Raw genomic sequence first — 56,190 nt, 5'->3', positions numbered from 1 at the left:
CCCCGTCCTTGCTGTCCGCCTCGCATAGGGAGCAGCCCTCACGCGACAGGTTCACCGTCAGGGCAATTGGAACGCTGACAAGCATCGAAGCGTCACCTGCGTCGGGTACGGCGACCTCACGACCGTCCGCGACACCGGCACCGGCACCGGCGCCGACCTCGAGCGCTCCCGCTAGCGCCGCGTGACCACCGCCACACAGCGCCACCGCGGTGCCCCGCTTCCTAAGGGGCCGTTCATGGGTGATGCTCGGGGAATGGACCACGTGTTCGACAGTGCCGCCGACGTCACGATCGCCCTCGGGCGCACCGGCTACCTCGCCGACGAGGCGCTCGCGACCGTGACGTTCCTCGCGACCCGGCTGAACCGGCCCATCCTGCTCGAGGGCGAGCCCGGCACCGGCAAGACCGCCCTTGCCGAGGGCCTCGCCCAGGCGCTCGACCTCAAGCTCATCCGCCTCCAGTGCTACGAGGGGATCGACGCGACGCAGGCCCTCTACGACTGGGACTTCCCGCGCCAGATCCTGCACCTGCGCACCGTCGAGGCGATCAGCCGCGACGCGGACCACGACTCGCATGCCCTCAACACGGCGGCCCTCGAGGCCGAGCTCTTTGACGAGCGCTTTCTCCTCGCCCGCCCCGTGCTCCAGGCCCTCCGCGAAGCCCCCTGCGTCCTGCTCATCGACGAGATCGACCGCGCCGACGACGAGTTCGAGGCGTTCCTGCTCGAGGTCCTCTCCACCTGGCAGGTGACGATCCCCGAGCTCGGCACCGTCAGCGCCGCCACCCCGCCGATCGTCGTCCTCACCTCCAACCGCACCCGCGAGCTGCACGACGCCCTCAAGCGGCGCTGCCTCTACCACTGGATCGACCACCCGGGCCTGGCCCGCGAGCTCGAGATTGTGCGAACCCGCCTGCCCGAGGTGTCCGCTGCGCTCGCCGAGCAGGTCGTCACCCTCGTCCAGCGCCTCCGCGGCTCGGGCGAGCTCATCAAGCCGCCCGGCGTCGCCGAGACCCTCGACTGGGCGCGCGCCCTCGAGACCGTGGGGGCCGCCCGCCTCCACCCGGAGGTCGCCGCCACCACGCTCGGCGCCGCCCTGAAGTACCGAGAGGACTGCGAACGGATCCGCGCCTCGCTCGACAAGCTGCTCACCGCATGACCCTGTCCACCGCCCTCCGGCCGAGCCATCGGCCGAGCTGTTCAGCGAGCAGATGCGCCGGCTCGCTGCGCTCTCGCACCGGGTCGTGTGGGTCAACCCGCACCGCGGCAAGGCCGGCTACGAACCTGTGCAGCAGGGCATCGTCGCCGCCCTGCCGCACATCGACGAATTCGTCGCGGGGCACTCGCTCGCGGCGTTCGAGGAGCTGATCGAGGTGGTCGCCAATGCGTGAGGTGATGGACGAGCTGATGCAGTGGTGGTCGGCCGGCGAGGCCGTCGGCGTCGGCACCGTCGTCGGCACGTGGCGCTCGGCGCCGCGCCAGCCCGGCGCGTCGATGCTCGTGGGCCCCGGCGGTGAGGCCGTCGGCTCCGTCTCCGGCGGCTGCGTCGAGGGCGCCGTCTACGAGCTGGCCCAGGAGGTCGTCGACTCCGGCGCGCCCGTGCTCCAGCGCTACGGCGTGAGCGACGACGACGCGTATGCCGTCGGGCTGACCTGCGGGGGCATCCTCGACGTCTTCGTCGAGAAGGTCTCCCGCGAGACGTTCCCCGAGCTCGGCGACGTCGCCGCCGACATCGAGGCGGGCCGGCCCGTCGCCGTTGTCACGGTCATCGAGCACCCCGACCCTGCGTGGGTCGGACGCCGCGTCGTCGTGCACCCCGAGGCCGACGGACCGGACGAGGGCGACGAGGACGAGTCGATCCTCGGCTCGCTCGGCAGTGGACGCGCGGACGACGCCGTACGCGACGACGCCAGAGGGCTTCTCGCGCAGGGGCGCTCGGCCATCCTCACCTACGGCCCCGACGGGGAGCGCCGGGGCGAGGGGATGCGCGTCTTCGTCGCGGCGCACGCCCCCAAGCCGCGGATGCTCGTCTTCGGCGCCATCGACTTCGCCGCCTCGGTGGCGAGGGTCGGCAGCTTCCTCGGCTACCACGTGACGGTGTGTGACGCCCGGCCCGTCTTCGCGACGAGGACCCGCTTTCCCGGGGCCGACGAGGTTGTCGTCAAGTGGCCGCACGACTACCTCCAGGGCGAGGTCGACGCCGGCCGCATCGACAGCCGCACCGTGCTCGCGGTGCTGACCCACGACCCGAAGTTCGACGTGCCGCTGCTCGAGGTGGCCCTGCGGCTGCCCGAGGTCGCCTACATCGGCGCCATGGGGTCGCGGCGCACCCACGAGGACCGCCTCGCCCGGCTCCGGGAGGCCGGGTTGACCGAGCCCGAGCTGGCGAGGATGAGCTCGCCGATCGGCCTCGACCTCGGCGCCCGCACCCCTGAGGAGACGGCGATCTCGATCGCCGCCGAGGTCATCGCGCTGCGCTGGGGCGGCGCGGGGGAGCGGCTGGCCGTGACCGAGGGCCCGATCCACCACCACCATCCCGCGTACGACCCCGCGTACGACCCCCGTGGTGGCTCCCACCAGCCGGTGATTCCGCGGCCGGCGGCGGGCAGTGATACCTGGAGGACCTTGTAGCCGGCAGGGGGTTCCGGAGGCGGCCAGGCGAGGGCGCGTCCCCATCTATGGACGCGGCCAGCCTGCCCGTCGCTCGAGAGCGGGACATCCGCGGGGTGGTCGACGAGCCCGACCGCAGTGAGGGTCCGTGGGTGGGTCGTTCAGCATGCGCACTCAAGCGGCGAGTGGGCCCGAGGGACCCAACCCTCAACGCCCACCACCCAGCGGGGCTCTGCCTAAGTGACCGACTGAATCTCTGCAAGACGATGACCGGTCCTACTCCAGATGAATGTCCAATCCGCCGGGTGCAGGTCATACTTTTGCCCACTGTTTGAAGCCGAGCACACGGCAGATACTGGTATCTGTTCAGGGACATAGAATTGGAGGAAGCATGACCACACGCAGCATCGATGACAGCCGCCGTCGGCAGTTCGATCGAGGGGTCCACTTCTGATGGAGGCCCTCGACAGCCGCCAGCAGCGCCCTCGAGTCGTAGTGCTCGGTGCCGCTGGTGAGGTCGGCACATGGATCTCAAAGGACCTCGCCGCCTGCACCGATATTGGCAGTCTGCTCCTGCTTGACGTGGACGGGAACCGGCTTGATGAGCTTGTGTCGGCCACTCAAAGTAATCACGTTGAGGGACGGGTAGTCGACCTAAAAAATCGAGACGGGGTCCTCGACGCTCTGCAGGGCGCCGATCTGTTGATGAACTGCACGAGTTTGACCCTCTTCGACGACGTCATTGAATTGGCAATCGAGGCGGGCGTCAACTACGCAGACCTCATCTCGGAGCCCACCCCAACGCAGCGGCGTGCCGTCGCAGATGCCGGCATTACGGCGGTATCTGGTCTGGGATCGAGCCCTGGTCTCTCCAATGTCCTTGTGAGCCACGCACATCGAGAACTCACGTCAGTGGAGGAAGTGCACATCCAGGGAGTGACCTGGCGGGCGATCGCCCCCTCTCCAGGCCTGCTCGATACGATTCTTTGGGAGCTGGCGGACGATACCCCAACGCGGCAGTACTTTCAGAATGGGCGGTATCATTGGGCCGCATCGATGGACGGGTCCCGTCTCGCGGAGTTCCCTGAACCGGTCGGGAAGCAGCACGTCTACTTCGTCTCGCATACAGAGCCGCGGACCCTGCCCAAGCACTTTCCTGAGTTGAAGTTCTGCGGGATGCGCGTGACCTGGCCAGTCGAGCTCATGAACGACATGCGCGTACTCAATAAGTATGGCCTGCTGGATTCGGTGGAGCTTGAAGGCATGCACGGTGTCACGGCCCTAGACGCTACGCGTGCTCGCATCTGGCAAAAGTGGGGTGGCATCCGAACGACGCCGTGCCTCCTTTTCACACAGGTCGAGGTTCTCGGAACTCTCGACGGCCAGACCATCCGTCGGATATACAACCTCACGCATCCTGTGGAGTGGGGAGACATCGCTACGGGCAGGCAAACCGGCATCTGCGCAGCAGTCGGAGCTCAACTGCTTGCCAAGCGCGGAACCGGCCAGCAATGGGGCTTCGTCGATCCAGAGGTCTACTACGACCCCGATGAGTTCATTGCCGAGTTGCGGCAGCGAGGAACCCTTGAGCTCACGTGGGCCGACACGGAAGTCTCGGCCGACACAATCGAACGCGACGCCCGTGTCGTGTGAACGCCCGTGTCGGTAACTCGCAAACCCCAACTCACGCACAGGACCCCCTGGCTCACTCTCCGTGATCCGCGTTGGCGATGACGCCTTCCCTGAACTACCTCGCGTCGGCCACGGCCCCGCCTGCGTACGTTGACGCTCGGTTTCGTCAATGAAGGGGAGGCGGCCATAGTCGCCTGCGAGGACTCACTGAGCCATGGCTCCCGGTTCGAGGTGGACTCCGGCGCATGCGGCTCGCCGAAGCATTGCTTTCGACGGCAGCTCCATAGCGCAAGCTGCGGCGCCTTCACGTCGCAGCTCCTCGCGTCGCGCCATATTCCTCAACGCGATGAAGTGGTGGGACGCGTGCGCAGCGTGAACCCGGCCCCACCTGTGCAGCCCCGGCGCTGTTTTCCCTGCAGGGCCGTTGATCTCATCCGGTCAGCGCCCCTATGTCTCATGTGTCGGGTGGCCAAAAAGGAGTTGTGTATGGAGAACTACACCATCGACGTGATCGCTGGAGATGGGATCGGCCAAGAAGTCGTGCCCGCTGCCTTGGAATGCCTTACGGCCGTGGCTAGGCGGGATGGGTTCCGCTTCGAATGGCGGCACCACGACTGGGGAGCGGATCGCTACCGTGTCGACGGCGCGATGATGCCAGCTAACGGGCTCGACCAGCTCAGAGACGGAGACGGAATCTTTCTCGGCGCTGTTGGACACCCTGACATTCCGGATCATGTCAGCCTGTGGGGCTTGCTCATCCCAATCCGGAAAGCTTTCCACCAGTACGTCAACCTACGGCCAGTGCGGCTGCTCCCCGGCGTGACCTCGCCGTTGCGCGAATCTGGCGGGCTTGACATCGTGGTCGTACGCGAGAACGTCGAGGGCGAGTACTCCGAGATGGGTGGCCGGGCGTACACGGGTGATGCCGAGGAGCTCGTCACTCAGCAAGCCCTTTTCACCCGTTCCGGAGTCAGCCGAGTCGCGAGGTTCGCCGCGGAGTTGGCCTCGACCCGCTCCGGATCGCTGATCTCGGCGACCAAGTCGAATGGCATCATCCACTCGATGCCATTTTGGGACGAGGTCGTCGCCGAAGTGGTCGCGGACTTCCCCGAGGTTCGCCTCGAGTCGGTGTTGATCGATGCGCTCGCGGCGAGGGCTGTCCTTCGACCGTTCTCGCTGGACGTAATCGTCGCGTCAAATCTGTTCGGCGACATCCTATCCGATCTCGTAGCGGCTACAGCGGGTTCGATCGGGGTCGCCCCCTCGGCGAACCTGAACCCGGAGCGCTTGAATCCCTCGATGTTCGAGCCGGTGCACGGCTCGGCACCTGACATTGCCGGCAGGGGAGTAGCCAACCCTGTTGGTCAGATCTGGGCCGGGGTGCTGATGCTAGAACACCTTGGGCAGGCCGGCTCAGCCCGGACGCTCATGTCTGCCCTCGAGGACGTACTGGCCGACGGCATTCGCACGATTGATCTTGGGGGCACAGCACGGACTGCGGAGGTCGCTGCGGCCGTCGTGGAAAGGCTGCGCATCGCGGGCTGAAAAGCGCCGAGACGCGCGAAACGTAGACATACCTAATGACATTAGTTGAACGCTGAGTTTGCCTGGAGGGCTGGACGACCGCAGGTGTAGGGCGACTTCACTCGACACCAACCGAAAGTCCTCGGAGTGCAGCGAATCATCGGGCACATGGACCGAGGAGGGCCGAGATCGCTCTATTTTGCGGTCGCGCTGGCCATGGATCTCCTGTCGGACCCGGGCGGCGCACTTCGTCGACGTCGTGCCGGGGCTGACTCCGCGGCGAGGAAGCGTCGGGTATGGCGAAGGCGTCCGGCATCTCGTCGTGGATCGTGTTCCTTAGCCGCCGGACGGGCGAGGGCGCCCACCTCGACACGGGCCCGGCGCAGGCCGGGGCATCCTCGAGGTCCATCGGGCCCGGAAACTGGTCGCTACCGAGCCTGAGGGCCTCGCCGATTGTAGCCGCTGCGGCCACCCAGCCTTTTGAGGCGTATCATCGCCCGCAAGGTGATGCCGATCACCAGACAATTGTATGTAAGCGCGGCGGGGACGTCCGAGCTTCTAACTGAGTCTGAGCGGGATGGAGCGGATGACATGATGACAGTCGGGCAACTGCTCGAACACGCCGAGCTGAGTTGCAGCCTGGTCGCGGGCGCGACGGGGGTCGACAATCAGATCCGGTGGGCCCACCTCAGCGAGCTCGAGGACCCAACCCTATGGTTCCGGGGTAAGGAACTCCTGATGACGACGGGCATGGCGCTCCCTGAAGACGCGGCGCTCCAGGTCGCCTATCTCCGTCGGTTGTCTCGGATCGGAGTTTCTGGAGTCGCGATCGGCATAGGGATGCACGCCCCACCCCTGACACCCGAACTGCTCGAGGCTTCGGATGATCTCAAAATCCCAATTATCGAGGTCAGCGGCGGAGTTCCTTTCATCGCCATCTCCGAGACGGTGGCACTAGCCAACCAAGACGCCTTACATCGACGGCTCACCACGCACCTGCGCACCTATCAGGTGCTCGGCGAGGCCAGCCAGCAATCGATGTCGACCGGCGAGATCATAGGGCGGCTCGAACAGGTCACTGGGTTCCGCATCTGGTCAGTGACGCGCAGCGGTGCATCTTTATTCGACGACATCGGCACCCCTCCCTTCCCCATCCCCCAAGCCGTTGTTGACGACGTGCTGGATGACACAAGTCCGGCACTCCGATATCCGAAGGAGATTCCAGTACTTGAGGTCGATGGTCCTGCCTACGTGCTTCCGATACGAGTCCAACGGCAGCCGGTTGGAGTCCTTATAACACGGACCGGCGGCCGACAGGAACCGGACCTCCTGTCGATGCATCACATCGTGACGATTCTAAGCCACTTGGCAGGTGACCTGCTCAAGCAGCGGGAGCAGGCCCGGCGCGAAGGAAGCGAACGACTGGCCCGCATGTTGCATGAGTCAGAGCAGCAACGCAACCACGCGCTCCATGAGCTCTTTCCAGGATCTGATCCACAGGCTCAATTCTGTTTTGCGGTCGTAGCGCTAAATGAGGTGCCACACGGCTGGAACGACATACACAATTACCTTCTAGAGCACAACTTCGAGCATTGTGTGACCCGGCGTGGCGAGCGTGGCGCGATCCTTGTCCGGCTCCCTACGGGGACGATCGATACGCTCGGCCGGGTGCTCACGGATAACCTTCCAGGAAGTACGATTGGCGTGAGTTCGGCCGCTGCTGGCGACACCGACTTGCTGGTGTGTCAGCGACAGGCGCGCTGGGCCCTTCGCTCAGCGGTGGCGACGAAGCTTCCGTTGCAGTTATATGTCGATGCCCCAGCACCACAGTGGCTGCCCATGGAATCGAGCGGCCTCGAGCTCATTTCAGACAAGGTCCTTGGGCCTCTCTTTACCTACGACGCGTCGCGCGGCACTGATCTAGTCCGCACCCTGATGATTTTCCTCGAGGAGAATCGCAGTTGGAAAGCAACGGCCGAGCGGCTCTTCATTCATCGGCAAACCTTGATCGGGCGTGTGGCTCGCATTGAGAGCCTCACTGGCCGAAGCCTGAGCTCGACGGCGGATGTATGTGACTTATGGCTTGCTATCAGAGCGCACAACATCCTCGAGCGTTCCGGGACGGTCTCGCTCGATGACTGAACCTTGAGACGCCTCTTGGCCGATGTTGAGCTGCTTTTGAGCTGACGGCGCTCGTTCCGGAGGATGTCCGCCCACGAGAAGATCGCGACCGACCTCGGGGTCGACATCTACTTCTGCGACCCGTGCTCGCCTGGCAGCGTCCCAGCAACGAGAACACCAACGACCTGCTGCGCCACTACTTCCCTATGGGGGCCGACGTATCCACCCACGCCCGCGCCGTCCTGCTTCGCCTCGGGCGGGAACTCAACCGACGCGCCGAGCAGTCCTCGGACTTCCCCGGCGCGCTGCTCGCCTCCCAAACCAATCCACTGTTGCAATAACCAGTGGGAACCGCCTCGTCGGTTCGGGCCACATTCGGCTGAAGTGACAGTGGAAGGCAACGACGATCGTGTCCGGAGCCTTCCCGACTGCAGAAGTCGATCAGGTCTTCTACATGGCAATCAGGTCAGAGGGTGCAGTCTGATCTCGGCGCCTCAGTCCCAGCTCAGTGGCTTCCGCAGTTGGGCTGAAGTTCGTGCCCGACTGAGCGAGACCGCGTTTCGAACCGCTTCGGGTCACGGGTGGCACACGGGGGACTCACCCACAGACGTGGAGCGGTCAAGGCCTCCTTAAGGGCAGATGCAATGAGACTCAGTCCCGGGTGGACCGCTGAAGCCCGGCCCCTGCCCACGGCCAAAAACCTCGACGCTGTCATGCCAGTACCCGAATGGCTGGTCCAGTTGAACCGCCCGGCATGTCGGGAGACTTTGGGATGCCTCAAGTCCCGTGGAGTCAGGTCGCCGAGCGTGGAGTGTGGGCGTCGACGGTCGTGCCAAATCTCGATGGCGTCGAACAGCGCGTTGGCGGGCTCGAGCCGGCGTCGTCCAGCGTTGCCAGTCGAGGAGCTCGGAAAGCATCGGGGACCGAAACGACTCGATCATGAGGAAGTCGTAGGAGCCGCCGATTGATCCCATCGACGGCACGTGCCCGGAGTTCTCGGCCCGCTTAGTGAAGACGCAAGACCCGAACTGCACGCCCTGGTCGGAGTGGGCACCGTCCCGGGCTCCAGACCGGCGCCTCCCGGGAGTCGGCGCCATTCCCAAGTCGTTCCTCACCAGCGCCGCTGACGGTAAGGATTCGATCCACAGCCCAGGATCCGGCGGGGTACGTGTCCAGACTGCGGCGCATCAGACCTTGCTTCGCGGATGCGCTGCTCGGCGATATGGGTGACCCCACAGATGGTTAGAGCCCGGTCATGCGAAGCCGCGTCTGACCAGGTCCGCGCCGAAGATGTCGATGAGAGTGTAATTCCACTTTCGCCGGCCGCAGACGCCCACGACCTCGCTCGTCGCATCAGCAGCTCGACGCAGCGATGGCCGGCGGGAGCCTTCTGGCCTAGTGTGAGTTCGGCGTGGACCCACCGTGAGCCAGATGCACACGGGAGGTCGCGTGGATCTGACGAATCGGATTCTTCAGATACAGGTGCCGGATGGCTCGGTCCGAGGGAAGCTGACTTGCCATTGGTAGTGCCCGACTCCGACATCTTCAGGACCCGTCAGGCCACTGTAGAGGGAGTCCTTCCCGGGCGACACCGCGATGGCCCTCGAACCACCCTTTGGTGGCACCGCCTAGCGCACCAGCTTGATCGCCCGCCGGGTGGTCTTCAGCTCGGTCTCTAGGGCTACGATCCGCTGGCGTGCGGCGATGAGCTTGGCTTCTCGACGTACGTCAGCTCGAGGATCGGACGCGGCCGATCCGGTCCTGGCGGCGCCACGAGTAAGCCGACTGATCGCTGATTACATGGTCGCGGCAACGTTTGCGACCGACCAACCGGCCTCGAGCAAATCTAGAACCTCGCGTCGAAATTGTGCCGGGTACCGCGTCGTTCCATGCCGCCCTTCTCAGGGGTTCGTGACGACAATCCACCCTCGCAACGCTCGAGATCCCGGTGAATTCCACTTGGTTTGAAGGCTTGTTTGGAGTAGTCCTTCGACGATGTCCGGCAACCGCATATGGAGGTGCGGTCACCGGACGTCGGGTCGGTGGAACGTCACCCTGACGGACCCTCCGAGCGGCGGCAAGCCCGGTTTATCGGCTTCCGGCAAAGGTTGTGCCAATTTTGCGGAGCATGGAGATGCCTGGATTTGCCCGGGTCTCGGAGACTAGGCCTTGCCGGAAGGTGCAATATCACTTCAAAAGGAGGAGCCCATGATTCGCCACGTGTTTTCCTGGCGGGTGGCCGAGGGTCAGAGCAACGACGAGGTCATCGACCTGCTGAACACTCTGCGTGAGCCGTACCCCTACATCTCGTACTGGGAGCTCGGCGCTCACGAGGGTGACCCCGGTGACAACGGTCAGCCCTTCAGCGGCGTACTGATCAACGACTTTGCCTCCTGGGAGGACCTGCAACGCTACTCGGTCGACGAGTTCCACCTCGAGGTCGTGTCGAAGCTCAAGCCCAAGCTGGCCGAGCGCGCCGTCGTCGACTTCGTGCGGAACGAAGCCTGATGGGACAGCAGGCCGGCATCAAGGTGTCGACGAGCCCCTGGGGACCCGAGGACGAACTCGGCGCGCTCAACCACCTGAGCGCCGCGAAGTCGGCGGCCGTGCTCTCCCGCGTCGACGGCTCCTCCACCTACGACCTCAGCATCGACTACTTCGTCGGCATGCCCAGCTTCCAGGCCGCAGGTGACCCCGGCTACCAGATCTTCATGAGCCACACCCCGGCCGGGACTGTCGTCGACAACCTCAACGGCGTTGGCGCTGGTAACCGACACGTCTGCTACTCCGGTGACGTCGTGTTTATGTACACGCACACTGGTACGCACATCGACTCGCTCAACCACTTTGGCGTCGACGGCAAGATCTACAACAACTTCGAGGTCGATCAGCACCTCGGCAGCCGAGGCTGGATCAAGGGCGGTGCGGAGTTGATCCCGCCGATCATCACTCGCGGCGTCCTGCTCGACATCGCCAAGATCAAGGACGTCGACTGCCTGCCCGACAGCTACGCGATCACCGTCGGTGACTGTCAGAAGGCGCTCGCCGACGCTGGTCTGACGCTAGAAGCAGGGGACGTCGCTTTCGTCCGCACAGGTCGGATGCGGTACTGGCCGGATGGGTCCAAGGTCCTGGGCAACCCTCCAGGGCTAAGCCTTGAGGCGGCGAACTGGCTCACTGGACAAGGCATCTCGGCGATCGGGGCCGACCAGGAGTGCGTGGAGGTCGGTCCTTCGCAGCACGAGGACAACTGGCTACCGGGCCACTGTCACTTCCTGGCCGAGGCCGGCGTTCCGATGATCGAGCTCGCGAACCTGGAAGACCTCTCGCGCGACAACGTGAACGAGTTCTGCCTGATCGCGGCGCCCATCAGGCTGCGCGGCGCGAGCGGCGCACCTCTGCGGCCGATTGCACTGCCGCTACGTGACCGCTGAATAGCATGCGCGACGAGGGGAAGTGTCAGAGGATGAGCAGGGCGAAGGTCGCCGTTGTCGGCGGATCGATCGGTGGTCTAACTGCCGCCAACGTGTTGCGCGACATCGGCTACGAGGTCGATGTTTATGAGCGCGCACCCCAGCTGCTATCAGGCTTCGGGACAGGAATCGTTGTCCAGCCCGAACTGGTCAGGTACCTCCTCGAGCGAACCGGTGCCACACTCGGCGAGCTGAGCGTCCCCAGTTCCAGCATGCGATACTACGACGCCTCGACGGCACAGTTGAAGGGCGAGGTTGGCGCATCCTGGCGCTTCACCGCTTACAACGCCGTCTACCGGAAGCTGCTCGACGCGTACGGAACCGACCGGTATCACCTAGGACGGCGCCTCATCGGCATCGTCAGGACGAGCGCCGGCCTGGTCGCCAAGTTCGCGGATGGCTCTACGGTCGCCGCGGACCTGATCGTCTGCGCGGACGGCGGCGCATCTGTCGCTAGATCAACCCTCCTTGGAATCGAGCCGAAGTACGCCGGCTACGTAACTTGGCGCGGGATGGTGGACCAGAACGATGTCTCGAAGGAAACCTGGGGCTTCTTCCAAGATGCATTCAGCTACGGGCTGCTCGATGATAGCCACATTATCGCCTACCCGATACCGCAGGTATCGGGGGATGGACGGCTAACGGGGCGACACCGCCTTAACTTCCAATGGTACTGGAACGTTGCTGAGGGGCCGGATCTGGACCGACTGATGACCGACGCTACCGGAGAGCGACGATCGGTGTCAGTCCACCATGAGCTGCTGACCGAGGCCAACCTCCTAGGCTTCCAGGCACGCGCCGCCGACCAACTTTGTGGACCGTTTCGCGAGTTGATCTCGGCCGCCCCCAAGCCGTTCGTGACGGTCGTCGCAGACGCCGAGATCGAACAGATGGCATTCGGGAACGTCGTCCTGATCGGCGATGCGGCGACCACGCCGCGGCCTCACGCCGCGGCGGGCGCGGCGAAGGCCGCGGCGGATGCGTGGGCCTTGGCTGACCAGCTCGAGAAGACGCACGGCAATATCGCGGACGCGCTTGCTGCTTGGGAACCCGGCCAGCTCGCGGTTGGGCATGCCTACTTGGCAAAAGTGCGGGCAATGGCGGAGGTACTCCAGCACGGCGGCGACTTCCCGCCGGGCGCGTCGGAGTACCGGTTTGGGTTGTCGGTCCCAGGCTAGCAGCGCACTAAGCGGACCCATAAACAGTCGACCGTCAACCAACGGACCATCACCAGGATTTCCGGGTTGCCGGATGGAGAAGAGGAGTAAAGCCGATGCAGTTGCTGAATGAGTTCGAGGTCGGTCTCCCCCCTGAGGAGACTTGGACCCTGCTGACCGACCTGGAGAAGGTCGCTCCGTGTCTGCCGGGCGCCTCCATCACTTCGAAGCAGGGCAACGACTTCCACGGCCAGGCTAAGATAAAGGTTGGTCCTATCACGGCTCAATACAAGGGGCTCGCGCAGTTCACCGAACTGGACGCGGCGAACCGGAGGGCGGTCCTCCTGGCTCGCGGCAAGGACGCTCGCGGGCAAGGGGACGCCACCGCCACGGTGACGGCCACACTCACATCGCATGGTGCCGGCACGAAGGTCACGGTCGAGACCGACCTAGCCCTGACCGGCAAGGTGGCCCAGTTCGGGCGTGGCGTGCTGGCCGAGGTGAGTGGTGCTCTGATGGGCCTGTTCGCCGAAAGGCTGCAGGAGATGGTGATTGCCGAGGGCGGTCCGGCCGCAACCGCCGCGACGCCATCGTCGCCAACTGCGCTCGCCGACACCGCCCACCAGACGGCTGTGCGAACTGTGCCGGTCCGGCCGGCAGAGGAGGTCCTCGACGTGTTGGCACTAGCGGGCGGAACTTCGTGGAGCAAGGCACTGCCGGCGGCGGGCACGCTGGTGACCATTGCCGCGGCCCTGATCAGCGTGTTCGCCGCAGGCTATGCCTCGGCGCGAGCTCGTTCGATCGGTCGCTGACAAACGTCTGAGTCTCCCAAAGGGACACCAGGTAGCCACCAAGGGCAGCCTCGTACTCAGCGAGTTTGTGACCCTACGCCCAGCATTGCGACACAGCGGGATGCGTCTCCTTCTGATCAGCGTTCGCAATCAGCCTTGATGAGAAGTCCATGACGCAATCCACGGCACAGACGAGACGGAGACGACAATGAAATCGCCGGTGCGCGTTTCCCTGATTCAGGTCAGCTATGGTGACGGTGAGTCGCTCGCCGATCGGGTTGAGCGTGTCGCAATGCAGGTGGAGGACCTGCCGGATACGGATCTGGTGGTCCTGCCGGAACTGTGGGCCCATGGCGGCTTTGCCTCTGACACTTGGGCAGAACTGGCCGAGACCCTCGACGGCGCCATTGTCCGCCGCCTTGCGGCGGTTGCAGCACGTCGCGGATTCTGGCTGCACGGTGGATCGCTCATAGAGCGGGCCACCGAGGACGCGAGCCGAGGCTTGGAAGGGCGCGGGCTCTGGAATACGGCGGTGTTGCTCTCCCCCGAGGGTGAACTCCGAACAACGTACCGGAAGATCCATCGGTTTGGATTCGGGGACGGTGAGCCGCGGCTGCTCGAGGCGGGCGATCGGCTGGTGGTTACCGATCTTGCCTTCCCTGGGGGGGCTGCTGTGACTCTTGGCTTCGCCACCTGCTATGACCTCCGCTTCCCGGAGATGTTCCGGAACCTGGCCGCCGATGAAGGGGCCGGCATGCTAATAGTGCCGGCCGCTTGGCCGCTTGAGCGCGTCGAGCACTGGAGCCTTCTCGGCCGGGCCCGCGCGGTGGAGAACCAAGCCTGGGTGCTGCAGTGCAACACCGCCGGCACCCACCGTGGAATTACCATGGGTGGACACAGCCAAGTGATCGCGCCGACCGGTGAAGTCGCGGGAGCGTTGGGGGCCGACGAGGGAGTGTTGAGCGTCGAGATTGACCTTCAGCTAGTGGGTGAAACCCGACGGGCCTTCCCGGTTCTGCGAGACCGACGTCTGGGACGACGGAATGCAGCCAGAGTTGGACTGGTCCGACAGCCATGACAGGGGGTCGAACGCGATCTTGGACGGGGCATCGAAGAGACCGCTGAGGTCTCCAGCAACGAGCCGGCGAAGTGCGTGCGCGAGGTCGCTGGCCGTCGCGCGCCAGGTCCGTGGCGCAGGCACCTGGAAGCGATGTGCGCTGCTCCAGCAGGAGATCCACGACCAGTGGCAGCGTCGGCTCGGCTGTCTCAGCTGCCGCGCCGGACAGAGCCACGTCAAGAGCGGTGTGTTTGATGGAGCGCAGTGCGCATCCGAGGGAGGACTGCGCCAAGGATCCGACGAGCGCGCGTCGACTATTGGTCACCAGCGCGTGCCACTGCGCGTCGGCGAGACTAGCCCCACGAGGTGCGGGATCCAAAGGGTTGGGGCGGTCCGTCGATGCGCCACCGAGCTGGAACGCGGCACCGCCGACCGCCTCGGCCACGACCGACCATTCGCCTTTAGGGTCGCTTGGCACGTAGACACGGCGCGCGAAGGCGATGGACCGGGTTGCGAGTGACATGGCGAGGCAGAACTTTCCCTTGCCGACCACGCCGGCCAGGAGGCAGTTGGGGTTGATGATCACGCGATCGCGGTAGAGCACCCAGGGGTCGAAGCAGTAGCCGCCGCCGGACCAGGCGTCCTGGCCGACGTAGACGCCTCTGCTGCCCAGGCCTCCTTCGGCCAGGAAGGGGTATGCGCCCGCCACGACGTCGGAGGTGGCCCGGTGGCCCGGCAGACGAAACCGTCGGTAGGAGCGGCCGGCCTCCGGCCCGCTCTCTCCCTCGGCCGGCATGAAGGCCTTCGGCTCGACGTCCTGTCCACTGACGTGGGCGTGACCACTCCGCCATGGGACTGACGTGGCTTGGCATGGCGACCGCCACGTTGGTGCGCGAGGTGGGGACCGAGCCCGGCACGTTCCTGCGCTACAGGTGGACCCGGTCGACACGACGGGCGCCTGGGGCGAGAGTGTCCAGCGCGCCATCAAGGTCGCCGGGAGAAGCACGCTGCACCGTGACGCTCAGTTCGACGCCTCGGCATGCGCCTTGCGTGTGACGGAGGTCCGAACGCGGTGAACCGGCTGGAACAGGCACAGGAGGCGCTGGGGTGGATGGTCGCCGACCGGCGGCACCTGCACCAGGACCCGGAGGTGGGTCCCGAGCTGCCGGCGACTCACGACTACGTGGCACGCGTCCTCACTGACCTCGGCCTCGATGTCGAGGCCCCACCTTGGGGCGGGGATCGGCGCTCGAATGGCAGGTGCGGCTCCGGACGGCGTCAGCTCGGTCCTACGTGCGGACATGGATGCCCTTCCAGTCACAGAGCGCGCTGCAGTGCCGTTCCCATCGCTCAACGCCCGGCGCCATTCATGCGTGCGGACACGACCTTCGCTTGTCCATGCTGCTTGGAGCGGCGAAAGGTGCTCACCCAGGTGCCGCCCAAGAGGGACACTGTCCTCGTCTCCAGCCGGGGGAGGAGTTGGACCGAGGGGCCTTGGTTGTCCTCGAGCACGTGAACCTGCGCTTCAGCGGCCAGGCCGAGGCCTTCGCGGTCCAGGTCCACGCCACTGCACCCCCGGGGCTGGTTCTTTGGCGACCCGAGGTCTTCATGGCCTACCGCGACTCGTTCACCATCGAGCTGCACGGGCCAAGCGGCCACGCGAGCCAGCCGCACCTCGTCGGTAACCTAGTGGATGCTGCGGGTGAGATCACAGGGGCACTCAAGCTGGCCGTCGCGTAGCTCTCACAGTCCGAGGCGGTGGTCGCAACCGGGCAGAGAGCCAAATCGGCAACACGGTCAAAGTGATTCCCGCCCACGGTCGCCTTCGTGGCACCCTGCGAAGCCTCAGCCCTCGCTCGAGGGCAGCGCTGACCGAGCGTCTAGAGCGCATCGTTTCAGGCGTCGTCCAAAGGCAGGGACTGAGCGGAGATGTCTGCATCCACGAGGGCTATCCCGCGGTGGTCAACGACCCCGCCTTCATGGGCCGGCTGCTCACACGGCTAAGTGAGCGTGACGGGATCGCGGCTACAGCCGAGATGCCGGCGCCGTCATGGTGATTGAGGACTTCGCGTACTTCCTTCGGCGATGGCCGGGAGCGATGGTGTACGTCGGCGCAAGGGGGCAGCACCTCCTTCAACCACGCTGACGACGTCGTCTTCGACGAGAGCGCCCTGGTCGTAGGCGCGGCCCTCCACCTTCTGGTGGCAGAGGCTATCGAGCGCGCTGGTCTAGGCGACGCGGCTTTAGGCCTGTCGCGACGCGCCACCCAGTGCTTGGCTCTCTCCGGCGGACGGCGAAGGTCCATGGCTGAGCACGAACGCCTGTGGGGAATGTGTGGGGAAATGCCGGTGCCTCGCGTATTCTTGCTGCTCAGCGAATCGCAGGGTCCGGACTGTAAAGCCGTAGGTGCGTCGCCCTAGCGGCAACTCCGAATGCATGCGCTGGTCAGTCGTCCCCTGTCGGACGCGTCGGCATTTCGCGGGTGACGACGCTGTGCTCGGCACATCGAGGTCACCAGCTGTGGTCCCACTTCTGGTCTCATCCGTGCGGATCCGCGAACGTTCAGAGATGTTGCTTTCGGCCCATCCGAGCGTCTAACGGCGTGGAGATTCCTGCCCGGACACCGCGGTGCAGAGCTCGAAGCGTATAGGGACGGAAACCGCCTGGCCATACCTTCGCTACCGGCCCTGCGGATACGGCTTCCGGGACGGACTCACCACCCCCGCTTTTTTGTCGTCGGTTTTGTCCGACGAGCGGCGCCGGTCGTCATTCGCGTCGGCGGTGCGGACCGGCACTCCGTCATCGGCGGTGGATCCGGCCTTGTCCAAAAGGCCAGACGCGCCGTCGGCGTCGTTCTTGTCATCCCGGCCGTTGCCGCTTGCCCGTTCATGGTCCACGCGAATGTCCGCGTCAACGATGGGCACACCCTGGTCCGTCTGAGGCTCCTCGTCGCGACCATCGAAAGCGGCCGATATCGCCGCGGCGGCCGCGACAGGCACGCCCGCGTTGCCAAGGGTGCCAGCTGGTTGGTGATGCCTCCTCCTCGGCTGTCGCTTGTGTGTGGGGGTTGACAGCCCGTTGGTGAAGCGCTCTCGTGCCCATAGCTATGCCTACCGCGCCGGAACCAGGGCATCCAGCGGGGTGTGAAGGTAGTCGCCAAGCTGAGGCCCGCCGGACAGGTTGCCCTCGACGCCGCGGGTGGTCCGGGGGGCCTAGCGTGGGTCAGGACCAGGCTGGTGGAGAACGCCGGCTCGCGGCACGGATCGGCAGGGATGGACATGCGCAATCGAACGTGGATCGCACGACCGGCGTTGTCGTCAAGTTCGTCGATGGCTTTTACGCAGGTCAGCGCACGTTTCGGCCGTCCTTCCCCTCGACGGCTTGTAAACAGGCGGTTAGGGGTTCGAGTCCCCTCGCCAGCTCCACCTCCGGGTCCGTGGTCCGGACCCGCTGCTAGCCGCCGGTCGCCGAACGCGGCGGGGTTGCGACCTGGGCGGGGTGGTTCGGGCGCCTGAGCGAGGCCTCGAGGTTGCGCGAGCAGCAGGCCGGCAGCTCGGCGAGCAGGAGCGCGACCACCGAGCGGGCCTTGTCCACGAAGTCACCGGTCGGCTCGACGAGGACCCTGCGCGGGTGCCCGCGCCAGGCCCTCTCGAGGTGGGCGTCGATCGCGGCCGCGGCGGCCGCGGTCTCCACCCGCAACGGGTTGGCGTGGTCGTAGCCGACGGTCGGCGTCCGCAGGTGGACGACGAGGTCGTAGCGATCGAACTCCTCCCGGGCCTCGGTGCCGGTCGCGGCCCAGAAGTCCTCCGGCGGTCCGGGCCAGTAGGCGAGGCCGTCGACGGTGCCCCGGTCGCACAGGACGACGGCCGGGCGCGCGACGTCCCCGGTCACCTCGAGCTCGCGCTGGACGTGGAAGATCGCTCGCTGGGCGGCGCGCCGGGACTCCCGGTCCTGTTGCCGGGGGAAGCCGCCGCCGAAGACGATGGTCGCCGCCTCGGGAAGGATGAGGACGTGCTCGCACAGCGTGTGACGCACCATCTCGAGGACGGCGGTCTTGCCCGCGCCGGGTCCGCCGGTCAGGACGATCCGTTCCCGGTCGTGGGTCTCGGTGCAGCCGCACGCGGTCACGGCTCAGCCTCCTTCGGCAGCCCCCCGCTCTGCTTCCAGTGTCCTCTCCCTGCGCGCGGTGGGAGCCGTTCCCTTCGTCACTGCTGGCGCCGGATCGCGCGTCTTGACGCGATCTTGACGGCCCGACCCCTCCGACGACGGGGTCGGCGCGCTGGAGGCCTGCGAGGATGGCTGGTCGTGGAACACGTACCGAACCGCTCACGTCGCGGCGTCGCAGGGCTCGCACTCGGTGCCCTCGGCGTCGTCTTCGGGGACATCGGCACGTCGCCGCTGTATGCCCTGCAGACCGTCTTCTCCGTCGACCACAACATGGTGGCCACGTCGGCGGGAGACGTCTTCGGCGTCATCTCCCTCGTCTTCTGGTCGGTGACGCTCGTCGTCTCCGTGAAGTACGTCGTGTTCATCCTCCGGGCCGACAACGACGGCGAGGGCGGCGTCATGGCCCTCGCCGCCCTGGCGCGCACCGCCGTCCGACCGGGCGGCAGGAGGTACGGCCTGGTCATGCTGCTCGGCGTGCTCGGTGCCTCGCTCTTCTACGGCGACAGCGTCATCACGCCGGCCATCTCCGTCATGTCCGCGATCGAGGGTCTCTCGGTGTCGACGCCCGGGGTGGAGCACCTCGTGGTGCCCATCGGCGCGGCGATCATCACGCTGCTCTTCGCGGGCCAGCGGTTCGGCACCGAGCTCGTCGGCCGCTTCTTCGGGCCCGTCATGGCTGTCTGGTTCGCCGTCCTCGCGGTGCTCGGCGGCGCGCAGGTCGTCAGGGACCCGTCGATCCTGGCCGGGCTGTCGCCCCACTACGCGGTGCTGTTCGTCGTCGAGCACCCGGGGATCGCCTTCGTGGCCATGGGTGCCGTCGTGCTGTCGATCACCGGCGCCGAGGCGTTGTATGCCGACATGGGCCATTTCGGGCCCGTTCCCATCCGTCGGGCGTGGTTCTTCGTCGTCTTCCCCGCGCTCACGCTGAACTACCTCGGGCAGGGCGCGCTGATCCTCCGCGACCCGTCGACGGCGGTCAGCCCCTTCTTCCACCTCGCCCCGGACGCCCTCGGCTTCCCGCTCGTCATCCTCTCGACGGTCGCGACGGTCATCGCCTCGCAGGCGGTCATCTCCGGTGCGTACTCGGTGTCCCGGCAGGCGGAGCGCCTCGGCTACCTCCCACGGCTGACGGTCCGCCACACCTCCCAGCGGGAACGTGGCCAGATCTACGTGCCGGCGGTGAACTGGACGCTGTTCGTCGGGGTCATCGCGCTGCTCCTGCTCTTCGGCTCCTCCGAGCGCCTGGCCACCGCCTACGGGCTGGCGGTGACGGGCACCTTCCTCATCACCACGACCCTCTTCCTCATCTACGCGGAGGCAGGGTGGGGCTGGGACCGTCGTCGCCTGCTGATGATCGGCATCCCTCTCGGGCTGCTCGAGCTAACCTACTTCGGGGCGAACCTGACCAAGATCCTGCACGGCGGCTGGCTGCCGCTGTTCATCGCGGTCCTCGTCGCGACGGTGATGCTGACCTGGCAGCGCGGCCGTGGGCTGGTCACCGACCGCCGCACCGAGATGGAGGGTCCGCTCGAGCCGTTCATCGAGTGGCTGCACGGCGACCCGGTCGCGAAGGTGCCCGGAACGGCCGTGTTCCTGCACCCCGGCAAGGACTCGACGCCGTTGGCGCTGCGCGAGAACGCGACCTTCAACCACGTCATCCACGAGCTCGTCCTCATCGTCAGCATCTCCTCCGAGAACGTCCCCTTCGTGCCCGACGACGAGCGAGTCGTGCTCGACCACCTCGGCGACCCCTACGACGCCATCACCCACCTGACGCTGCGGTTCGGCTTCCAGGAGGAGCAGGACGTCCCGCGCGCCCTGGCGCTCGCCCGGGCCCAAGGCCTTGTCGACGTCGACACCGACGACGCCTACTACTTCCTGTCCCGCATCTCGCTCGACCGGGGAGCCGAGCCGACGATGCCGCCGTGGCGCAAGCGGCTCTTCCTCGCGCTGGCCCACAACGCGGCGTCGCCCACCGGCTACTTCAACCTGCCGGAGGACCGCACCGTGTCGATGGGCGCCACGGTCACCTTCTGATCCATGGCGGTGCAGGCCGTGAGGGCCTGCAGTCACACTCTGCCGACCTCGATCGTCATCATGGCAGCACGTCGATCAGCGACGTCGACCAGTGACAGCGACCAGCAAGGAGACGACCATGAAGAGCATGACCTGCCGCGCCCTCGGAGGGCCCTGCGACCTCGCGCACCAGGGTGAGAGCGCCGACGACGTCATCAAGGCCCAGGACCGCCACCTCAAGGAGGCGGTGGCCAGCGGCGACGCGACCCACCAGGAGGCTCGCGACGCCATGAAGGGCCGGTGGCGCCACCCCAAGAAGTCGATGGACTGGTACCGCGACACCAAGCAGGCCTTCGCTGCGATCAGCGAGAGCTGACGCCCGTCACGGTCGGTCGACGGGCACCCGGCCAGGACCGAGGTGGTGCTCGACGATCGGCCACCAGTGCCGGGCGCCGAGGCCGGCGCGGGCGCTCGCGAGGTCGACCCACTCGCCGGCCACCACGGGCTCCGGGTCGTCGTCGACGGTGAGGACGGGCACGTGGGCCCACGGCACAGGGTGGGGATAGGTGGCGTCGGGGACGCGAACGACGTTGCGCACGAAGCCGATACACCGGATCGGAATGTCGCTCGCCGCGCCGAGGACCTCGGCCACGAGGCGTGCCACCCCGAGCGAGGGGTCGGCGCGCTCGGGGCCGGGCTCGAGGTAGCGCGTCGGCAGGTCGAGCCCCTTGCCGCTCGGCACACAGAAGAAGCGAGCGGGCACCCCGTCCGGGCGCCGGGCCAGCAGGAGCCGCACGATGATCGTCGGCTCGGGCAGCGGCACGTCGTCGCCGACCCAGACCTCCGCGTCGCCGCCGGCAGGAAGCCAGGCGGCGCCGCTGGTCGTGACGAGCAGCCGCGCACCCGTCACGGGAGGTCCGCCACCCGACGAGCGAGGTGGACGGTGACGTCGGCGCTGATCTCGACCGTCTCGGGCAGGACCTGCAGGACCTGGTCGAACACCTGCGCCCGGTCGGCAGCCGGCAGCTCGAGGTAGGCCGAGACCGTCGACAGATAGCCGACGAAGTCGCCGGCACCCATCGTCAGGCGTCGCTCGATGACCGACTGCTCCACGTCGGTGAACCACTCGGACCGCTCGAGCTCGGTGCCCGGCCACTGCATCGGCTGGTCTGCCGGCGTCCCGTCGGGAGAGGCCATCTCGTCGCTCTCGAGGAACGGCTCCCGGGCCGCGCGCACGGCGTCCGCGACGGCCGGGTCGGCCAGCTGGACCGGGCCGCCGAACGACGCGAGCACGCCGCCGGGCTCCAGCAGCGCGGCCATGCGCGACCACCGGCCTTCCGGCTGCGTCCAGTGCAGCGCGGCTGCGGCGTAGACGAGGTCGTGACGACCGGCGTCCCCGAGGTCCTCGAACGCCGCCTGCCGGGTCGTGACGGTCGCTGGCACGTGGCGGCGCAGCTCCTCGAGCATGGCTGCGTCGGGCTCCGTCGCCGTGACCGCGACGCCGCGGCCGGCGAACAGCCGGGTGGCCTTGCCGGTGCCCGCGCCGATCTCGAGCGCCGTCCCGATTGGCCGTCCTACGTAGGCCGACACCGCGTCGAACAGCCCCTCGGGGTAGCCCGGACGGAACCTCTCGTATGCCGCGGCGACCGTCCCGAAGCTCAGTGCACGTCCATCCATGCCGAGCATCCTGACACGGCGCTCGTCACGCGGCGCGCGTCACCCAGCGACGTCACCCGGCAACGTCACCCAGCGACGTCACTTGGCGGCCGGCAGCTCCTCCAGGTGGGCCGCGAGCGCGGGGAGCGAGCGCGCGACGAGGTCGGCGGGCTCCATGGCGTCCGGGTAGGGCGCACCCGTCCGGTCGATCCATGCCGCCCGCAGCCCGGCAGCCTTGGCGCCGTGGACGTCCCACGGGTGGACGGCCACGAGCATCGCGTCCTCGGCTGCCACGCCGCACTTGCCCAACGCATACGCGTAGGCCGATGCCGCGGGCTTCCAGGCGGGCGCGTCCTCGACCGAGAGCACGTGCTCGAAGGCGTCGCGGATGCCGCCGCGTTCGAAGAGGCCCTCGGCGATGTCGGCCGACCCGTTGCTCAGGGTCACCAGCCGCAGCCCGAGCGCCCGCAGCGCCTGGATCCCGTCGCGCACGTCGTCGTGGAGGGGGAGGGCGAGGAAGCCGGCCATGATGTGGCGCGTCGCGGCCTCGACGTTCGCCTTGTCGTGCAGCACCGTGTGCAGGGACGAGCGGGCGACGTCGGCGAACGCGGCGTTGCGGCCCGTCACGGCCAGGGCGAAACCGTCGCGCAGCAGGCCGGCGAACCACGGCGCGGCGAGGTAGGGCGGCACGCCGACCTCGACGAACCGGTCGCCGAGGTGGGTCATGTCCGACAGCGTCTCGTTGACGTCGAGGACGAGGAGCCGGGGTCGCCGGTCGAGGGCGGAGGGCGTCGCTGAGGTCATGCCCCATGGTGCCCCCGTGCCGCGCGCGGCGTCTCGCGTCCCGCGAAGGTCAGCGACGGCGCAGGTGCACGAGGCAGGCGCCCTCGCGGGCGAAGGGGGCGAGCTCCACCTCGACGTCGGTGGTCCCGGCGTCGTCGAGGGCGGCGCGCAGCATCTCCTCGTGCATCGTGCACACGACGCCGGGGTGGGCCCGCGCCGAGGCCAGGACCGGGCACGTGCGCAGGGCCACGTCCCCCGACGGGTCCCGCTCCGGGGAGAAGCCCGCGGTCCGCAGGAGCGTGGTCACCGGTTCGACGGGGGAGGGCGCGCCCGCCGGCGCGGAAGGAGCCTTCCTCGCCGGCCGCGACGCGGGGCCGTGCGCGAGCTGCGACGCCCACAGCCGTCCGATGGCCCGGGCGTGGGTCTCGGCGTCCGGTGTCGTGGAGAGGTGCTCGGCCATGGCGGCCACGAGCTCGTCGGTGGCGACGGGCTCCGCCACCTGCACGGCCTCGAGCACGAGTCGTCCGCGCGGGGTCAGTCGGTGCCCGTGGGCCGGCCGTCCCCGGGTCCCCGCCACCAGCGGGACGCGCTCGAGCAGCCCGTCGTCGACGAGCTGGCTGAGGTGGCCACGCGTCGAGTTCGGGTGGCCGCCGAGGTCTGCAGCCAGGTCGCCGACCGTCGTCTCCCCGCCGGCGACCTCACGGTCCGCGACCGCTGCGAGCACCCGGCGGCGCGCGGGTGGCACCTCCGGGAGCGGGATCGGACCGCGGACGCCGTCGACCGAACCGGCTCGGTTTGGCGTGGGCCGCGGGCCGGGAGTATTTTTCACATGGCGAGTGTAATAAATACTCCGCCCATCCGCACCCGAGGAGACATCGTGACCGCAGCCCAGCCCCTACCCGTGTCCGACATCAGCGCGCCCGCGTGCGGGTGCGGCTGCTCCGACGAGGGCGAGCCGGAGCTCGACGTCCGGGTCATCCCGCACGCCATCCGGCACGCGACCGTGTTCGGTGCGCTGGGGGCCGTGCCCGCGGGTGGGTCGATGCGTCTCGTGGCACCGCACGACCCCAAGCCGCTGCTCGCCCAGATCGCCGAGCGCGAGAGCGGCGCCATCGAGGTCACCTACCTCGTCACCGGGCCGGACGCCTGGACTCTGCGCCTGGCCCGTCGCGCCTGACGCACGACATCCGCCCGTGCCCGACACCGACAGCACGCCTGACCCCGCGCCCACCAGGACCGCGGACCACGGCGAGCGTCCCACTGCAGCAGCGCTTCCCGGCCGCGGCAACTGGCCGCTGCGTGACCACCCGACGACGCTCTGGCTGACGGCTGCGCTCGTGGTCGCCGCCGTCGGGCGAGGTCTGCCGGCATCGGACTGGCTCGTCGTGCACCTCGTGCTGCTCGGTGCGGTCACCCACGCGGCCATGGTGTGGAGCACGCACTTCGCCCAGGCCCTCCTGAAGACGCCGCCGACGGTCGACGGGCGGCGAGAGCAGGGGCGACGGCTCGCGCTGCTCGTCACCGGCACCTTCCTCGTCCTCGTCGGCGTCCCTGCCGGCTGGTGGGCCGTGACGCTCGCCGGCGCCACGACCGCAGCCGCCGCCGTCACCTGGCACGGCGTGCAGCTCTGGCGCCGGCTGCGGTCCGCGCTGCCCGGCCGCTTCCGGATCACGATCCGCTACTACCTCGCCGCTGCGGCCTGCATGCCGGTGGGCGCGACCTTCGGCGTGCTCCTCGCGCGCCAGCCGGCGGACCCGTGGCACGCCCGGCTCCTCGTCGCCCACTCGCTCACCATGGCCCTGGGCTGGCTCGGCCTCACCGTCACCGGGACCCTCGTCACCCTCTGGCCGACGATGTTGCGGGCCAAGATGGACGACCGGGCCGAAACGCTGGCCCGACAGGCACTCCCGCTGCTCGGTGGCGCTCTGTGCGTCGCGGTCACCGGCGCCCTCCTCGACGTGCGGACACTCTGCGCGACGGCACTGCTGGCGTATGCCGTGGGCCTGCTCTGGTGGGGTCGCGCCCTCCTCGCGCCGGCCCGTCGCAGTCCGCCCCGGCGCTTCGCCACCGTGTCGGCCGCGGCGGCACTCGCGTGGCTCGTCGCGACCGTCGTCGGGGTCGCCGTCCTGCTGCTCGGCGCAACGGACTGGTCAGCGGTCGGCGACCGGTACGACCGCGTGGCCGGCGCGCTCGCGGTCGGCTTCGCCCTCCAGCTCGTCCTCGCCGCCCTGAGCCACCTCGTGCCGAGCGTCCTGGGCGGCGGTCCCTCGGCGGTGCGCGCGGGCCTCGGGTGGTTCGAGCGGGGGGCGCCCTTCCGGGTCGTCGTCCTCAACGCCGCGGTCCTGCTGTGGCTGCTGCCCCTGCCGTCTGCCCCCCGTGTCGTCGCTGCCGTCGCGGCCTGCCTCGCGATCGCCTCGTTCCTCCCGCTCGTCGGGCTCTCGGTCCGGGACTCCGTCCGGGCTCGCCGTGCGGCCTCCGGCCCGGACGGCCCTTCGACCCGGGTTCCGATGCGAACCCCGTTGCAGGACAAGCCCTTCTGGTCCTCGCCGCAGATCCCGGCAGCACTCTCCGTGATGGCCCTCGCCGTCGCGGTCGGCCTGGGGCTGCCGCCGGCCGCCCGCGCCACAGAGGCCGGGGACGGCACCACCCCCACCGGCCACACGACCACGGTCCGTGTCGTCGCCGACGCCATGCGGTTCACGCCCGCCACGATCACCGTCCCGCGCGGCGACCGGCTCGTCGTCGAGCTGACGAACCGCGACGCCACGACCACCCACGACCTCGTCCTCGACACCGGGGCCCGCACCCCGCGCCTGGCCCCCGGCGCCACCGCCCGCCTCGACGCGGGCGTCGTCGGCGGACCGGTCGAGGGCTGGTGCTCCGTCGTCGGGCACCGGCAGATGGGCATGGTGCTGCACGTCAGGGTCTCCGGCGCGCCCGCAGCGGAGGGCGCCCCGGCCGCGGCCCTGCCCGGCCCGGCCTCCGGTGGCCACGCGATGCCGGCGACCCCGGGGCAGCCGGGCCACTCGGCCATGGCACCGGGCTTCACGGCATACGACCCCGTCCTCCCTCCGCTCACCGCAGCGCGTACCCACCGCGTGACGCTCACCGTCGAGGAGCAGGAGCAGGAGGTCGCGCCGGGGCGGTGGCAGCGGCGGTGGACCTACGACGGCACGTCGCCCGGCCCGACCCTGCACGGCCGCGTCGGCGACGTCTTCGAGGTCACCCTCGTCAACCACGGCACGATGGGCCACTCCGTCGACTTCCACGCGGGGTCTCGTGCGCCGGACGACGTCATGCGCACGGTCCCGCCGGGCGGCAGCCTCACCTACCGCTTCACGGCGACGAGAGCCGGCATCTGGATGTACCACTGCGCGACGATGCCGATGTCGGCCCACATCTCGGCCGGCCTCTTCGGCGCCGTCGTCATCGAGCCGCCGGACCTGCCGGCCGTGGACCGGTCGTACCTGCTCGTGCAGTCCGAGGCCTACCTCGGTGCCAGCACGGCACGCGGCAGCGCCAGTGAGGTGGATGCGACCAAGGCACAGGGCGACTCGCCGGACGTCGTCGCCTTCAACGGTGTCGCCGACCAGTACGACACGACACCCCTGACCGCACGGGTGGGGGAGCGGGTCCGCTTCTGGGTGCTCGATGCCGGCCCCAACCGGCCGACGAGCTTCCACGTCGTCGGGGCGCAGTTCGACGCCGCCTGGGCCGAGGGTGCCTGGCTGCTGCGCCCCGGGACGTCCGGGGGCAGCCAGACGCTGTCGCTCGGCGCCTCCCAGGGCGGTTTCGTCGACACAGCGTTCGCGGAGCCGGGCCACTACGCATTCGTCGACCACGTGATGGCGGACGCCGAGCGCGGCGCCCACGGCATCATGGTCGTCACGCCGTGACGACCACCACCGAAGGGAACAGCTGATGTGCAGCTACTGCGGGTGTGCTGACCTCGAGGTCGTCGGCCGGTTCATGGCCGAGCACGAGCACATCGTCAACCACCTCGGCGCCCTGCGCGACGGGCTCGAGGACCCGGTCCGGCGCCGTGCGGCGGCAGAGACACTCGCGGCGCACCTGCTGCCCCACGTCGAGGCCGAGGAGGCCGGGCTCTTCACGGTCATGGCCCGCGACGAGGTCTTCACCGACCACATCAGCCGGCTGTGCGGCGAGCACCACGAGCTCGACGACCTGCTCGCGCGCGTCGCCGACGGCGAGGTCGACCTCTACCCGCGCTTCGAGGACGCCCTCCGCGAGCACATCAACCGCGAGGACAACGGGCTCTTCCCCGCCGCGGCCATCCACCTCGGGGGCCAGGAGTGGGACGAGGTGGAGCGGTTGACCCCGAGGGCCGGGGTCAGGACGGACCGCTAGGGGACGACTCGCGGGGCGTGCCGTCGTCCAGACGCGCGTGGACGTCGACAACGGACTCGGAGCCCGGCTCGTGGCGGCCGGCACGGGGCAGTCCGACCGGCCACCAGATCCGGTCGCCGAGGTCGTAGGAGACCGCCGGCACGAGCAGGCTCCGGACGACGAGCGTGTCGAGGAGCACGCCGAAGGCGACGATGAAGGCGATCTGGACGAGGAAGAGGATCGGCAGCACCGCGAGGGCGGAGAAGGTCGATGCCAGGACGATGCCCGCGCTCGTGATGACCCCGCCCGTGACGGCGAGCGCGACGAGGATGCCCGGACGGGTGCCGCGCGAGCGCGACTCCTCACGGACGCGGGTCATGAGGAAGATCGAGTAGTCGATGCCGAGGGCCACGAGGAAGACGAAGCCGTAGAGGGGCGTCGACGGGTCCGAGCCCGGGAAGTCGAAGACGTGGTTGAACGCGATCGCCGAGACCCCCATGGTCGCGGCGAACGACAGGACGTTCGCGGCGACGAGGACGAGCGGCGCGATGATCGAGCGCAGCAGCAGCACGAGCACGACGAAGATCACGGCGAGGATCGTCGGGATGATGACCTTGAGGTCACGCTCGCTCGCCAGCCGCACGTCGAGGTTGGTCGCCGTCGTGCCACCGACGAGAACGTCGCTCCCGACGCGGTCCAGCGAACTGCGGAGCGTCTCGATCGTGTCCTCGGCCGCCACGCTGTCGGCGGCCGCGTCGAGGGTGGCCTGCACGATGACCTGCCCGTCGACGACCTTGGGCGGCTGGCCCGGGACGAGGCCCACCTGCGGGTTGCTCACGCCCTCCGTGGCCTCGAGCACCTGGACCACGGCGTCGGCCTTCGCCTGCGGTGCGGCGATCTGGACGGGGGAGCCGGAGCCGGCGGGGAAGTGGCGGGCCAGCACCTCCTGCCCGGTGACGGAGTCGACCTTCGTGAGGAACAGGTCCGACTGGGCGATGCCGCGGGCGTTGAGCGTCGGCAGGAAGGCGGCGCACGCCAGCAGCGCGAGCAACGTGATCACCCAGGTGCGGCGCGGACGGCGCCCGACCAGGCCGGCGACCCGGCCCCAGATGCCGCGCGTGCCGACGGCGTCGGCGCTGTGGACGTGGTCGACCCGCGGGACCTGCGGCCAGAAGATGCGGCGACCGATGAGGAGCAGCACCGCGGGCAGGAACGTCAGTGACGCGACGAAGGCCCCGACGATGCCGAGCGCCCCGACGGGCCCCAGCCCCTTGGTGCTGCCGAGGTCGGACAGCCGCAGGCAGAGCAGGCCCAGGACGACGGTGGCGGCGCTCGCCGCGATCGGCTCGAGCGAGGCCCGCCAGGCCGTCTTCATCGCGGCCCACGTCGACTCCTCGTCGTGCAGCTCCTCCTTGAAGCGGGCGACGAGCAGCAGCGCGTAGTCCGTGGCCGCACCGACGACGAGGATCGACAGGATGCCCTGGCTCTGGCCGCTCAGGCTGATGGCGCCGTTCTTGGCGAGCGGGAAGACGACGAGCGCGGCGAGCGACAGGCCGAACATCGCCGTGATGAGCACGGCGAAGGGCAGGATCGGGCTGCGGTAGACGATGAGCAGGATGAGGAAGACGACGCCGAGGGCGACGAGCAGCAGGATGCCGTCGATGCCGCTGAAGGCGATGATGAAGTCGGCGAAGAAGCCGCCGGCGCCCGTGACGTGGACCGTGAGTCCCGACGACCCCAACGACGACGCCGCGGACTCACGCAGGGCCTGCGCGACGGCATACAACGCCGTGTCGCCGTTGATGGTCACCTCGGCCTGGTCCGCGAGGAACGCGACCGGGACGAGGGTGGCCTGCTTGTCCTGGCTGGGGATCGCGGCCGTCGGGGGGGCCTGGAGGAACTCGCCCACCGTGCGGCTCGGGTCGGCGAGCTTGAGGTCGGGGATGCCGGCCACCCAGGTCTGGATCGCCTGGAGGTCGGCAGGCGTCAGCCCGCTCGTGCGCTCGACGACGACGAGGTAGGGCAGCGTCTGCGTGTCGGTGGTGCGCTGCACGAGCTTGCTCACCGACGTCGACTCGGCCGAGGGTGGCAGGAAGTTGGCGTTGTCGTTGGTCGCGACCTCCGACAGCCGTCCGACGAGCGGGCCACCCGCGCCGCCGATGGCGAGCCAGGCGAGGACGGCGAGGGCCGCGATCCACCGCACGGCGGCGCGTCCCCTCGGTCTCGTCGGCCCGCCCGTGCCCCGAGAAGTCTCGCTCATGGTCACATCATGGAGCAGACGCAGGCGGCAAGGTTGGACACCGCGAGGAGACGACGGGTGTGCCGGCCCGGCGGCCCGGGACCTGAGGCGATTCCGTGGTGCGCCGGCGCGTCGGGGAGGACACTCGTGTGGGGGACCACAGGGACTCACAGCACGATGGGGGACTCGCATGGGCGGGTTCGAGGCAGCCGCAGAGGGCTCGGCGAGCAGGGACCGCGCCGAGCTGGAGTCGCGTCTGGCCGACGTGCAGGAGCAGTTCCGGGCCACGAGCGACGTCCTCAAGGTCCTGACGAGCGCCACGCACACGGGACAGCCGGGTCGGGACCGGGTCTTCGACACCGTCGTGGACAACGCGCGGAGGCTGCTCGGCGCTCAGGTGGCGCAGATCTACCTCGTCGACGGTGACGGGTTCGTGCTGGCCCGCTCAAGCGGGCTCACGCCGGAGTTCGTCGACTTCGTCGCCGAGCACCCCATTGCGCGTGACCGGTCCACCCTGGTCGGACGCGTCACGATGGACCGGGTCATCCACCGCATCGACGACGTCCTGGCCGACCCGGGGTACGGGCGCACGGACTTCCAGCAGCTCGGCGGCTACCGGACCATGATGGGCGCGCCCATGGTCGTGGGCGACGAGGTGGTCGGCGCCCTCAACGTCTGGCGCACCGAGGTCGATCCCTTCGACGAGCGGGCCGAGGAGCTGCTGACGACGTTCGCCGAGCAGGCCGCGCTCGCGCTGCGCCACGTCGAGCTCTTCGCCGCCGTGGAGAGCCGGTCAGCCGAGCTGGCCCGCAAGGTCGACCAGCTCGAGGCGCTCGCGGAGGTCGGCGCGGCCATCAGCTCGACGCTGGTGCCCGACGAGATCCTCGCCCTCATCGTCTCCAGGGCCGTCGAGCTGTCGGGGACCGACGGCGGGTCCCTCATGGAGTTCGACGAGCAGAACGGCCTGTTCGGCGTGCGCACCGTGTCAGGGACGAGCCCAGAGGTCATCGCCGCCCTCCGTGCCGCCGAGATCCACATCGACCGCACCTGGGTCGGGCGGTCCGCCCTGACTCGTGAGGTGCTCCAGATCCCCGACCTCGACGACGTGCCGCTGCCCCTCGACGAGCACCTCGCGGTGCTGCACGGCTCCGGCTGGCGCTCGCTCGTGGCCATCCCGCTGTCGCGGGCGGACCGTGTCGTCGGCGCGCTCGTCGTGCGGCGCAAGTCGCCCGGCAGCTTCAGCGCCGAGACATGCGAGCTGCTGGCCACTTTTGCCAACCAGTCGGCCGTCGCGCTCACCAACGCCCGGCTCTACCAGCAGCTCGAGCGGCAGAGCGTCGAGCTCGCGCAGGCGAGCCGGCACAAGTCGGAGTTCCTCGCGAGCATGTCGCACGAGCTGCGCACGCCGCTCAACGCCGTCATCGGCTTCTCCGAGGTGCTGCTCGAGCGGATGTTCGGCGAGCTCAACGAGCGCCAGGAGGACTACCTCCAGGACATCCTCGCGGCCGGGCGTCACCTGCTCGCCCTGCTCGGCGACATCCTCGACCTGTCCAAGATCGAGGCGGGCCGCATGGAGCTCGACCTCACGACGTTCACGGTCGACGACATGGTGGTGCAGGCCCTCTCGCTCGTGCGCGAGCGCGCGGCGCTGCACGGCATCCGCCTGTCGCTCGAGATGGACGGCGGGCTCGGGGCCGTGACGGCCGACGAGCTCCGTCTCAAGCAGGTGCTGCTCAACCTGCTGAGCAACGCCGTCAAGTTCACGCCCGACGGGGGCAGCGTCGACGTGCGCGCGTGGCGCGACCGTGAGGAGGTCGTCATCACCGTCACCGACACGGGCATCGGCATCGACCCGGCCGACCAGGACCGGATCTTCGACTCCTTCCAGCAGGGCGAGCGGTCGGCGTCGTCGAGCGAGGGGACGGGCCTGGGCCTGACACTGAGCCGACGCATCGTCGAGCTGCACGGCGGCCGGCTGTGGCTCTCGAGCCGACCGGGCGAGGGGAGCACCTTCGGGCTCTCGATCCCGCAGCCTGACGCCGAGCCGGCGCCCGAGGACGGGGTGTGGGCGGACGGCGAGGAGCTCGTGGGCGGCCCGACCGTCGTCGTCATCGAGGACGACCCGCGCTCGGCCGAGCTCGTCGCGCTACACCTGCGGGCCGCTGGGCTGCGCGCCGTCGGCGCCTCCAGCGGCGAGCAGGGGCTCGACCTCGTCCGGGCGCAGGACCCCTTCGCCGTCATCCTCGACATCCACCTGCCCGGCATGGACGGCTGGGAGGTGCTGACGGCCCTCAAGAGCGACCCGGTGACGGCCGCCGTGCCGGTCGTCGTCGTCAGCGTCGAGCCGGAGCGCGGTCGTGGTTTTGCGCTCGGGGCGACGGAGTACCTCGTCAAGCCGGTGAGCGGAGACCACCTCCTCGCCGCCGTCACGCGCCTGCTGTCGCCCACGCAGGCGCACGACGCGGGCGCCGGGCTCAGCGTCGTCGTCGTCGACGACGACCCGCTCGCGCTCAAGCTCGTGCGCAGCACCCTCGAGCCGCTCGGCTGGGAGGTCCACACCTGCGCCGGCGGCCAGCGGGCCGCCGATGTCGTGCGCGCGGTCGCGCCGTCCGTCGTCGTCATGGACCTGCTCATGCCGCAGGTCGACGGCTTCGCCGTCATCGACGAACTGCGCCCGGACCACGACTCGGACGGTCCGCCCATCGTCGTGCTGACCGCGAAGACCCTGACGGCACAGGACCGCTCGCGTCTCGAGGGCCGTATCGCCTTCGTCGCCGAGAAGGCGGGCATCGACCTGCCGGGTCTCGCCCGCCGGCTCGCCGCCGTGGCGGCCGCGCACCCCACGCACCCCACGCACGGGGAGGGCTCGTGAGCCGCCCGCCCGTGGTGCTCCTCGTCGAGGACAACCCACGCAACCTCAAGCTGGCGCGGGACGTGCTGGAGTATGCCGGCTTCTCCGTCGTCGTCGCGGCCACCGGTGAGCAGGGGGTCGAGCAGGCACGCGAGACCCTGCCCGACGTCATCCTCATGGACCTGCAGCTGCCGGGGATCGACGGCTTCGCCGCCCTGGAGCTGCTGCGCGGTCACGACGCGACCGCGCACATCCCCGTCGTCGCCCTCACCGCCTTCGCGATGCAGCGCGACCGCGAGCGGGCGCTCGACTCGGGCTTCGCGGGCTACCTCGAGAAGCCGATCAGCGTCCGCGAGTTCCCGGCCCAGGTGCGCCGCCACCTCCCGCGTCGGGACGACGGAGGGGCGCCGTGACGGGCGCGGCCGAGGGCGTCCCCCCGCCGCTCACGGGCGTGCGGGTGCTCGTCGTCGACGACCTCGAGCAGAACCGCAAGCTCATGCACGCCGTCCTCGAGCCGCACGGCTTCGCCGTCCGCTCCGAGGCCTCGGGTGCCGATGCGCTGGCTGCCCTGGCCGAGTGCGTCGTGGACGTCGTCCTGCTCGACGTGCTGATGCCCGTCATGGACGGCTACGAGACGTGCGCGCGGATCAAGGCCGACCCCCGGACGGCGATGCTGCCCGTGGTCATGGTGACCGCGAGCGGCACACGGCAGCGGCTGCGGGCGCTCGAGGTGGGCGCCGACGACTTCGTCACCAAGCCCTTCGACCAGGCCGAGCTCATGGCGCGGGTCCGTTCGCTGGCCCGGGTCAAGCGGCTGCACGACACCGTCGTCGAGCAGACCGTCGCCCTCGAGCGGTGGAACGCCGAGCTCGAGTCGCGCGTGGCCGAGCAGGTGGCGGACCTCGAGCGGCTGAGCCGGCTGCGCCGCTTCCTCTCACCCCAGATCGCCGGGCTCATCGTCGAGTCGGGTGACGAGTCGTTCCTCGAGAGCCACCGCCGCGACATCACGACGGTCTTCACCGACCTGCGCGGCTTCACCGCGTTCGCCGAGACGTCCGAGCCCGAGGAGACGATGTCGGTGCTCCGTGACTACCACGCGGCGCTCGGCGAGCTCGTCTTCGCCTACGAGGGCACGCTCGAGCACTTCGCCGGGGACGGGCTCATGGTCTTCTTCAACGACCCGCCGCCGTGCGCGGACGCTCCCGAGCGGGCCGTGCGGATGGCGCTCGAGATGCGCGACCGCGTCGACGAGCTCGCCGAGCACTGGCGCAGGCAGGGCCACGACCTCGGCTTCGGGGTGGGCATCGCGCAGGGCTACGCGACGCTGGGCAGGGTCGGCTTCGAGGGGCGGTGGGACTACGCCGCCATCGGGACGGTCACCAACGTCGCGGCCCGCCTCTGCGCGGCGGCCGCGACGCGGCAGGTCCTCGTCAGCCCCCGGGTGCGAGCCGGCCTCGACGACCGCTTCGAGACGCGCTCGCTCGGTCCCGTCGAGCTGCGCGGCATCTCGCGGCCCCTCGAGGTCCACGAGGTCATCGGCACCAACGGGCAGGAGGCCCACCCATGAGTCCACGCACCGGTGCACCGGCGTCCCCCGCGCCCTCGGCCCGAGCTCTCGCGGACCTCGACGAGACGGCCCGGGACGAGCTCTTCGACGAGCTCCAGGAGCGGCTCCCCGCGGTGTGGCGCCTCATCCGGCAGGGGGACCCGCTCGAGTCGGTCGTCGTCGTGCCGTCGATGAGCGCCGACAAGCTCGCCCCGTCCGCGGGCGCCGTGAACCAGGCGATGGAGGAGCGGCTGCTCTTCCTGCTGCTGCTCCTGCGCCAGCCGCGCCTCCGGATGGTCTACGTCACCTCGATGCCCATCAACGAGCACGTCGTCGAGTACTACCTCTCGCTGCTGCCGGGGGTCATCCCGAGCCACGCTCGGTCGCGGCTCCAGCTCGTCTCGGTCGGCGACTCCTCGGCGACGCCCCTGACCGACAAGCTGCTGGCCCGTCCCCGGCTGGTGGCCCGCATCGCCGGGCTCGTGCCCGACGTCACGCGCTCCCACCTCGTGCCCTACACGAGCACGACCCGCGAGCGTGACCTCTCGCTCCTGCTCGGGATCCCGATGTATGCCGCCCACCCGCGCCTCTACCCGTTGGGGACCAAGACGGGCTGCCGCCGCGTCTTCGCCGAGGCCGGCGTCGACCACCCGTTCGGGGCCGAGGACCTCCACTCGGTCGACGAGGTCGTCGACGCCGTGCTCGACCTGCTCGCGGCGCGGCCCGGGGTGCAGTGGGCGATGGTCAAGCTCAACGAGGGGGTGTCCGGGTCGGGCAATGCGCTCGTCGACCTGTCGGGTCTGGCTGCGGGACAGGCCAGTCCAGGGACCGACAGCCCGGCCGACCTGCGCACCGAGGTCGAGGAGCGGGTGCGGGGCATGCAGCTCGAGGACGCCCGCGTCGGGATCGACGCCTATCTCGCGAAGCTCGAGGAGCGTGGCGGGATCGTCGAGGAGCGGGTCGTCGGCGACGAGGTCCGCAGCCCGAGCGTGCAGCTGCACGTGACGCCTCTCGGGGAGCTCGCGGTCCTCTCGACGCACGACCAGGTCCTCGGTGGCCCCACGGGGCAGATGTACCTCGGGGCGCGCTTCCCCGCCGACCCGGCCTACGCCACGACGATCAGCCGCGAGGCCGAGAAGGTCGGTCGGGTCCTCGCCGACAAGGGCGTGCTCGGCCGGTTCGCCCTCGACTTCGTCGTCGTCCGGCAGGGCGACCAGTGGCAGACCCACGCCATCGAGGTCAACCTCCGCAAGGGCGGCACGACGCATCCCTTCCTGACGCTGCAGTTCCTGACCGACGGCGAGTACGTCCAGGAGGAGGGCCGCTACCTGACGCCGTCCGGGGCCGAGCGCCACCTCGTGGCCACCGACCACCTCGAGGACGAGTCGTTGCGGGGCCTCGGCGTCGACGACCTCTTCGACCTCGTGGCGCGGGCCGGCCTGCACTTCGACCAGTCCCGCCAGACCGGCGTCGTCTTCCACATGATCAGCTCGATCACCGAGTGCGGCCGGGTCGGCATGACGGCGATCGGGGACACGCCAGACTCCGCCCAGGATGTGTTCGACCGGGCGGAGTCGGCGTTGCTCGCCGAGGCGCGTGCGTCGCTGGTGCCGCTCCCGGTTCCCCTCCGGGTGCGCCTCGGCGAGGGTCTGCGGTGACCGCTCAGGGTGCGATCGAGGCCGAGTGGATGAGGGCGCCGACGTATGCCTGGTGCCAGGTGAGCCGGGCCACGGTCGAGCGCGCGGACGCCCCTCCGCAGTCGCACGCCCACATCCAGCCGCCGCTCGAGGTCCTCGTCACCCGGGGGTGGTGGTGCGCGAGGTCCGGGTGGATCCGTCGTCGTGTCGTCGTCGTCATCGAAGTGCCTCTCCTCGCCGAGGGGTTCGCTGCCCCTCGCCCTGCGGATGTGCTCACCGACGACGATCCCGTCCCGCGGCGCAGCCGTCTGTGCGCGCGGCGACACCCGGGACGTGCTCACGCGCGGACGGGCCGGTGAACGTCGACCTCGGCCTGCTGTCCGACCTCGCGCCCGAGGAGCGCCGGGAGGTCGTGGCGAGCATGCACCGGCACACGTATGCCGCGGGCGACGTCGTCTTCCACGAGGGGGACGCCGCCGACTCCGTGCACTTCGTCGTCGAGGGCCGGGTCGTGGCGCAACGGTCCTCCGAGCACGGCGACCGCCTCGCGTACTCGGTGATGGGACCGGGACAGGCCTTCGGCGAGCTGGCGATGATCGTGCGCGGTGGCCGTCGGACGGCGACGATCGAGGCCGTCGAGCCGACCGTGACGCTGGCGCTCCGCTACGCCGACTTCGAGCGGCTCTGCGCCCGTCACCCCGAGGTCAGCCGGCTCCTCGTCCGGCTGCTGGCCGCTCGGGTCAACCGGCTCACCGATGCCCTCATGGAGGCCCTGCACACGCCTGCGGAGCTGCGCGTCGTCCGGAGCCTGGTGGCATTGTGCGGCGTCTACTCCCATGGCGCACAAGCGATCTCGCCCGTGGCGGTGCCGCTCAACCAGACGGCGCTCGCCGAGCTCGCCGGGGTCACCCGGCCCACGGCGAACCGGGTCCTGCGCCGTCTCGAGGCTTCCGGAGTGGTCGCCCTCGACCGTGGACGCGTCACCGTCATCGACCCCACCGCACTGCGCCACGCGGGCGGCCGCGGGTAGCTGCCCGACGCGGCCACACGGCATACCATCGCCGTTCTCCGGCGCCGGCCCTCGGCGGAGGTCAGGAGTGGATGAAGCGCTCGAGGACGCTGGCGAAGCGGTCGGGCTGCTCGAGGTGCGGGAAGTGGCCTGCGCCCTCGAAGAGCACGACCTCGGCTCCGGGGAAGATCTCGTGCGCCCGCTCGGCATGGCCGACGGGGATCATCCGGTCCCGTGTGCCCCAGATGACGAGGGTGCGGATGTGCTGGCCAGTCGTCAGGTGACCCCGCGCGTTGACCGTCTGCCCGCCGGGGTCGATGACGCCGCGCGTCGTGGCGAGGAAGGCCCGGCGGCTCTCGGCGTCCGACAGGGAGGTGAACCCCTTCCAGGCCGCCGACGCGTCCGCGCTCGGGCGCCAGCCGAGCCCCCGGACGGCGCGGCCGACGCTCTCGACCCGCTCGCGCACCCAGGCGGACGCGATGACCGGCAGCACGAGCTCGGCGCCGGGGAGCGTGGCTGAGCGCAGCAACGGGCTGACGGTGCGGCCCAGGCCCCCCGAGGAGACGAGCACGAGGGCCTCGACGCGCTCGGGGAAGAGGTAGCAGAACTGCATGGCGATCCCGCCACCGAGGGAGTGGCCGACGAGGGTGACGCGCTCGATTCCGAGCCGGTCGATGAGGTCGCGCAGGATGGCTGCGTGCGAGCCGATCGAGTAGTCGCCGACGGGCTTCGCCGAGGCGCCGTGGCCGAAGAGGTCCGGGATGACGACCCGGTGGTCGGTGTCGAGGCGGTCGACGAGGTGGGTCCAGTTCTCGTGGGAGCCCAGCAGCCCGTGGATGAAGAGGATGGCGGACCCCTCGCCGGTGTCGACGTAGGACAGGTCGTGCCCGCGGAGGTTGGCGACGTGCGGCGGGTAGCGCAGCTCGGCGTCCTCGCGCGGCTCCTGGGTCTGGGTCATGATCTCCACGCCTCCCTGTGCAGCCGGGGACGGTTGGTCCGCAACGGTCCTCGCCTCCAGCGTCCCTCTCCACGAGGGCGCCGGCCGGGACCTGAGACGCACCTCACCGCCTCGCAGGTCCGCTTGGTAGCCTCGCGCGACATGATCTACCACCTCGCCGAGCAGGCGCACTGGCAGCAGGCCCTCCGCGAGGGCCGCTACACCCGGTCGACGCGGGGGCGCTCGCTCGCGGAGGAGGGCTTCGTGCACGCCTCGTCGGAGCAGCAGTGGCCCGTCGTGCGGTCGCGCTTCTACGCCGACGTCACCGAGCCGCTCGTCCTCCTGCACATCGACGAGTCCCGGCTGACCTCGCGCGTCGTGCACGAGGTCGGTGACCCCACGACGGGCGAGACCTTCCCGCACGTCTACGGCCCCATCGAGGTCGACGCCGTCGTCGACACGACCCTCCTGGCCCCACCGCACGCCTGACCCACGCGCCTCAATCGTCGAGAGGCCACGAACGGCCCGTGGGCGAACGTCGAGAGGCCACGAGTGGCAGGCGCTCGACCGTCGAGTGGCCACGTGTACCCCCGGCGCGGGCGGTCACTCGGGCTGGACGCGTCCCCGTCCCGACTTGACCTGCGACCGCCGCTTCTTGCCCTCGACCCGCCGCCGCTGCGACCCCTTGGTCGGCTTGGTCGCCCGCCGGGCGGGTGGTGGCGGAGCGAGACCCTCGCGCAGCAGCTCACTGAGCCGGTCTCGCGCCGCGGCCCGGTTGCGCAGCTGGGACCGGTGCTCGGAGGCCACGACGGTGATGCGCCCGCCGACGAGCCGTCCGGCGAGGGCGGTGAGGACGCGTTCCCGCTGGGTCGGGCTGAAGGCGCCGGAGGACTCGACGTCGAGGACGAGCTCAACGCGGCTGTCCGTGGTGTTGACGCCCTGACCACCGGGACCCGACGATCGGCTGAACCGTTCGACGAGCTCGACCGCGGGGACGACGAGCCCCTGCCGCAGCCCCGCACCGGGCGCGAGCACGAGGTCACCGCCGGGCTCGTTCACCTCCTCATTGTGCCCCGGGACGCGACCTAGGGCCGCCTCCCCGGGGGAGGCGGCCCTCGGTCGCGGGTGGGGTGCGAGCCCGCGTGGTCGGGATCAGCGAGGCGGCATGCGCAGGGCGCCGTCGAGGCGGATGACCTCGCCGTTGAGCATGGGGTTGTCGACGATGTGGCGCACGAGGTTGGCGTACTCCTCCGGGCGGCCGAGGCGCGACGGGTGCGGCACCTGCTTCTCGAGGATCTCCTTGACCTCGCCCGGCAGGCCGGCGAGCATCGGTGTCTCGAACGTGCCGGGCGCGACGGTCATCACGCGGATCGCCTTGTCCGCCAGGTCTCGTGCAGCCGACAGGGTGAGGCCGACGATGCCGCCCTTGCTCGCGGCGTAGGCGGCCTGGCCGATCTGGCCGTCGTAGGCGGCGATGCTCGCCGTGTTGACGATGACGCCCCGGTCACCGTCGACGGGCTCGTTGCCGAGCATCGCGGCGGCCGCGAGACGCATGACGTTGAAGGACCCGACGAGGTTGATGTCGACGACCGTCCTGAACGTGTCGAGGGCGAGCGGGCCACCGCGGCCGATGACGCGGCCCGGGGTCGCGACCCCGGCGCAGTTCACGGCGATGCGAAGCTCGCCGAGCTCGGTGGCACGGTCGATGGCGGCCTGCACCTGGGCCTCGTCGCGCACGTCGGCGGCGACGAAGACGGCGCTGCCCTCCCGCTCGGCGTTGAGCTCGTCGACGAGCGCCGGGGCGGTCGAGGACTCGAGGTCGATGATGACGACGGTCGCGCCGTCGGCGACGAGGCGACGCGCGGTGGCGCCGCCGAGGCCGGAGCCGCCCCCGGTGACGACGGCGACGGTGGACGAGTTCAGCTGCATGACAAGCCTTTCGGGCCTCGGCGGTGGGTGGGGGAGCGGGTCAGCGCGTCAGGAGCTGACGGGAGATGACGAGGCGCTGGATCTGGTTGGTGCCCTCGAAGATCTGGGTCACCTTGGCCTCGCGCATGTAACGCTCGAGCGGGAAGTCCTCGGTGTAGCCGGCGCCACCGAGCACCTGCACGGCGTCGGTGGTCACCTTCATCGCCGCGTCGGTGGCGACGAGCTTGGCGACCGCGGCCTCCTTGCCGAAGGCGCGCCCGGCGTCCTTGAGCCGCGCCGCGTGGAGGTAGGTGGCACGGGCGGCCGTGACCGCGGCCTCCATGTCGGCGACGAGGAAGGCGAGTCCCTGGAAGTCGGCGATGGGGCGGCCGAACTGCTCGCGCTCCTTCGCGTAGGAGGCGGCAGCGTCCAGGGCTGCCTGCGCGAGTCCCGTTGCGGCAGCGGCGATCCCGAGGCGACCGGCGTCGAGGGCAGAGAGCGCCGTCTTCATGCCATCGCCCTCGCGGCCGATGAGCCGGGCGCCGTCGACGGGCACGCCGTCGAACATCACCTGCGCGACGGGGTCGCAGTGCAGGCCCATCTTGCGCTCGGGCTCGGCGAACGACAGCCCCCCGGCATCGCCCGGCACGATGAAGGTCGACAGCCCCTTGCCGCCGTCGTCGGACGTGCGCGCGAAGGTCGTGTAGTAGTCGGCGTGGCCGGCATGGGAGATCCAGGCCTTGGTGCCCTTGAGGGTCCATCCGTCGTCGGTCCGCGTGGCACGCGTCGTCATGGACGCGATGTCGGAGCCGGCGAGGGGCTCGGACAGGCAGTACGCCCCGAGCTGGTCGCCCGAGAGCATGCCCGGCAGGAGAGCCTCCTGCTGCTCCCGGGTGCCGAACGTCGCGACGGGGTATGCCGTGAGGCCGTGGACGCTGACCCCCACCGCCACGCTCATCCAGACGGACGCGATCTCCTCGATCACCTGGAGGTAGACCTCGTAGGGCTGCTCGGCGCCGCCGAACTCCTCGGGGTAGGGCAGCGACAGCAGGCCGGCCCTTCCGAGCGTGCGGAAGGTCTCCTCGGGGAAGGTGCGCGCGCGTTCGGCGTCGTCGACCTTCGGGGCGAGGTCCTTGCGGCAGATCTCGCGGGTCAGCTCGATCAGGTCGGCGGCTTCGTCGGTCGGCATCAGCCTCGTCGCTGGCATGGTCAGATACTAGGACGTCCGAGCATTTCGTCCAAAGTGTGAGACGCCGTGGGCCCACACGGCGGGCCGGCAGCTGACGTGCTGGCCCGGCCACGCGGCATACGCCCTCGAAAACGGGAGGACGCGAGCGGACCGCCGCCCCTACCGTCGATGCGTGCTCATGCTCCTGCGGCGGCCGCTGCGCGAGGCGGGCGCGACGTCCACCTTCTACGTGCTGACGGCCGTCGCGGCCTTCGCCTTCGCCACGTGCTTCACGCTCAACCTCGTGTTCCAGTACCGCGTCGTCGGCCTCGACCCGTTCCAGCTCGTCCTCGTCGGCACGGTGCTCGAGGCGACCTGCTTCCTCTTCGAGGTCCCGACCGGGATCGTGGCCGACCTGCACAGCCGGCGCGTGTCGGTCATCATCGGCTTCTTCCTCATCGGCGCCGGCTTCGCCCTCGAGGGCATCGTCGCGACCTTCGCGGCGGCCATCGTGGGCAACATCGTCTGGGGCATCGGCTACACGTTCACGTCCGGGGCCCTGCAGGCGTGGATCACGGACGAGGTGGGTGAGGAGTCGGTGGGGCCGGTCTTCACCCGCGAGACCCAGATCGACCTGACCTTCAGCATCGTCGGCACGCTGGCCGCCGGAGCGCTCGGCCTCATCGGCCTGCGGGCGCCCGTCATCGCGGCCGGGGTCACCCTGATGCTGCTCGCCGTCGGTCTCTGGGTCGTCATGCCCGAGCGGCACTTCCACCCGACTCCGCGGGGCGACCGCGAGACGTTCGGCCACATGCGCGACCAGTTCGTCTCGGGGCTGCGGATCGCGCGGAGCCGTCAGGTCGTGCGCGTCCTCCTCCTCGTCAGCCTGCTCGTCGGTCTCTCGAGCGAGGTCTTCGACCGGCTCTGGCGGGTGCGGGTGCTCGAGTCCTTCGGCATGCCGGCGGTCTTCGGCGGTGACGAGGTGGTCGCGTTCACGGTCTTCGCGCTCGTCGGCACGTTCGTCTCGCTCGTCGCGTCGCTCGCGAGCGGTCGCTGGCTGCCGCGCCGCGTCGTCGACGCGAACCCCGGGCTGCCTGTGGCGCTCGCAGCGCTGGCGCAGGTCGTGGCCGTCGCCGGTGTCGCCCTGCTCGGCAACCTCTGGCTCGTCCTCGCCTGCGTGTGGCTGCGGGGCGCCGCGATGGCGTTCAGTGCGCCGATCGAGTCGACGTGGGTCAACCGCAACCTCGACGGCGACACTCGCGCCACCGTGCTGTCGATGAACGGCCAGGCCGACGCCATCGGCCAGGTCGCGGGCGGGCCGCCGCTCGGGGCGCTCGCGGCGCGGACGACGATCCCCGTCGCGCTCGTCGTCGCCGCGGTCGTGCAGGCGCCCTCGGTCATCGCGTTCCTCCGCGTCCGCCACGCCACGGCCCCGTCGAGTGAGCGCCGCGTCACCGTCGAGTGAGGGCGGTTTCAGGGCGCGTGCGCAACGGTGAGTGAGCGCCGCGTCACCGTCGAGTGAACGCCCCGTCACACGGAGGTGGGGCGGAGCGCTCACTCGAGTGGGGCGGAGCGCTCTCTCGATGGAGGGGCGGAGGCGGCGGGTCAGCGGGGGTAGGTGCGGACCTCGGTCGCCTTGACCGCGGCCCAGACCTCCTGGCCCACCTGCAGGCCGAGCGCCGTGACGGACTCGAGCGTGACCTCCGCGGTCAGCGGCAGCTCACCGACGAGCCCGACGCGCGCCGACTGGCCCTGCATCGTCACCGACGCGATGCGCAGCCGCCACGCGTTGCGCGGTGAGCCCTCCGGCTCGTGGAGGTGCAGGGACACCGCGCTCGGCGGGACGGTCGCCCAGACGCTGCCCTCGGTCGGGCTCGTCGTGACGACCGTCCCACCGTCGACCGTGGTCACGTGGCCGTGTGAGTCGCCTTGTCCCGCATACAGGTTGAGCCCGACCACCGTGCCGACGTAGGTGCTCCTCGGCTCGCTCAGCACCTCGGCCGGGGTGCCGGCCTGGGTGACGCGGCCGTCCTCGACGAAGACGAGGTGGTCGGCGAGCGTCAGCGCGTCGAGCGGGTCGTGGGTGACGATGACGGTCACCCCGTCGTATGCCGTGAGGCGGGCCGCGAGGTCGCTGCGCGTGCGTGCGCGCGTGTCCGGGTCGAGGGCCGCGAGCGGCTCGTCGAGCAGCAGCAGCGCGGGGTCGGTCGCCAGGGCGCGAGCCAGGGCGACGCGTGCCTGCTGGCCCGACGACAGCTCGCGCGGCCGTGACGCCGCACGGTCCGCGAGGCCGACGCGCTCGAGCTCGAGGTGGGCGCGCTCGCGGGCGCGGTGGCGGTTGACCCCGCGGCTGCGGGGACCGTAGGCGACGTTGTCGACGGCGCGCAGGTGGGGGAAGAGGAGGCTGTCGGCGAGCATGAGCCCGACGCGGCGCTGCTCGGGTGCGAGGCGGCGCCGGCCGTCGTCCCAGACGTGGCCGCCGACGCGCACGTGGCCCTCCTCGAGAGCCAGCACGCCGGCGAGGGCCAGCACCGTGGTCGTCTTGCCGCCGCCGTTGGGGCCGAGCACGCCGATCACCTGCCCGGGCTCGGCGGCCAGGCGGACGTCGAGGTCGATGGCGCCGCGCGACAGGCGGACTCGCGCGTCGAGGCCCTCCGACTGGCTGCGTGGTGCGCTCACCGGAGCCACCGCCCGCGGAGCACACCGAGCACGAGCACGCTGACGGCGAGCAGCATGATGCTGATCGAGATCGCCACCTGCGGGTCGCGCTCGAGCTCGACGTAGACGAGCAGCGGCAGGGTCTGCGTGCGGCCCTGGAAGTTGCCGGCGAAGGTGATCGTCGCGCCGAACTCGCCGAGGGCCCGCGCCCACGCGAGGGCAAGGCCGCTCGCGATGCCCGGCAGCACGAGGGGGATGCCCACGGTGCGGAGGTAGCGCAGGTCGGTCGCGCCGAGGGTGCGTGCCACTGCCTCGAGCCGGGGGTCGAGGCCGCGCATGGCGCCCTCGACGGCCAGCACGTAGTAGGGCATCGCGACGAAGGTCTCGGCGAGCACGACCGCGACGGTGGTGAAGGGGATCTGGATGCCGAACGGCGCCAGGTGCTGGCCGACGAGACCGGTGCGGCCCCACGTCATGAGCAGGGCCACGCCGCCCACGACCGGAGGCAGGACGAGCGGGACGGTGAGCAGCGCCCGCACCCAGCTCGTCGCGCGGTGGTCGGAGCGGGCGAGGAACCAGGCCAGGGGAGTGCCGAGCAGCAGGCACAGCACCGCGGTGATGGACGTCGTCGTCAGCGAGAGGCGCAGTGCCGGAAGGACGGTCGGCGTCGCGAGGTCGGAGGGGATGCGCGCCCAGTCGGCCCGGAGCAGCAGCGCGACGAGAGGGACGACGAGCAGCAGGAGAGCCAGCCCGGCAGGGACGCCGAGGGCCACGCGCGAACGCCAGCCGGCGGCATACCTCATGTCACGTCATCCTGCCGGTGGCCGCACAGCCCGACGCTCAGGGCGCGCCGAAGCCGAACGACTGCACCGTGGCGAGTCCCTTGGCGCTCAGCAGGTAGGCGACGAACGCCTGGGTCGCGGCGTCGTCGGTCAGCGTGATGACGGGGTAGGCGAGGCTCGTGTTGAGCTGCGGCTCGATCGTGACGCCCTTGACGGCGCCCTTCGCCGCGACGACGTCGGAGTGGTAGACCACGGCGGCATCGGCCTCGGCGAGCTTGACCTTGGCGAGCGTCGCCTTGACGTCGACCTCCTTGCTCACGACGTTGGGCACGATGCGAGCCTTTCTGAAGGTGGCCTGGGCGGCCTTGCCGCACGGAACGGTGTCGGCACACAGCACGACCTTGACGGTGGGCTTCGCGAGGTCGTCGATCGAGTCGACGCCGGCAGGGTTGCCCGGCGGCACGGCGATCTCGAGGACGTTGGTGGCGAAGGTCTTCGTGTCCTTGACCATGCTCTTGTCGAGGGGCTCGGCCGCGGTGGTCCCGGCCAGCGCGATGACCGACGCCGGCGCGCCGTTGTCGACCTGCTGCACGAGGGTCGCGCTCGAGCCGTAGGAGGTCTCGACGGTGACGCCGGGGTGGGCGGCCTCGAAGTCCTTCCTCAGCGCGTCGAACGACTCCGTGAGTGACGCCGCCGCGAGCACCGTCACGGTTCCGTGCAGGGAGGTCGCCCCGGTGCCGGCGGAGGAGGGCGTGGTCGTGCACGCCGCCATGAGCGCTGTCGCAGCCACCGTCGTCACGGCTGTGACGAGGAGACGGCGCTGACGACGTCCGGCGCTCATGCCGGCACTTCGACGACGACGTGGGTCGACTTGACGCTCGCCACGGCGACCGAGCCCACCTCGAGGGCGAGGTCGTCGACCGACTCGCTCGAGAGCAGCGAGACGATGCGGAAGGGACCGCACTGCAGCTCCACCTTGGCCATCACGGTGTCCCTGGTGATGGCGGTGACGATGCCGCGCATCCGGTTGCGGGCGGACGCACCCCCGATGGTGCCGACCGCAGCCGGATGCGCGAGCTCCTGGGCCACGGCTGCGAGCTGGGCGCCGTCGACGGTGCGTCGGCCGGCGTCGTCGGTGGCACCGTCGAGGCGGCCCGAGTCGACCATGCGACGGACGGTGTCGTCGGAGACGCCGAGGAGCGCGGCAGCCTCTGTGATACGCAGATGCGGCATGGGGGGGACTCTATACCCGCATCTGCGGCTGTCGAGGGGATGTCCGATCCTAGGGGGTTGACGGGCCTCGCGGTCGCTGTTGTAATCAACCTATTAGTTGATCAAGGAGTTAGTTGACCATGATTCTCTCGCCCGTCTCGGACGCCGACCTCGACCGCGCCTTCGCGGCCCTGGCCGACCCCGTCCGGCGCGCCATCATCGCCCGCCTCAGCCGGGGCGCCGCGACCGTCAACGAGCTCGCCGAACCGTTCGAGATCAGCAAGCAGGCCGTCAGCAAGCACATCCAGGTGCTCGAGCAGGCCGGCCTCGTGAGCCGCACCCGGGACGCCCAGCGGCGCCCCGTGCACCTCGAGGCCGCCCGTCTCGAGGCCATGACGGCCTGGATCGACCGCTACCGGCTTGCCGCCGAGCAGCGCTTCCGCGCGCTCGACGCGGTCCTCGAACACAGCACCGCACCCGGGAGCGCCGGGGCGACCACACAGATCAGCACGGACGACAAGGAGCAGCAGTCATGACCAACCACCTCACCCTCGACATCCCCGCCGGCGTGCCGTGGATCGACTTCACGCGCGAGTTCGACGCCCCCGTCGAGGCCGTCTTCAATGCCCACCGCGACCCCGAGCTCGTCCGACAGTGGCTCGGACCGCGGGGCTACGAGATGCAGATCGAGCGCTGGGACTTCACCTCGGGCGGCGGCTACCGCTACACCCACCGCAACCCCGAGGGCATGGAGTTCGGCTTCCGCGGCACGTTCCACACCGTGCGCGACAACGACCTCGCCATCCAGACCTTCGAGTTCGAGGGTGCGCCCGACGAGGTCGCCATCGAGTTCATGCGCTTCGTCGACCTCGGTGACGGGCGCTGCCGCCTCGAGGGTCGCAGCGTCGGTCGCACGGTGGAGGGCCGCGACATGATGGTCGAGAGCGGCATGGAGAAGGGCATGGCCGAGGGTTACGAGCGACTCGACGAGCTCGTCGCCCAGCCCGCGTCCGCCGGATCCCAGGGCTGAGCGCCGTGGACTGGACACTGGAGGTCGTCATCGTCCCGGTGCGGGACCTGGACGCGGCGATCGCCTTCTACCGTGACCAGGTCGGCTTCGACCTCGACCACGACACGACGAACGAGCACATGCACGTCGCCCAGCTGACGCCACGTGGCTCGGGCTGCTCGATCGTCGTCGGCGACCTGCCGGCGCAGCGGGCGATGGAGCCTGGGTCCCTCCACGGCATCCAGCTCGTCGTCGCCGATGCCGAGGCAGCCCGGGCGGAGCTCGTCGGGCGCGGCGTCGAGTGCTCGGAGATCCAGGTCATCGACCCGCGCGACGGCGGGACCTTCTTCGGCTTCTCCGACCCCGACGGCAACTCGTGGGCGGTCCAGCAGATCGCGGCCCGCGCCGACGCGCCACTCATCCCGCACGAGGCCCGAGGCCGCTTCGGCGAGGATGCCCCGCTCTGACCCACGAAGGAGGAACCGTGAGCACCGTGATCATGCACAACGTCGTCTCGGTCGACGGCTTCGTCGCCGACCCGCACGACGAGGTGGGCCGGCTCTTCGACTGGTACTTCGGCGGCGACCAGGCGCTCGACGAGGAGGGCTCGCTCCGGGTCAGCCGGACGTCGTACGACTACGTGCGCCCCATGTGGGACTCGATCGGGGCCATGGTCATCGGCCGGCACCTCTTCGACCTCACCAACGGGTGGGAGGGGCGCCCGCCGGCCGGGCACGACGTCGTCGTCGTGTCGCACCGTCCGCGCCCGGACGGGTGGCACCCCGAGGCCTCGTACCACTTCGTCGACGACGTCGCCGAGGCCGTGGCGCTCGCCGAGCGGCTCGCGGGCGACGACGCGATCGTCGCGGTCGCGGCCGGTGACGTCGGGGGTCAGGCCTTCGCGCTCGGCCTCGTCGACGAGATCGCCATGGACGTCGCGCCAGTCGTCCTGGGAGCCGGGAAGCGCTACTTCGGCTCCGTCACGGGCGAGCACGTGCTCGGGGATCCCCATGTCGTCATCCAGGGAGACCGCGTGCTCCACCTGCGCTACCGGGACAACGAGACATGACGACGCATTCGGTCGCGAAGTCGACGATGTTCTGCTGAGTACGCGACCGAACGCGGTGTCAGCTGCGGAATGCGCACCCGGGCGGCCGCCCGGCCCGGGTTCCGCGAGGACCCGGCCGGACGGCATACTGGCCCTCATGAGCAACGTCCCCCAGCAGCGGCTCCTGCAGACCGCGATCCCCGGCCCGAAGTCGGCCGCGCTCCAGGCCCGCAAGACGGCGGCCGTGTCCGCCGGCGTCTCCACCGGCCTGCCGGTCTACGTCGAGCGTGCCGGCGGCGGCATCCTCGTCGACGTCGACGGCAACCAGCTCATCGACTTCGGCTCCGGCATCGCCGTGACCACCGTCGGCAACGCGGCCCCGCGCGTCGTCGACCGCGTCACCGCGCAGGTGCAGGACTTCACTCACACGTGCTTCATGGTCACGCCCTACGAGGAGTACCTCGAGGTGGCGGAGGCGCTCAACGAGCTGACGCCCGGCGACCACGAGAAGCGCACCGCGCTCTTCAACTCCGGCGCCGAGGCCGTCGAGAACGCCGTCAAGGTCGCGCGCCACTTCACCGGCCGCAACGCCGTCGTCGCGTTCGACCACGCCTACCACGGCCGCACCAACCTGACGATGGCCCTGACGGCCAAGAACATGCCGTACAAGCACAAGTTCGGTCCCTTCGCCGGCGAGGTCTACCGCGCGCCGATGAGCTACCCGTTCCGCTGGCCCGGCGGCCCCGCCGACTGCGCCAAGGAGAGCTTCGACGCGTTCGTCAGCCAGGTGCACGCGCAGGTGGGGGAGGAGAACCTCGCCGCCGTGATCCTCGAGCCGATCCAGGGCGAGGGCGGATTCATCGTCCCCGCACCGGGATTCGTCAAGCAGGTCGCCGACTGGTGCACCGACAACGGCATCCTCTTCATCGCCGACGAGGTGCAGACCGGCTTCTGCCGCACGGGTGACTGGTTCGCGAGCGACCACGAGGGCGTCGTGCCCGACCTCATCACGACGGCCAAGGGCATGGCAGGTGGCCTGCCGCTCGCCGGCGTCACCGGCCGCGCCGACGTCATGGACTCGATCCACGGCGGCGGCCTCGGCGGCACCTACGGCGGCAACCCCGTCGCCTGCGCCTCTGCCCTCGGGGCCATCGAGACGATGAAGGAGGAGGACCTCTGCGGCCGCGCGAAGCAGGTCGAGGCCCTCTTCGTCCCGCGCCTCAAGGCGCTCGCGGAGAAGTACCCGCAGATCGGCGACATCCGCGGCCGCGGCGCCATGCTCGCCGTCGAGCTCGTCAACGGTCCCGGCGACCTCACGCCCAACGCCGCCCTCACCGGCGCGGTCAACAAGGCCTGCCACGCCGACGGCCTCGTCACCCTGACGTGCGGCACCTACGGCAACGTCTTCCGCTTCCTGCCGCCGCTCGCCGCCAGCGACGAGCTGCTCAGCGAGGGCCTCGACATCTTCGAGAAGGCGTTTGCCGCGTCCGTTTGACAGCTCGGCCATCCGAGAACGTATGCCGTCCCGCTGACTCAGCGGGACGGCATACGTCGTCGGATGGCCGAGCTGGGCGGGACGGCTGACGACCCTTCGCGGTCGGCGGAGCCGGTCGCGTGCTCAGGCCGCGGCGCCCGATCCGGGAGAGGTTGTCAGCCGTCCCTCACCGGCCCCGTGCTCGGCGGCGCGCCGCCGGACCGTGCGCTCGACGACCAGCGCGACCCAGCCGGGGCGGAGCATCACCTGCTCCCACGTGAAGCGCAGCACGATCCAGCCGCGCGAGGCGAGCTCGTCGTAGCGCTCGCAGTCACGCGACAGCGCGGACCGCTCTCCGTGGAACTCGAAGCTGTCTGCTTCGAGCACGATCCCGAGAGACTCGTCGGCCAGGTCGACCTTCGCATAGAAGTCGTCGTAGCGGATCCGATGCTGGGGGTCCCAGCCCGTCCCGATGCCCAGCGCGATGGCGCGCAGCACCGACTCGAAGGGGTTCGCCGCCCGCGCGCTGCCCCGCCTCACGACGGCCAGGGCGCGAGCCCGGAGGCGCGGGCCCAGGCTCCCGGCCGCCGAGACGAGGGCGCGCCTTGGTAGGCCGCTGCGCAGCGCCGAGTCGACGACCGAGAGCGCCTCGTCGAAGGGTAGGTCGAGGCAGCAGTCGAGGACCGTACGCACCGGTGACGTCACCCAGTCGTCCACGACGTCGCCGGGGTCGAGCGTGCGACGGTGCACGGTCGCACCACCGCGGGTGCTTGCGCGCGGCTTGCGTCGCGCCGGGACCGTGACGTCGGGCAGGCGCGGGACGGTCTTGACCTTCCAGCCCCAGTGCAGGGCCGCCGTCCGGTGCGAGGCGACACCGGTCATCAGGCGAGCGGCCACCCGGCCGGCGTCGGCGGCGGGCAGCGCGTAGGTGCCGTTGCCGACCTGTCGCACGACACCGGCCTCGACGGCCGGTCCGATGAGCCGCCACGGCACGGCTCGCCGCAGCTCGCGCCACGAGCAGGTGCCGCCGAGTCGCGTCAGGGCGGCGACGACGTCGGCGGTCGTGCGGCCCCGTCGGGGTCGACGCCGGGTGGTCATGACGCCGAGCGTGGCGGAGACGGTGGCGCGCCGACCGGACTTGTCCACAGGCGAGCGGGGACGAGTGACGACCCTTCGTGGTGTCTCGCCTCGCAACCGTGCTCAGCCGCAGCCCCGTGGGGGTCGAAGGGGAGTCAGTCGTCCCAGCCGACGCCGGCGTATGCCGTCACGCGGGCTCGCGCACACGGCATACGTCAGCGGGCGGCTGCGATCACGGCTGGTCGAGCGGCGCCACGTCGGGGCGCTTGGCCTGGCGGTGGTCGCCCGAGCTGCGGCCGGTGAGGCGGCGGTGCACCCAGGGGCCGACGTACTCCTTGGCCCACTGCGCGTTGGCCTGTAGCGCCTCGCGGCGGCCGATCGGCGGCGCAGGCTCGAGCGGTGTGGCCCAGTCGGTCTCGGCCGGCGTGTGGCCGAGCGCCTCGAGGGCAGCGAGCGCGACGCGGCGGTGACCCTCGGTCGTCATGTGGATGCGGTCCTCGCTCCACATCCGCCAGTCGCGCAGGGCGTGCAGGCCCCACTGGTCGATGACGTGGGCGCCGTTGCGGCGGGCGATGCTCCAGATGTTGGCGGTGTGGATCGCGGCGCGGCCCCGGGTGGCCTTGACGAGCGGCGCGTCGGCAGGGTCGACAGGGGTCGCCATGAGCACGTCGGCGCCCGTCGCTCGGATGCGCGCGACGGCAGCCTCGAGGCGCGCGGCCAACCCGTCGAGGTCGGCCTTGGGGCGCAGGATGTCGTTGCCGCCGCCGACGATGCTGACGAGGTCGGGCTGCAGCGACAGCGCGTCCTCGAGCTGCGGGCCCACGACGTCGGCGAGCTTGCGACCCCGGACGGCGAGGTTGGCGTAGCCGAAGTCGACGCCCTCGGCACGGGCGATCCCGGACAGGTGAGACGCGAGCCGGTCGGCCCAGCCGGCGAACTCGCCGTCGTGGCCGAAGTCCGGGTCGTCGTCGCACATGCCCTCGGTGAACGAGTCGCCGATCGCGACGAACCGGGTCCAGACCGTGGGCCCGGAGACCTCGGGGGTGGGCTGGGTCATGTCAGCCTCCAGTCGATGGGTGCCGCGCCCTGCTGGACGAGGAGGTCGTTGGTGCGGCTGAAGGGCCGCGAGCCGAAGAAGCCGGAGCGTGCCGACAACGGCGACGGGTGGGCCGACTCGATGCGCGGGACGGCGCCGAGCATCGGGGCGAGCGACTGCGCCTGCCGTCCCCAGAGGATCGCGACGAGCGGGCCGCCGCGCTCGACGAGAGCCGAGATCGCCTGTGCCGTAACGGCTTCCCAGCCCTTGCCCTGGTGGCTGGCGCTCGCACCGGGTCGGACCGTGAGCACCCTGTTGAGCAGCATGACGCCGCGGTCGAACCACGGCGTCAGGTCGCCGTTCTCGGGCGTCGGCAGGCCGAGGTCGGTGCCGAGCTCGGCATAGATGTTCTGCAGCGAGCGCGGGACCGGTCGCACGTCGGGCGCCACGCTGAAGCTCAGCCCGACCGGGTGGCCCGGCGTCGGGTAGGGGTCCTGCCCCACGACGAGCACGCGCACGTCGGGCAGCGGCAGCGAGAAGGCCCGCAGCACGCGGTCGCCGGCCGGCAGGTAGCCACGCCCCGCCGCGACCTCGGCCCGCAGGAACTCGCCCATCTCGGAGATGGTGTCGGCCACCGGCTCGAGCGCCGGGACCCATGTCGGGTGGACGAGGTCGGCAAGGGGTCGGGCTGGCACGCCCACACGCTACCCCCGTCCGATGTGCGACAGAATCGAGCCCGATGAGCCTCACACTGCGCGGACCCGCCCTCGTGGACGACGCCGTGCTGCCCGACGTCCTCGTCCACCTCGACGGCGAGCGCATCGGGGCGGTCACCCCGGTCGTGCCCGGAGCCGAGCCCCCGCCGGCCGCCCACTCCGCCGAGCGGGTCGAGTGGGTGGCTGGCACGATGCTGCCGGCCTACGTCGACCTGCACTGCCACGGCGGCGGCGGGACGGCCTTCACCGACCTGCGCGAGGACGCCGCGGTCGCGGCCGCGGAGCACCACCACCGCGCCGGGTCGACGAGCCTCCTCGCGAGCCTCGTCACGATGAGCCTGCGCGACCTCGAGCGGGGCGTCGCGATGCTCGCCGAGCTCGCCGACGACGGGCTCGTCGACGGCATCCACCTCGAGGGGCCGTGGCTCGCCGAGGCGCGCTGCGGTGCGCACGACCCGACGCTGCTGCGTGACCCGTCGCTCGCCGAGGTCGAGCGCCTGATCGCCTTGGGCCGCGGGCACATCCGTCAGGTCACGCTCGCCCCCGAGCGCGACCACGGGCTCGACCTCGTGCGCTGGCTCACCTCCGCCGGCATCCATGCCGCGATCGGCCACACGACCGCCACCTACGCGCAGGTGGAGCAGGCCGTGGCCGCCGGTGCCGACCTCGGCACGCACCTCTTCAACGGCATGGACCCGTGGCACCATCGCAAGCCGGGTGCCGTTGCGGCGCTGTTGCAATCGGCTGCGCGAGGCGCCGTCACCGTCGAGCTCATCGCCGACGGCGCGCACCTCTCCGACGACACGGTGCGCACCGTCCTCGACCTCGTCGGCGTCGACCACGTCGCCTTCGTCTCCGACGCGATGGCTGCCGCCGGGAAGGGGGACGGCGCGTACGTCCTCGGTGGCCTCTCGGTCGTCGTCGACCACGGCATCGCCCGGTTGGCCCGCGACCCCGACGGCACGACGCCCGGCTCGATCGCCGGCGGCACGAGCCACGTGGCCGACATCGTCGCGCGGGCCGTCGCCTCGGGCGTCCCGGTGGCGTATGCCGTCCGCCCCGCCACGCGCACCCCTGCGCGCGCGCTCGGGCTGGCCGACCGCGGCTCCCTCGCCGCCGGGTCGCGTGCCGACCTCGTCGTCGTCGACGGCGGTGCGCGCCCGACCCGGGTGATGAGACGCGGGCGGTGGCTGGAGCCCCTGCTGCCCTAGTCTCGTCCGGTGACGTCTCCCCGCTGGTCCACCGCCGTCTTCGACCTCGACGGCACGCTGGCCGACACGATCCACCTCATCGTCGAGTCGTACCAGCACGCCTTCCGCACGATCCTCGGTCGCGAGGAGGACCCGGACGTCATCCGCTCGTGGATCGGCCGGCCGCTCATCGGCGCGTTCCGCGACCACTCGCCCGAGCATGCGGACGAGCTCTACGAGACCTACCTGACGTGGAACGCCGACAACACCGAGCGGCTCATCCGTGGCTACGACGGTGTCGTCGACGTGCTCGGTGACCTGCGTGCCGCGGGCGTGCACGTCGGGGTGGCCACCTCGAAGCGGCGCGAGTCGGCGCAGCAGGCGATGGACATCCTCGGGATCAGCGCGCACGTCGACGTGCTCGTCGCCATGGAGGACACCGAGCGGCACAAGCCGGACCCGACGCCGCTGCTGCTCGCCCTCGACCGGATGGGCCGCGGGTCCAACGACGCGGTCTACGTCGGCGACGCCGTCGTCGACGTGCTGGCGGGCAAGGCGGCCGGCATGGACACCATGGCCGTGACGTGGGGCGCAGGCGAGGCCGCGGCCCTGCACGGGGTGCGCCCGACCGCCGTCGTCGCGGACGCCGCGCAGCTGCGCACCGCCCTCCTCGGCTGAACACGCGTCACACCCGTCACGCGCCGCCCGCGGACGGTCGGTGGCACCGCCGCGCAGGGCCTAGCATCTGTGCGTGCACAGCTTCGACAAGGACGCCGACCACGTCGCCGTCGACAAGGTCCTCAGCTACGCCCGTGAGCGGCTCCTCATGGACCCGATCCCGCTCGACGGCGCCCGGACCGAGGACTACCTGAGGTCGGCCGCCGGCCAGACGATCACCGCGGCGGGCCTCGGCTCGACCCGCGCCATGGAGCTCTTCGAGCACACCCTCGCGCCGGCCTGCCTGTCGACGGATCACCCGCGCTACCTCTCCTTCATCCCGTGCGCCCCGACGCGTGAGGCCGCGGCCTTCGACGTCGTCGTCGGCGCCTCGTCGATCTACGGCGGCTCGTGGATGGAGGGCGCGGGCGCGGTCTACGCCGAGAACCAGGCGCTGCGCTGGATCAGCGACCTCGCGGGCCTGCCCGAGTCGGCGGGTGGCGTCTTCGTGCCCGGCGGCACGGTCGGCAACCTGTCAGCGCTCGTCGTGGCACGGCATACGGCCAGGGCGAAGGCCAAGGAGGCGGGCACGGGCGCACGTCCCTACCGGATCGCCGCGACCGACAACGCGCACTCGTCCGTCGTCTCGATGGCCGCGGTCATGGACGCCGAGGTGTGCGGCGTCCACGTCGACGACAAGCTGCGCCTCACCGGCTCCGAGCTGCGGAAGACGTTGGAGGAGAACGGCCCCGAGACGTTCTTCGCCGTCGTCGCGACGAGCGGCACGACGAACTTCGGCGTCGTCGACGACCTCGCGTCCGTCGCCGAGGTCTGCCGCGAGTACGGCCTGTGGCTGCACGTCGACGGCGCCTACGGCGGTGCCGGACTCGCCGCACCCTCGGTCCGCCACCTCTTCGACGGCATCGAGCACGCCGACTCGTTCATCGTCGACCCGCACAAGTGGCTCTTCGCCCCGTTCGACTGCTGCGCCCTGCTCTACCGCGAGCCCGAGCTCGCCCGCATCGCGCACACGCAGGAGGCGGGCTACCTCGACGTCATCACGAAGTCCGCCGAGTGGAACCCGACCGACTACTCGATCGGGCTGACGCGCCGCGCCCGCGGCCTGCCGCTCTGGTACTCCCTCGCCGTGCACGGCACCGACGCCTACGTCGAGGCCATCGAGAGCACGCTCGAGGTGACGCGCTTCGCGGCGGACGAGATCGGGCGGCGCGACTACCTCGAGGCGGTGCGCGAGCCGGACCTGTCGGTCGTCGTCTTCCGCCGTCTCGGGTGGGGGCCGGAGGACTACCAGGCCTGGACCGACCGGCTGCTGGCCGAGGAGTTCGCCTTCGTCGTGCCGACGACCTTCCGCGGCGAGACGCTGACGCGCTTCGCCATCGTCAACCCGCACACGACGAAGGAGGACGTCAACGCCATCCTCGACACGATGGCCTGACCGACGCTCCACGGGTGGGGCCGGCGAGGCTGGAGTGACCCGTGGTGAGGCTGTGCAATGGTGCCCGGCCGACATGCCGCGCCACGTCCGCGAGCTGAATGACACCCCTGTCATTTGGGTCTAGGGTGTGAGCGGAGCCAACGCACGACGCACAGCGCACGACCGCAGCGAGACGGGGACATGAGCACAGAACACGCCACGGCGCAGCCGCACCGCCACGAGTCCGAGGACGGCCTCAGTGCGCGCGACCTCGAGATCCTGGCGTTCGAACGCCAGTGGTGGAAGTACGCCGGCTCCAAGGAGCAGGCCATCAAGGAGCTGTTCGACATGAGCTCCACGCGCTACTACCAGGTGCTCAACGCGCTCCTCGACAGCCCGGAGGCCCTCGAGGCCGACCCGATGCTCATCAAGCGCCTGCGCCGCATGCGGGCCAGCCGCCAGCGGGCGCGCACGAGCCGCCGCCTCGGCATCAACGTCTGACCCGTCCCACCCGCTGAGCCGCCGGTCCGGCCGGTTGCGCCGGGTTGCGCACCCTTTGAGCGCCCCCGTGGTTCACTTCCCTCATGGCCGAGGTGACGATCCGCCGCGCGTCTGCCGATGACGCCCTCATCGTCGCCGCTCTGCACCTGCAGTTCGCCCGCGAGCTCGGTATGCCGTCCGAGCCCGGCTACCTCGACCGTTTCGTCGACGCGTGGCTGGCCGAGCGGCCCGACCGCCCGACGTGGATCGCCGAGAGCCGGGGCGAGCACGCGGGCATCCTCGAGACCCGGCGCATCCGGGCGCTGCCGTGGCCCGGGCGCAAGGACGTCTCGTGGCTGCACGTCGGCGGCCTCTTCGTCGCCCCCGGCTGCCGGGACCGGGGTGTGGGCCGGGCCCTGACCGAGGCCATGATCGAGTGGTCGCGCACGACCGACGTCAAGTGGATCCGGCTCAACGCCCCCGACGACCGCGCGCAGGAGTTCTACGAGCGGCTCGGCTTCACCTCACCCGGTCGGCTCATGGAGTTCGACCTCCGGGACCCGCAGTGAGCGGAGCGGTCGCTCCTCGAGCCGGCCCGACCAACTCGATCGTCGACGTCGCGGGCCTGCGCGTCGGCCACTGCACGCGCGACGAACCGGGGTGGCTGACCGGCGTCACGGTCGTCCTCGCGCCTCCCGGCGGTGCCGTCGGCGGCGTCGACGTGCGCGGGGGCGGGCCCGGCACCCGTGAGACCGACCTGCTCAACCCCCGCAACCTCGTCGACCGGGTC

54 protein-coding genes and 1 pseudogene (1 of these 55 running past the window's edge) are annotated in these 56,190 nt (G+C 70.2%); 36 read left to right on the top strand and 19 right to left on the bottom strand.

Annotated features, from left to right (window positions below; genetic code table 11):
- The first annotated feature begins 253 nt into the window (after positions 1–253).
- From U5C87_RS22480 to U5C87_RS22420, 13 genes and pseudogenes are all read left to right on the top strand, one after another.
- Complete coding sequence (locus U5C87_RS22480) at positions 254–1,156, top strand: AAA family ATPase (protein WP_330474599.1); 903 nt, start codon at positions 254–256, stop codon at positions 1,154–1,156.
- A gap of 52 nt (positions 1,157–1,208) precedes the next feature.
- Positions 1,209–1,388: a VWA domain-containing protein gene (locus tag U5C87_RS22475; RefSeq protein WP_443082089.1), complete on the top strand. Its 180-nt coding sequence runs from the start codon at positions 1,209–1,211 to the stop codon at positions 1,386–1,388.
- Complete coding sequence (locus U5C87_RS22470) at positions 1,381–2,628, top strand: XdhC/CoxI family protein (RefSeq protein WP_330474598.1); 1,248 nt, start codon at positions 1,381–1,383, stop codon at positions 2,626–2,628. Before U5C87_RS22475 ends, U5C87_RS22470 begins: the two co-directional genes overlap by 8 nt.
- Positions 2,629–3,060: 432 nt before the next feature.
- Entirely contained in the window at positions 3,061–4,260 is a 1,200-nt protein-coding gene (locus U5C87_RS22465; protein ID WP_330474597.1) for a saccharopine dehydrogenase family protein, read from the top strand.
- Between the two features lie 465 nt (positions 4,261–4,725).
- Positions 4,726–5,784, top strand: coding sequence for a tartrate dehydrogenase (locus tag U5C87_RS22460; protein WP_330474596.1), 1,059 nt, complete (start codon positions 4,726–4,728; stop codon positions 5,782–5,784).
- Between the two features lie 570 nt (positions 5,785–6,354).
- On the top strand, positions 6,355–7,905 hold the full coding sequence (locus tag U5C87_RS22455; protein WP_330474595.1) for a PucR family transcriptional regulator: 1,551 nt from the start codon (positions 6,355–6,357) through the stop codon (positions 7,903–7,905).
- Between the two features lie 63 nt (positions 7,906–7,968).
- Positions 7,969–8,225 (top strand): annotated as a pseudogene (locus U5C87_RS22450) (IS30 family transposase); the annotation flags it as partial.
- A gap of 1,867 nt (positions 8,226–10,092) precedes the next feature.
- Positions 10,093–10,392 (top strand): Dabb family protein, encoded by a 300-nt coding sequence (locus tag U5C87_RS22445; protein ID WP_330474594.1) that lies wholly within the window; start codon positions 10,093–10,095, stop codon positions 10,390–10,392.
- Positions 10,392–11,318, top strand: coding sequence for a cyclase family protein (locus U5C87_RS22440; protein ID WP_330474593.1), 927 nt, complete (start codon positions 10,392–10,394; stop codon positions 11,316–11,318). Before U5C87_RS22445 ends, U5C87_RS22440 begins: the two co-directional genes overlap by 1 nt.
- A 5-nt stretch (positions 11,319–11,323) precedes the next feature.
- Positions 11,324–12,535: an FAD binding domain-containing protein gene (locus tag U5C87_RS22435; protein ID WP_330474592.1), complete on the top strand. Its 1,212-nt coding sequence runs from the start codon at positions 11,324–11,326 to the stop codon at positions 12,533–12,535.
- Between the two features lie 95 nt (positions 12,536–12,630).
- Complete coding sequence (locus U5C87_RS22430) at positions 12,631–13,326, top strand: SRPBCC family protein (protein ID WP_330474591.1); 696 nt, start codon at positions 12,631–12,633, stop codon at positions 13,324–13,326.
- A 187-nt stretch (positions 13,327–13,513) separates the two neighbouring features.
- Positions 13,514–14,383, top strand: a complete 870-nt coding sequence (locus tag U5C87_RS22425; RefSeq protein WP_330474590.1) for a nitrilase-related carbon-nitrogen hydrolase — start codon at positions 13,514–13,516, stop codon at positions 14,381–14,383.
- 1,491 nt (positions 14,384–15,874) lie between these two features.
- On the top strand, positions 15,875–16,102 hold the full coding sequence (locus U5C87_RS22420) for a hypothetical protein (RefSeq protein ID WP_330474589.1): 228 nt from the start codon (positions 15,875–15,877) through the stop codon (positions 16,100–16,102).
- 938 nt (positions 16,103–17,040) lie between these two features.
- Here U5C87_RS22420 and U5C87_RS22415 read toward each other — a convergent pair.
- Together U5C87_RS22415 and U5C87_RS22410 are read right to left on the bottom strand one after the other, a co-directional pair.
- Positions 17,041–17,286 carry a hypothetical protein gene (locus U5C87_RS22415; RefSeq protein ID WP_330474588.1) on the bottom strand — a complete coding sequence of 82 codons (246 nt, stop codon included), beginning with the start codon at positions 17,284–17,286 and terminating at the stop codon, positions 17,041–17,043.
- A gap of 529 nt (positions 17,287–17,815) precedes the next feature.
- The gene (locus U5C87_RS22410) at positions 17,816–18,490 is read right to left on the bottom strand and encodes an ATP/GTP-binding protein (protein ID WP_330474587.1); all 675 of its coding nucleotides are present in this window, start codon (positions 18,488–18,490) and stop codon (positions 17,816–17,818) included.
- A 177-nt stretch (positions 18,491–18,667) separates the two neighbouring features.
- Between U5C87_RS22410 and U5C87_RS22405 the strand changes: the two genes are divergently transcribed.
- Both U5C87_RS22405 and U5C87_RS22400 read left to right on the top strand, forming a co-directional pair.
- Positions 18,668–20,566 (top strand): potassium transporter Kup, encoded by a 1,899-nt coding sequence (locus U5C87_RS22405; protein ID WP_330474586.1) that lies wholly within the window; start codon positions 18,668–18,670, stop codon positions 20,564–20,566.
- Between the two features lie 118 nt (positions 20,567–20,684).
- The gene (locus U5C87_RS22400) at positions 20,685–20,921 is read left to right on the top strand and encodes a hypothetical protein (protein WP_330474585.1); all 237 of its coding nucleotides are present in this window, start codon (positions 20,685–20,687) and stop codon (positions 20,919–20,921) included.
- Positions 20,922–20,927: 6 nt separating this feature from the next.
- Here U5C87_RS22400 and U5C87_RS22395 read toward each other — a convergent pair whose 3' ends face one another.
- From U5C87_RS22395 to U5C87_RS22380, 4 genes are all read right to left on the bottom strand, one after another.
- The gene (locus U5C87_RS22395; protein WP_330474584.1) at positions 20,928–21,455 is read right to left on the bottom strand and encodes an NUDIX hydrolase; all 528 of its coding nucleotides are present in this window, start codon (positions 21,453–21,455) and stop codon (positions 20,928–20,930) included.
- Positions 21,452–22,222 (bottom strand): class I SAM-dependent methyltransferase, encoded by a 771-nt coding sequence (locus U5C87_RS22390; protein ID WP_330474583.1) that lies wholly within the window; start codon positions 22,220–22,222, stop codon positions 21,452–21,454. Before U5C87_RS22390 ends, U5C87_RS22395 begins: the two co-directional genes overlap by 4 nt.
- 78 nt (positions 22,223–22,300) lie before the next feature.
- Positions 22,301–23,005 (bottom strand): haloacid dehalogenase type II, encoded by a 705-nt coding sequence (locus U5C87_RS22385; RefSeq protein ID WP_330474582.1) that lies wholly within the window; start codon positions 23,003–23,005, stop codon positions 22,301–22,303.
- Between the two features lie 49 nt (positions 23,006–23,054).
- Entirely contained in the window at positions 23,055–23,729 is a 675-nt protein-coding gene (locus U5C87_RS22380; RefSeq protein WP_330474581.1) for a helix-turn-helix transcriptional regulator, read from the bottom strand.
- Positions 23,730–23,861: 132 nt separating this feature from the next.
- On the opposite strand from U5C87_RS22380, the gene U5C87_RS22375 reads away from it, so the two are divergent.
- The 3 genes from U5C87_RS22375 to U5C87_RS22365 are packed head-to-tail and all read left to right on the top strand — an operon-like array spanning position 23,862 to position 27,352.
- Positions 23,862–24,161 carry a DUF2249 domain-containing protein gene (locus tag U5C87_RS22375; RefSeq protein ID WP_330474580.1) on the top strand — a complete coding sequence of 100 codons (300 nt, stop codon included), beginning with the start codon at positions 23,862–23,864 and terminating at the stop codon, positions 24,159–24,161.
- A gap of 16 nt (positions 24,162–24,177) precedes the next feature.
- The gene (locus tag U5C87_RS22370) at positions 24,178–26,880 is read left to right on the top strand and encodes a multicopper oxidase domain-containing protein (protein WP_330474579.1); all 2,703 of its coding nucleotides are present in this window, start codon (positions 24,178–24,180) and stop codon (positions 26,878–26,880) included.
- Positions 26,881–26,905: 25 nt separating this feature from the next.
- The gene (locus tag U5C87_RS22365) at positions 26,906–27,352 is read left to right on the top strand and encodes a hemerythrin domain-containing protein (RefSeq protein WP_330474578.1); all 447 of its coding nucleotides are present in this window, start codon (positions 26,906–26,908) and stop codon (positions 27,350–27,352) included.
- On the opposite strand, the gene U5C87_RS22360 is transcribed toward U5C87_RS22365, so the two are convergent.
- A complete protein-coding gene (locus tag U5C87_RS22360) occupies positions 27,336–29,591 on the bottom strand; it encodes an MMPL family transporter (protein WP_330474577.1) in 2,256 nt (751 codons plus the stop codon). The genes U5C87_RS22365 and U5C87_RS22360 overlap by 17 nt on opposite strands.
- Before the next feature lie 169 nt (positions 29,592–29,760).
- Between U5C87_RS22360 and U5C87_RS22355 the strand changes: the two genes are divergently transcribed.
- Genes U5C87_RS22355 through U5C87_RS22340 form a run of 4 tightly spaced genes read left to right on the top strand, consistent with a single transcriptional unit; the run spans position 29,761 to position 35,625 of the window.
- A complete protein-coding gene (locus U5C87_RS22355) occupies positions 29,761–32,442 on the top strand; it encodes a response regulator (RefSeq protein ID WP_330474576.1) in 2,682 nt (893 codons plus the stop codon).
- Positions 32,439–32,834, top strand: coding sequence for a response regulator (locus U5C87_RS22350; protein ID WP_043415985.1), 396 nt, complete (start codon positions 32,439–32,441; stop codon positions 32,832–32,834). Before U5C87_RS22355 ends, U5C87_RS22350 begins: the two co-directional genes overlap by 4 nt.
- Complete coding sequence (locus U5C87_RS22345) at positions 32,831–33,988, top strand: response regulator (protein ID WP_330474575.1); 1,158 nt, start codon at positions 32,831–32,833, stop codon at positions 33,986–33,988. Before U5C87_RS22350 ends, U5C87_RS22345 begins: the two co-directional genes overlap by 4 nt.
- A complete protein-coding gene (locus tag U5C87_RS22340) occupies positions 33,985–35,625 on the top strand; it encodes a peptide ligase PGM1-related protein (RefSeq protein WP_330474574.1) in 1,641 nt (546 codons plus the stop codon). The genes U5C87_RS22345 and U5C87_RS22340 overlap by 4 nt, the downstream gene beginning before the upstream one ends.
- A 4-nt stretch (positions 35,626–35,629) precedes the next feature.
- On the opposite strand, the gene U5C87_RS22335 is transcribed toward U5C87_RS22340, so the two are convergent.
- Positions 35,630–35,824: a hypothetical protein gene (locus U5C87_RS22335; RefSeq protein ID WP_330474573.1), complete on the bottom strand. Its 195-nt coding sequence runs from the start codon at positions 35,822–35,824 to the stop codon at positions 35,630–35,632.
- 135 nt (positions 35,825–35,959) lie between these two features.
- Between U5C87_RS22335 and U5C87_RS22330 the strand changes: the two genes are divergently transcribed.
- Positions 35,960–36,634 carry a Crp/Fnr family transcriptional regulator gene (locus U5C87_RS22330; protein ID WP_330474572.1) on the top strand — a complete coding sequence of 225 codons (675 nt, stop codon included), beginning with the start codon at positions 35,960–35,962 and terminating at the stop codon, positions 36,632–36,634.
- Between the two features lie 61 nt (positions 36,635–36,695).
- Here the strand turns inward: U5C87_RS22330 and U5C87_RS22325 are convergent, their stop codons facing one another.
- Positions 36,696–37,571, bottom strand: a complete 876-nt coding sequence (locus U5C87_RS22325) for an alpha/beta fold hydrolase (protein WP_330474571.1) — start codon at positions 37,569–37,571, stop codon at positions 36,696–36,698.
- A gap of 141 nt (positions 37,572–37,712) precedes the next feature.
- Here U5C87_RS22325 and U5C87_RS22320 point away from each other — a divergent pair, with 141 nt between their 5' ends.
- Positions 37,713–38,039 (top strand): DUF952 domain-containing protein, encoded by a 327-nt coding sequence (locus U5C87_RS22320; protein ID WP_330474570.1) that lies wholly within the window; start codon positions 37,713–37,715, stop codon positions 38,037–38,039.
- Positions 38,040–38,153: 114 nt separating this feature from the next.
- Here the strand turns inward: U5C87_RS22320 and arfB are convergent, their stop codons facing one another.
- The 3 genes from arfB to U5C87_RS22305 form a co-directional block, all read right to left on the bottom strand.
- The gene (gene arfB / locus U5C87_RS22315; protein ID WP_330474569.1) at positions 38,154–38,609 is read right to left on the bottom strand and encodes an alternative ribosome rescue aminoacyl-tRNA hydrolase ArfB; all 456 of its coding nucleotides are present in this window, start codon (positions 38,607–38,609) and stop codon (positions 38,154–38,156) included.
- 93 nt (positions 38,610–38,702) lie between these two features.
- The gene (locus tag U5C87_RS22310) at positions 38,703–39,479 is read right to left on the bottom strand and encodes an SDR family NAD(P)-dependent oxidoreductase (protein WP_330474568.1); all 777 of its coding nucleotides are present in this window, start codon (positions 39,477–39,479) and stop codon (positions 38,703–38,705) included.
- Positions 39,480–39,519: 40 nt separating this feature from the next.
- Positions 39,520–40,665, bottom strand: a complete 1,146-nt coding sequence (locus tag U5C87_RS22305) for an acyl-CoA dehydrogenase family protein (RefSeq protein WP_330474567.1) — start codon at positions 40,663–40,665, stop codon at positions 39,520–39,522.
- Positions 40,666–40,825: 160 nt separating this feature from the next.
- On the opposite strand from U5C87_RS22305, the gene U5C87_RS22300 reads away from it, so the two are divergent.
- Positions 40,826–42,091 carry an MFS transporter gene (locus U5C87_RS22300; RefSeq protein ID WP_330476740.1) on the top strand — a complete coding sequence of 422 codons (1,266 nt, stop codon included), beginning with the start codon at positions 40,826–40,828 and terminating at the stop codon, positions 42,089–42,091.
- A 140-nt stretch (positions 42,092–42,231) separates the two neighbouring features.
- Here U5C87_RS22300 and U5C87_RS22295 read toward each other — a convergent pair whose 3' ends face one another.
- The 4 genes from U5C87_RS22295 to U5C87_RS22280 are packed head-to-tail and all read right to left on the bottom strand — an operon-like array spanning position 42,232 to position 45,299.
- Positions 42,232–43,305 carry an ABC transporter ATP-binding protein gene (locus tag U5C87_RS22295; protein ID WP_330474566.1) on the bottom strand — a complete coding sequence of 358 codons (1,074 nt, stop codon included), beginning with the start codon at positions 43,303–43,305 and terminating at the stop codon, positions 42,232–42,234.
- Positions 43,302–44,087, bottom strand: a complete 786-nt coding sequence (locus U5C87_RS22290) for an ABC transporter permease (protein WP_330474565.1) — start codon at positions 44,085–44,087, stop codon at positions 43,302–43,304. Before U5C87_RS22290 ends, U5C87_RS22295 begins: the two co-directional genes overlap by 4 nt.
- A 37-nt stretch (positions 44,088–44,124) precedes the next feature.
- Entirely contained in the window at positions 44,125–44,907 is a 783-nt protein-coding gene (gene modA / locus U5C87_RS22285; protein ID WP_330474564.1) for a molybdate ABC transporter substrate-binding protein, read from the bottom strand.
- A complete protein-coding gene (locus U5C87_RS22280; protein ID WP_330474563.1) occupies positions 44,904–45,299 on the bottom strand; it encodes a TOBE domain-containing protein in 396 nt (131 codons plus the stop codon). Before U5C87_RS22280 ends, modA begins: the two co-directional genes overlap by 4 nt.
- 119 nt (positions 45,300–45,418) lie before the next feature.
- Between U5C87_RS22280 and U5C87_RS22275 the strand changes: the two genes are divergently transcribed.
- The 5 genes from U5C87_RS22275 (at position 45,419) to gabT (ending at position 48,830) form a co-directional block, all read left to right on the top strand.
- A complete protein-coding gene (locus U5C87_RS22275) occupies positions 45,419–45,814 on the top strand; it encodes an ArsR/SmtB family transcription factor (protein ID WP_330474562.1) in 396 nt (131 codons plus the stop codon).
- Positions 45,811–46,308, top strand: coding sequence for an SRPBCC family protein (locus tag U5C87_RS22270; RefSeq protein WP_330474561.1), 498 nt, complete (start codon positions 45,811–45,813; stop codon positions 46,306–46,308). Before U5C87_RS22275 ends, U5C87_RS22270 begins: the two co-directional genes overlap by 4 nt.
- Positions 46,309–46,313: 5 nt before the next feature.
- Positions 46,314–46,754 carry a VOC family protein gene (locus U5C87_RS22265; RefSeq protein WP_330474560.1) on the top strand — a complete coding sequence of 147 codons (441 nt, stop codon included), beginning with the start codon at positions 46,314–46,316 and terminating at the stop codon, positions 46,752–46,754.
- A gap of 32 nt (positions 46,755–46,786) precedes the next feature.
- Positions 46,787–47,356, top strand: coding sequence for a dihydrofolate reductase family protein (locus U5C87_RS22260; RefSeq protein WP_443082149.1), 570 nt, complete (start codon positions 46,787–46,789; stop codon positions 47,354–47,356).
- A 136-nt stretch (positions 47,357–47,492) separates the two neighbouring features.
- On the top strand, positions 47,493–48,830 hold the full coding sequence (gabT, locus tag U5C87_RS22255) for a 4-aminobutyrate--2-oxoglutarate transaminase (protein ID WP_330474558.1): 1,338 nt from the start codon (positions 47,493–47,495) through the stop codon (positions 48,828–48,830).
- Between the two features lie 123 nt (positions 48,831–48,953).
- Here the strand turns inward: gabT and U5C87_RS22250 are convergent, their stop codons facing one another.
- The 3 genes from U5C87_RS22250 to U5C87_RS22240 form a co-directional block, all read right to left on the bottom strand.
- A complete protein-coding gene (locus U5C87_RS22250) occupies positions 48,954–49,907 on the bottom strand; it encodes a DUF559 domain-containing protein (RefSeq protein ID WP_330474557.1) in 954 nt (317 codons plus the stop codon).
- Between the two features lie 211 nt (positions 49,908–50,118).
- Complete coding sequence (locus tag U5C87_RS22245; RefSeq protein WP_030193666.1) at positions 50,119–50,943, bottom strand: SGNH/GDSL hydrolase family protein; 825 nt, start codon at positions 50,941–50,943, stop codon at positions 50,119–50,121.
- A complete protein-coding gene (locus U5C87_RS22240) occupies positions 50,940–51,617 on the bottom strand; it encodes a uracil-DNA glycosylase (RefSeq protein ID WP_330474556.1) in 678 nt (225 codons plus the stop codon). Before U5C87_RS22240 ends, U5C87_RS22245 begins: the two co-directional genes overlap by 4 nt.
- 44 nt (positions 51,618–51,661) lie before the next feature.
- On the opposite strand from U5C87_RS22240, the gene U5C87_RS22235 reads away from it, so the two are divergent.
- From U5C87_RS22235 to U5C87_RS22210, 6 genes are all read left to right on the top strand, one after another.
- The gene (locus U5C87_RS22235) at positions 51,662–52,849 is read left to right on the top strand and encodes an N-acetylglucosamine-6-phosphate deacetylase (protein ID WP_330474555.1); all 1,188 of its coding nucleotides are present in this window, start codon (positions 51,662–51,664) and stop codon (positions 52,847–52,849) included.
- A gap of 9 nt (positions 52,850–52,858) precedes the next feature.
- The gene (locus tag U5C87_RS22230) at positions 52,859–53,506 is read left to right on the top strand and encodes an HAD family hydrolase (RefSeq protein ID WP_330474554.1); all 648 of its coding nucleotides are present in this window, start codon (positions 52,859–52,861) and stop codon (positions 53,504–53,506) included.
- Positions 53,507–53,579: 73 nt separating this feature from the next.
- Positions 53,580–54,941 (top strand): pyridoxal phosphate-dependent decarboxylase family protein, encoded by a 1,362-nt coding sequence (locus tag U5C87_RS22225; RefSeq protein WP_330474553.1) that lies wholly within the window; start codon positions 53,580–53,582, stop codon positions 54,939–54,941.
- 180 nt (positions 54,942–55,121) lie between these two features.
- The gene (locus tag U5C87_RS22220; protein WP_030193685.1) at positions 55,122–55,421 is read left to right on the top strand and encodes a DUF3263 domain-containing protein; all 300 of its coding nucleotides are present in this window, start codon (positions 55,122–55,124) and stop codon (positions 55,419–55,421) included.
- 83 nt (positions 55,422–55,504) lie between these two features.
- Positions 55,505–55,969 (top strand): GNAT family N-acetyltransferase, encoded by a 465-nt coding sequence (locus U5C87_RS22215; protein WP_030193688.1) that lies wholly within the window; start codon positions 55,505–55,507, stop codon positions 55,967–55,969.
- Positions 55,966–56,190: the beginning of a P1 family peptidase gene (locus U5C87_RS22210; RefSeq protein WP_330474552.1), read on the top strand. The gene runs 849 nt beyond the window's last position; only the first 225 of its 1,074 coding nucleotides appear in the window; it begins with the start codon at positions 55,966–55,968; the stop codon falls past the right edge of the window. The genes U5C87_RS22215 and U5C87_RS22210 overlap by 4 nt, the downstream gene beginning before the upstream one ends.

Origin of the sequence: Terrabacter sp. C0L_2, assembly GCF_036352015.1 — a bacterium.
Classification (GTDB): Bacteria; Actinomycetota; Actinomycetes; order Actinomycetales; family Dermatophilaceae; genus Terrabacter; species Terrabacter tumescens.
This window is presented reverse-complemented; position numbering and strand designations above follow the sequence as displayed.

Excerpts from the sequence above, each read along its gene's own strand:
- U5C87_RS22480 (WP_330474599.1), top strand. The coding sequence starts at position 254 with ATGGACCACGTGTTCGACAGTGCCGCCGACGTCACGATCGCCCTCGGG.
- U5C87_RS22475 (WP_443082089.1), top strand. The coding sequence starts at position 1,209 with ATGCGCCGGCTCGCTGCGCTCTCGCACCGGGTCGTGTGGGTCAACCCG.
- U5C87_RS22470 (WP_330474598.1), top strand. The coding sequence starts at position 1,381 with ATGCGTGAGGTGATGGACGAGCTGATGCAGTGGTGGTCGGCCGGCGAG.
- U5C87_RS22465 (WP_330474597.1), top strand. The coding sequence starts at position 3,061 with ATGGAGGCCCTCGACAGCCGCCAGCAGCGCCCTCGAGTCGTAGTGCTC.
- U5C87_RS22460 (WP_330474596.1), top strand. The coding sequence starts at position 4,726 with ATGGAGAACTACACCATCGACGTGATCGCTGGAGATGGGATCGGCCAA.
- U5C87_RS22455 (WP_330474595.1), top strand. The coding sequence starts at position 6,355 with ATGATGACAGTCGGGCAACTGCTCGAACACGCCGAGCTGAGTTGCAGC.
- U5C87_RS22445 (WP_330474594.1), top strand. The coding sequence starts at position 10,093 with ATGATTCGCCACGTGTTTTCCTGGCGGGTGGCCGAGGGTCAGAGCAAC.
- U5C87_RS22440 (WP_330474593.1), top strand. The coding sequence starts at position 10,392 with ATGGGACAGCAGGCCGGCATCAAGGTGTCGACGAGCCCCTGGGGACCC.
- U5C87_RS22435 (WP_330474592.1), top strand. The coding sequence starts at position 11,324 with ATGCGCGACGAGGGGAAGTGTCAGAGGATGAGCAGGGCGAAGGTCGCC.
- U5C87_RS22430 (WP_330474591.1), top strand. The coding sequence starts at position 12,631 with ATGCAGTTGCTGAATGAGTTCGAGGTCGGTCTCCCCCCTGAGGAGACT.
- U5C87_RS22425 (WP_330474590.1), top strand. The coding sequence starts at position 13,514 with ATGAAATCGCCGGTGCGCGTTTCCCTGATTCAGGTCAGCTATGGTGAC.
- U5C87_RS22400 (WP_330474585.1), top strand. The coding sequence starts at position 20,685 with ATGAAGAGCATGACCTGCCGCGCCCTCGGAGGGCCCTGCGACCTCGCG.
- U5C87_RS22390 (WP_330474583.1), bottom strand. The coding sequence starts at position 22,222 with ATGGATGGACGTGCACTGAGCTTCGGGACGGTCGCCGCGGCATACGAG.
- U5C87_RS22385 (WP_330474582.1), bottom strand. The coding sequence starts at position 23,005 with ATGACCTCAGCGACGCCCTCCGCCCTCGACCGGCGACCCCGGCTCCTC.
- U5C87_RS22365 (WP_330474578.1), top strand. The coding sequence starts at position 26,906 with ATGTGCAGCTACTGCGGGTGTGCTGACCTCGAGGTCGTCGGCCGGTTC.
- U5C87_RS22360 (WP_330474577.1), bottom strand. The coding sequence starts at position 29,591 with ATGAGCGAGACTTCTCGGGGCACGGGCGGGCCGACGAGACCGAGGGGA.
- U5C87_RS22355 (WP_330474576.1), top strand. The coding sequence starts at position 29,761 with ATGGGCGGGTTCGAGGCAGCCGCAGAGGGCTCGGCGAGCAGGGACCGC.
- U5C87_RS22340 (WP_330474574.1), top strand. The coding sequence starts at position 33,985 with ATGAGTCCACGCACCGGTGCACCGGCGTCCCCCGCGCCCTCGGCCCGA.
- U5C87_RS22335 (WP_330474573.1), bottom strand. The coding sequence starts at position 35,824 with ATGACGACGACGACACGACGACGGATCCACCCGGACCTCGCGCACCAC.
- U5C87_RS22325 (WP_330474571.1), bottom strand. The coding sequence starts at position 37,571 with ATGACCCAGACCCAGGAGCCGCGCGAGGACGCCGAGCTGCGCTACCCG.
- U5C87_RS22320 (WP_330474570.1), top strand. The coding sequence starts at position 37,713 with ATGATCTACCACCTCGCCGAGCAGGCGCACTGGCAGCAGGCCCTCCGC.
- U5C87_RS22310 (WP_330474568.1), bottom strand. The coding sequence starts at position 39,479 with ATGCAGCTGAACTCGTCCACCGTCGCCGTCGTCACCGGGGGCGGCTCC.
- U5C87_RS22305 (WP_330474567.1), bottom strand. The coding sequence starts at position 40,665 with ATGCCAGCGACGAGGCTGATGCCGACCGACGAAGCCGCCGACCTGATC.
- U5C87_RS22300 (WP_330476740.1), top strand. The coding sequence starts at position 40,826 with ATGCTCCTGCGGCGGCCGCTGCGCGAGGCGGGCGCGACGTCCACCTTC.
- U5C87_RS22290 (WP_330474565.1), bottom strand. The coding sequence starts at position 44,087 with ATGAGGTATGCCGCCGGCTGGCGTTCGCGCGTGGCCCTCGGCGTCCCT.
- modA (WP_330474564.1), bottom strand. The coding sequence starts at position 44,907 with ATGAGCGCCGGACGTCGTCAGCGCCGTCTCCTCGTCACAGCCGTGACG.
- U5C87_RS22280 (WP_330474563.1), bottom strand. The coding sequence starts at position 45,299 with ATGCCGCATCTGCGTATCACAGAGGCTGCCGCGCTCCTCGGCGTCTCC.
- U5C87_RS22275 (WP_330474562.1), top strand. The coding sequence starts at position 45,419 with ATGATTCTCTCGCCCGTCTCGGACGCCGACCTCGACCGCGCCTTCGCG.
- U5C87_RS22270 (WP_330474561.1), top strand. The coding sequence starts at position 45,811 with ATGACCAACCACCTCACCCTCGACATCCCCGCCGGCGTGCCGTGGATC.
- U5C87_RS22260 (WP_443082149.1), top strand. The coding sequence starts at position 46,787 with ATGCACAACGTCGTCTCGGTCGACGGCTTCGTCGCCGACCCGCACGAC.
- gabT (WP_330474558.1), top strand. The coding sequence starts at position 47,493 with ATGAGCAACGTCCCCCAGCAGCGGCTCCTGCAGACCGCGATCCCCGGC.
- U5C87_RS22250 (WP_330474557.1), bottom strand. The coding sequence starts at position 49,907 with ATGACCACCCGGCGTCGACCCCGACGGGGCCGCACGACCGCCGACGTC.
- U5C87_RS22245 (WP_030193666.1), bottom strand. The coding sequence starts at position 50,943 with ATGACCCAGCCCACCCCCGAGGTCTCCGGGCCCACGGTCTGGACCCGG.
- U5C87_RS22235 (WP_330474555.1), top strand. The coding sequence starts at position 51,662 with ATGAGCCTCACACTGCGCGGACCCGCCCTCGTGGACGACGCCGTGCTG.
- U5C87_RS22220 (WP_030193685.1), top strand. The coding sequence starts at position 55,122 with ATGAGCACAGAACACGCCACGGCGCAGCCGCACCGCCACGAGTCCGAG.
- U5C87_RS22215 (WP_030193688.1), top strand. The coding sequence starts at position 55,505 with ATGGCCGAGGTGACGATCCGCCGCGCGTCTGCCGATGACGCCCTCATC.